The following is a 57,671-nucleotide window of genomic DNA, read 5'->3' as shown; positions in this document are numbered from 1 at the left end:
CGCGAACCAATCTGAGGGCACAGTGATACGAATCCCTTTGTCGAAGGATCCTTCACCGAAATCTTCGAAAGGAACATCCGTAAAAGTGGCATAAGCGCCAACACGCCATCCATTGTTGAATTCGCGATCCAGCGACAGAGTAGTTCCCCAGTCACCTGCAAGGTAGCGCCCAACATCCATTTGGCCGTGGTACCCCCCGTCAAAGGCGTAATAAGCAGACAAGTGGCCCGTCATGATATCGTAATCACCAAAGCCGAAAGTGTCTTCAAAGTCGCGTTGTACGGCATAGTTCACCTCTGCGCCAAGAGCGAAGGAACTGTTTGGTTTTTTCCACAACAGTTCGCCAGACACACCACCATACATAGATTCAAGGTAACCCACAGTCATACGGCCAAATAGGTTTTCAGCGGGGCGACTGTACCAATTTGCAGTCAGCTTTTCGACGCGCAAGCGGTTGTCATATTCACGCGAACTCGTGCGCACAGGTGGCAAAGTTGAATCATCAACATCGTCTTCTTCATCTGAGATATTTCCAGATATGCGTGCAAATGCAGCCGCATCAAGCGTCAAGCCTGGCGCCAATTCGTAATTGATTTGCCCTCGGATGCCATAGTCCAGACGAACAGGACTGTCGGGATCAAAAACCGAAACAGCAACATAGGGTGCAATCGACCAAAGTGTTTGCGGATAAGCCTCGCGTACAGAAACCAAATTATCGTGCTCAAAGCTAAGGGGATCTGCAAAGGTGACAGACTCTAACATGGAGCGGGCAGGTTCAAATTCATATGCTTCAAGTGCAGAACGCTGCACGACGGTTGAATGGACAGGCACCCCTTCCATCGTTTCTGTGAGAACAAAAGTTTCAACAGAGGGCGGGAAGGCACGTGTCATAATACGTGACAAACGCCCCAATGCCTGCGACCGAGCATTGTATCTATCATTGCGAAAGCGGACTTCGGCACGCGTGACCGATAATGACATCGCCTCAAGCGTAAGCCCCTCTTCAGTCATAGCTGCTGATAGGGCTTTGCGAATACCGCTGGCATCACCAACCTCTTCGACCCAACCGTCAGACCACCCTTCGGGGTCTGCTGCGCGGCTCGGTCGCGGACGAACGGGTAAAGGTGCTTTTTCCAATCCCCCTGATACGCGCGGGTTTTTGGGATTCAAGCTGGCTGAAAATTGCAACCCAACTTCATCTCCATGCAAATAAAACGCCGTAACAGAGGTGGTCTTTCCAAGCTTATAATCCACAGCGACATTCACGGGAGACTTATGATCGAACACGCCGCGCTCGGTCTCGGCGGAATATGCATCTGATGAATATTCAGCCATCAATGTCAGCTTGTCGTTCAACTGATAAGACAAGCCGCCAAAGGCAGCGATGTCACCGCGAAACCATTGATCAAAATTAGGAGTTCCACCTGTCGCAACATCGATCTCGCTACGCTCGCCAAATGACAGCCCCAAGGGACTGTGGCTGGCCAAACGACCCCATCCCAGTCCGCCAGTGACACGCAGTTTTTGGCCCACAGACTTTGTGGCAACGATATATTCACCGCTTAACAAGCCTGTGCCAAGGAAATCCTGTAGGCCGATGGCGATTGCAGGTCTGTAAGTGCCTTCCTTTGCAATCAGGTAACTGATGTCAAAAGAACGATCCCAATATGTGTCAAAATCGTCATTAAAATCTTTGATGCCCGAATACCGAAAACTGCCTGACAAGCGTGGCGTAATCTGAAACGACAGTGTTGTGCGGTTGAAATTGCCGAAACGCCCGTAACTCAAAGACAGCTGACCATCAGGTGCCATTTCCGCAGAAGGCATTTCAACGATGCCAGGCCGGCCCAATGTATTCACACGCGTCGATGTAAGATCCTGCGCGAAGCTGCTTGCCGCGCTGAGTACCGTTGTGATGCTAAGGCATGCAGCCATTGTTTGACGTTTAAAAGACACTTTTTCACCCGCATTTTCGTATTTAGGTCAGCATAGCAAATAAACTGGCTCGGCCCACGTGAAATTGCATCAATGACTGTTGGCGGGCGTTTTCGCGCCCAATGAATTTTCTGGCGTGTCTTTTAAGCAGCAAAGGCAGCAGAACTCCAGTTCACCGCCCTGTAAATAAGCCATCCTATTCTATGAAGGGTTGGGCATCTTTGTTCCATGCGCCAAGGAATGTTCGGCGTAGCCATCGACCCTCTCACGCACAATTTTACGCATGTGAGACGCATTTGCGGTTTTTATTGCAACATTTAATTCAAGCAACATCGCTGCGACGTCTGATTGAGACAATTTCGTTTCCTCAGCTCGCAAAATCTTAGGGTGCGGCGTCGCGCATAGATTGTCGTGATCCAGCAGCAATTCTTCGTAAAGTTTTTCGCCGGGCCTTAACCCTGTTACTTTGATTTCAATATCACCAACATCGGAATCCGATTCCTTGACTGTTCGCCCTGACAGCTTGATCAACCTTCGCGCGATTTCCATGATTTTCTGAGGCTTTCCCATATCCAGAACAAAGACATCTCCGCCCTGCGCATAGGCGCCTGCCAAAAGGACCAGCCGTGCGGCTTCTGATATTGTCATGAAAAAACGGGTAACTTCCGCATGGGTCACAGTGACAGGTCCACCTGCTTCAATTTGTGTTTGAAACAAGGGCAAAACAGACCCTGACGACCCGAGTACATTTCCGAAGCGCACCATGGAAAACAAAGTATCGGGCGAGCGGGTTTGAATATCTTGAATCACCAGCTCAGCCATGCGCTTGGTCGCGCCCATAATATTTGTCGGGCGCACAGCCTTATCGGTCGACACCAAAATGAACCGTTCAACATTATTTTGAGCAGCGGCATCGGCAACGACTTTGGTACCGATGACGTTGTTCGACGCGCCTTCTAGTTCATTTTCCTCAATCATTGGTACGTGTTTATAGGCGGCCGCATGAAAGACAATTTCGACCTTCTCTGTCGTCATCACATCACGAACCCGTACAGGATCGGTCACCGACCCCAAACATGTGACAACTTCAATGCCCCCCGCCCGACCTAACTCTTTTAGCTCAAAATCAACTTGATAGAGATTGAATTCACTTTGATCGAATAGAACAATTTTAGCGGGTCTACAGTTGAAAATTTGTCGTGACAGTTCTGACCCAATGGATCCACCTGCCCCAGTCACCATCACCACACGACCCGCAAAACTTTTCGCAATGTCTGGAACCTCAAGATCCACAGCATCACGGCCAAGTATCTCATCGGGGCTTACCGTGCGAAACAGCGCTTCGTTCCCACGCCCTACCAATAAATCGACAACAGAGGGAAGAACACGCACATTCATACCAAGGGCTTCCAACTGTTCGATAACTGCCGCACGACGTTCTTTCGCCTCTTCGGGCAGCGCGACCAGAACGGTATCAATTTTGTAATCGGTCAAGTCTTTCTTCATTTGCTTAATCCCCAAAACGGGAATTCCGCCAATTGCCATCCCTTGCAGGTTTGGATTGTCATCAAAAAAGAAAACCGGCCGCATTTCACTCGATTGGCGTAAGGCAGATGCCAATTGGATACCCACACCGCCTGCACCAAAAATGGCAACTGCACGACGGTCACTGATTTGAGCCCGCAAAAATGACAAAGTCGCAATAGCCAGCACGCGCACACCGATGCTTAAACAAAAAAATGCTCCGCCGAAAATGATCGTTTTAGACGGAACGCCCGAAAGCTTTGTAGCCAGCAACAGCGCTGCGTAAAGAAAACTTAGAGCAAGCGCGGCCAAAGATATTTTAAACACATCACGCGCACCAAACATGACAAGTTTGATGCGGTGCAGTCCAAAACCGATGATCCCTGCAAAACCAATCATTGCCATCGCAGGAATGAGCACATTAATTGAAACGGGCTGCAACAATAGCGAAAATTCACCTAACAAAGTGAAGGATAAGCCTAGGGCACAGATGACCAAGGTCATGTCAGTACACACCAAAATGATCCGTACGAATCGCGCTGGTAAGTTCGTAAGGCCCTGAACTAACATAATTTAACTCGTTTTTTACAACAGACAGATTGACTTAGGCCACCGTGGGCATGCATTTCTTATCCCGCGTAAGTTGTAGCAAATGCAAGTTTTCACTTGCGGCAATTCGTTTTAGGCGAGGTAATGCTTCAGAATTTTTGAATGCGAGGAAGAATGGTTTCGATCATGAGTCTAATATCGAAGCACAGCGACCGATGCTTTTGATAAATGATGTCTAATTTCGCCTTACGCGGAATACAGTCACGAACATAAACCCGATCCGTTTCTTGTGCAGTGTGGCACCGTGACAGCAGCAGCTCTTCATGCGCATAAAACCTTACTGATGCCAGCCCCGTGATACCAGGTCGCGACTTCAAAACTTGGCCGTAAAGTTCAGGAAATTGCTCAACATAAATACGCAAGGGCGGGCGCGGACCGACAAATGAAATATCGCCGCGCAAGACATTCCAAAGTTGAGGCAATTCATCCAAGCGAGTTTTGCGCATGATGCGGCCCAATGGCGTGATACGATCCAGTTTATCACCACCCGAAACACCGCGGTCATCCGAGACCATGCGCATGGTCCGAAACTTGATCAACAAGAACCCTTTGTCTACCGTCTTCATCCGCTCAGACAGATAGAAGACAGGGCCACCTTCTTTGACAAGCAAGACAACCGCCAAGATTAAAACAACTGGCGCAAGGATGATCGACAACACAAGCGCCAACCCGATATCAAAAAAGCGTTTTCCTAGTGTCATGTTGCGCTCAAGGCCTTGTGCCATTGTGATATAATTTCATCTGCTGCGCTATCAGAGGGCGCGCCACCTGACAACTGCGCTAATGCCTCGCAATTCAAAACGATGTCCTGTTTTGGCGATGCAGGAACATGACGCGCGACCCACGGAATCTGCGCAGCATCCAAAAGCGCATTCATCGAAACAGGTCGTTGCGCCGCAATGTTCAGAACGGTCGGCAACATCGCGCGGTGCATTGCCAAGTCACATAGAGCCTCAAGCAGCCGCTCTGGCCCGATGTAGGACCGTCGAGGCCCAGCACCATCAGGGTAGATATCCAAAGAGACAGGCTCATCATCTGCAGTGCGTTGGCCTGCCGCACCTAACAAAGCATCAGCGCCTGCAACATTGCCGATGCGAAGCAAGCACAGCTCGATACCGAGCTTTTGAGCCAGTTCCCTTGCACGCAACTCCATATCCCGCTTCGCCTGACCATATGGGTTTACAGGCTCGAGAGGGTCACTTTCCATAAAAGGCACCCCACACCCCGCACCATAGACAGCGGAGGAAGACGCAACCACAACACGCGGGATCCTCGCTGATTTCGCTGCAATTATAGCTTGTTCGACCAATGACACAGTAAGGGATAGGGTGTGTGAAGGCGCCCTACTTATGTCTGCTGCAGGGCTAGAGAACACAAACAGTCCATCAATTCCGCCGACGGATTTGGCGCAATCAATCAACGGGGCAGCCTCTTTGAAATCAGACCATAGAAATTGATTTTTCAGATCGCTCTTGCGTCGACGAACTTGCCAGAACAATTCCACAGGCGGCGCCGCTGCCTCCGCGTACAAGGCTGTCAAAAGCCTGCCAATGCGTCCCGAAGCCCCCAAGAAAATATACTTTGGTGGTGTGTCTATATTCGTGTTGAGCGCGCTCATTCCCATTCGGTTATGTCTACTTTTGTTAAGCCTCTGACTGACTTTGATCACCGCAGGACCAAGGTCAGCCTTACCATCAGCACCAATATATCAACTGTACTCTTAAGCTGATACGCTGCCGCATTTTGGCCCGTCATCCGTCTATTTTAGTTTGGTACGCCGTAAGAACGGAGAAACACGAAATGATGTCGCTGACGAGGCACGAGAGCGCGTGCGCAATACAGGCGTATTCTCTGACGTGCCGCTCTTTGATTCCCGAAAGACGATGTATAAGCCAGACGCGATAATAATGCTTGCCCCCAAAATCGTTGGTAGGTCGATACTCTCACCAAAGAATAGAGCGCCGAAAAAAGTGGCCCAAATGATTTGTGAATATTGCATTGGCGCGACAATGGCAGCCTCGGATGCTTTATAAGCAATAATCAAGAATACGCCGCCAGTGAACCCCAACATGGCCAAAGCACCGATGCCACCAAGGTCACCTAAAGGCATAGGTTTGTAATCAATTGCCATCAAAGCTCCCATGATCACAAAATTTGCAACCATTGGGTAAAGCATCAGCACGACGGTGCGTTCTTCGCTACCCACTTTGCGCACAATGATGGACGCCATGCCACCGACGAATGCGCACGTAAGCGCCGCCAAATGACCTAAAGACAATTCCGTAGCACCAGGGCGCAAGACGACAAAGACACCAACCAAACCAACAAAAACTGCAGCCCAGCGATGCGGCCCAACACGTTCGCCCAATACGGGGATGGACATAATAGTAATCAACAAGGGAGTGGCGAAAAGAATCGCGTATACCTGCGCCAATGGCAAAACGGTAAAGGCGTAGAAAGCACACATCGCATTGGCACTCGCACAAACCGTACGCAGAAGTGTCCACCATGGATGTACAGGGCGCAAGTTCCCCTCATTTTTGTCACGCATCAACATGAACGTCACAAGAGGAAACGAAAACAACGTGGAGAAAAAGATCATCTGGAACGGAGAATAGGACACGCCCAAATATTTGATCAACGCGTCATGGGTCGCGAAAACAGCAAATGCAAAAAGGGCGTAGAATGCTCCTGTGATATTCATTGTCTGTCTTCCCTTTTCATTCGTTTGTACCAACGCGTTTGAAGTATTTTGGTACAAGTTGTTTTAGTACCTGTCGAGGTCGCAGTTTAGTGCGGATTAGATTGGCGATCCGCGACAAACAGACGCCATTTGGCGATGCTGCGCGACACACGCCCCACAGTGCAAGCAAATAAAAACCGAGGCAGAACAAATCCGCCTCGGTTTAATCAATGTAACGACAGGCCTTATAGGCTTGCAGTCAACGCTTCGATGATCTTGTCACCCATTTCAGATGTAGAAACCGGCGTTGCGCCATCTTCGCCCAACAAATCCGCCGTGCGAACACCATCAGCGAGAACTTTTTCAACAGCCTTTTCAAGACGCGTTGCATCATCACCGAGATCGAATGAATACCGTAGCGCCATCGCAAATGAGAGGATGCACGCAATTGGGTTGGCCTTGCCTTGACCTGCGATATCAGGCGCAGAACCGTGTACTGGTTCGTACAGTGCTTTCGGGCGACCGTTATCCATAGGCGCACCCAATGAAGCTGATGGCAACATGCCAAGTGAGCCGGTCAACATAGCAGCCGCATCGGAGAGCAAATCACCAAACAGGTTGTCTGTAACAATCACGTCAAACTGTTTGGGCCAGCGGCAGAGCTGCATCGCACCGGCATCTGCATACATGTGAGACAACTCAACATCTGCATATTCTGCTTGGTGAATTTCTGTCACGACATCGCGCCACAAAATGCCGCTTTCCATAACATTTGCTTTTTCCATGGAACAGACTTTGTTTCCACGCTTACGCGCCAATTCAAAAGCAGAGCGCGCAACGCGTGCGATTTCGCTTTCAGTGTAGCGCTGCGTATTGATGCCAACGCGCTCGTTGCCTTCTTTTATGATTCCACGTGGTTCACCAAAGTAGATACCAGAGGTCAGTTCGCGAACGATCATGATATCAAGGCCAGCAACCACATCTTTTTTCAAAGACGAAAAGTCGGCCAAAGCATCGAAACACTGTGCTGGGCGCAGGTTCGAAAACAAATCCATTTCTTTACGCAAACGCAAAAGGCCGCGCTCAGGCTTTACAGAAAAATCCAAAACATCGTATTTTGGCCCCCCAACGGCGCCAAGCAATACTGCGTCAGCTTTCTGAGCTTTTTCCATGGTTTCATCGGCCAAAGGCGTGCCGTGTTTGTCATAGGCTGCACCGCCAACAAGATCATGCGACACATCAAATTTTAGGTCACGCTTTTCACCAAACCAGTCGATTACTTTGACGACTTCCGCCATCACTTCAGGGCCAATACCGTCACCAGGTAGAATAAGAATAGATGGCGTGCTCATGTCGCAATTTCCTTGTTTCAAAGTCAGTTTCGCCTACCGCACAACGACACTAACGTCAAGGAATGGCGCCACCGGATACCACTAAGGATGGCGCAAATCGACCCAAACCAACCCGTGCCGAAACATCGGCCCATCGGCCTTTGTAGCCTCGACCCAAGCAACCCCAGACCCAACTATGTTCAGGTCACGTGAGGGCAAAACATAGTCGACCCGTAGATTGCCAGGATCAGGGTCATCCCAGTCAGCAGTATCTAAACTCGCATCCCCCTGATGGGTCCTGTTTGCCACTTTTGCACCATAGCTTGAGCGCGGCATCGGATCTTGCAAACGCGGATCGGATAACAACTTAGCCATTTCATCATGCAAGCCCCCCCCATCAACAGGATCAAGGTTCGCATCCCCAAGCAATATAAACGGCGCATCTGGAGGCTGTGAGCCCAGTGCGCTGTCCAGATACAGCCGCCAAAAGGCTATTTCATCCGCGTTGCGCAATCCGTTGCGATCCTCATCCCCGTCAAAAACGGGTGTAGTTGCGTAGAAGGCAAACAGATGCAAAGGCGTGCCGTTCCAGATCAGCGGAACATCCCAATGACTTGCCGAAGAAAGGCGCAAGACCTCTAAGTCGCCCTGATCATAAAAATTCACGGGAAAGCGCGCATGCGGTAGGTCTTTCCAAAGCAAACTTGAAAAATCGCGAATTTCTGCCTTGTCGATTGCTAAGCGCGATAAAACCACAAGCCCGCCTTGGCCGTGAAAATCACCAAATGACTGCGCATCCTGCCGCTGCCCTGTTCGTCCGTCTTTGTCCAGATCTCGCTGGGTTTCCGCCCCCGCGTTACTTAGCTTGGAAAACACATGCGGCATTTCATGGCCAAACGCCCCCAAAGCACCCGACAAAGCTTTGGCGGACCACCCGTCAAAATCTGTATCCACTCCTGTGAGCAACAATACATCTGGTTTGATCTTCGCAATATGCCCCAAGGCTTCACGAACTTGCGGATCTTTTCCTGCTTTGATGTCGCGCAATAAAATTCCAGGCCCTTTGCGCGAAAGCTCTGCATTCCACGTTGCAACCCGAAGCACATCTTGAGCAAATAAAGGCGCAGTCATCGAACACAGGCCGACGAGGAAGCCGCGCCAAATTACGCCACCCCAGCTCACGCCAACAATGGCTCTAGGTCCGCAGCCGCATAGGTTTGGCGGCGCTGGTCATCGATCATGATCGCCACCCTATGCATCGCTACTCCACGCATGAAGAGTGAAGATGGCAAAAATGCCCATGCCGCAACCGTCCAAATCATGGACTGATAGTTGCCGACGGAAATTGCACCAAAAAGACTGGATGCTGATTGCAGCACGGCAGGAATAATAAAAGGCAGAGCAAAGCCCAAAATAATGTTCACCCGCGCGTCACGCTTTAACCGTGACACCACATCACCACCTACGGTCGGATCAAAGGTGGGCAAGTTGATCCAAACGTTGAACGAACCTGATTTGGAGGGCCAACTGCGACGATGAAGCATACCCAAAAAGACGGCAAATGAAATCAAAGACGACAGATATGAAAGACCAGCAAGAACACGCATCAAGTTAACTTGCTGCATCGCAGATTCGTCTGGCAACGCCTGTACCATCAAGCGCACTGGCGAATACGGGAGGTCCAACACATAACCGATCAATGCGCCAACAGCGGTCACAAAATCACTTAGAACGGAGGGGTCGGAGATACCTCGGCAAATCAGCGTCAGTAGAAAAATAGTAACGAAGAGCGACAAGAAGCGCACACGGTTAAACGGCGGCGCATCGCGAAACTCGATCAGGCCTGGAAAAGCGGACATATATTCGAAAAACGTCAGCGCGGCGCCAAACATTGCCACCAACGCGACAACCTGTGCTGCATCCGCAGAAACATTTGGCAGCAAAAGTGATGGCATGACGATCAACGCCACAACAAGTATAGAGCGCACAAATGCACCAACCAAGCGGTTAAACACTACCCATTTCCCTTCAAACTGGCCGTGCGTGATACGATGCCACACACTTTTTTCCATTTTGATGCCCACCAAAAATGGCGGACTGCCTCATTATTGCCCAATTTTTGCCTTCTTTCACCATATTCATCAAGTGATCGTTAAGGTTAACGGCGCAAATGCGGCAGTTTCATGGAAAAAGCGGTGCGATTTTGCATCATTGCCAATAGCAATTAGGGCCCCAAGTCCCCTCAACCACAATATATGGACATAAGTGTTTTGTGCTTCGTCTTCGCCTAGCATTCGAAAAGATGAGCAGAATCTCTATAACCATAAATTTAGAGCGGCGGGTTTGCGCCCAAACTCGCCGAATTCTGTTCGCGCAATTTGCACGGGCAGAAATATGCCACTTCACTGCGCATAAGCCCGCCACAACGATCAGTTCAAGTGAAGCCCAAGCAATATTTAGCCTCAATCATTCGCGACAACTTGCCGACAATAAGCGAAAATACGCAGCGGCAAAATTCGGCTTTTATTAAGCGCTGTCAGATAGTTGATAAACAATTTTCCATAGTCCACCTCTATCAGCGACGGCGCGATGTCGTCGTAAATTCACCTGAACTGCACCTGATCGGTGTAAATCTGATAAAGGAAAAACGACATGAAAAAGATCGCATTGACCCTTGGTATGGCTTCTCTCATGGCAGCCCCAACTTTTGCACAAGCTGTGATTGAAGACACTGATGGAAGCGGCGGCTATTCTTTCGCAGAGGTTGCAACGGCCTACCCGAACATCACCGACGCAATGTTCGTAACAATGGACTTAGACGCGAGCGGTGAAATTTCTGCTGAAGAGCTTGAGATCGCGATGGCAGCGACTGAGGCACCAACTGAACAATCCGATATGTAAAACGCGAAACGGCGGCCCTAGGGCCGCCGCTATCGAACTCCAAGAACTTCTGGATCTTAAACCCAGGGTCGATCTTGCTGCATAGACGCCTCGAACGTGTCGATAGACGCCTTCTTGGCCATGGTCAGTCCGATATCATCAAGTCCTTCAAGCAAGCAGTGCTTTTTGTGAGCATCGACATCAAAGGGGAACTCTTGACCATCAGATGTGGTAACAACCTGCGCTTCAAGGTCGATTGTCATACGCGCATTTGACCCTTTTTCAGCGTCTGCCATCAAGATATCCATAACCTCTTGCGGCATCACGATCGGCAAGATGCCGTTTTTGAAGCTGTTGTTGTAAAAGATGTCAGCGAACGATGTGGAGATGATGCATTTGATGCCAAAATCAGCAATCGCCCAAGGCGCATGCTCGCGCGAAGAGCCACAGCCGAAGTTGTCGCCAGCGATCAAGATCTCGGCGTTGCGGTACTGAGGCTTGTTGAGAACGAAGTCTTCGATCTCAGTGCCATCACGGTTGAACCGCATCTCATCAAAAAGGTTTTTGCCAAAGCCCGTGCGGGCGATGGATTTCAAGAACACCTTTGGGATGATCATGTCAGTGTCGATGTTGACGAGTGGCATCGGCGCCGCAACGCCAGTGATTTTTTGAAACTTTTCCATACTGCCTCTCCTTACATCAAATCGCGCACATCGGTCAGACGACCGGTAAGTGCGGCTGCGGCTGCCATTGCTGGGCTAACCAAGTGGGTACGACCTTTGTAGCCTTGGCGGCCCTCAAAGTTGCGGTTGGATGTAGATGCACAACGCTCGTTTTCAGCCAGTTGGTCTGGGTTCATCGCAAGACACATAGAACAGCCCGCCATGCGCCATTCGAAACCAGCGTCTTTGAAAATCTGCGCTAGACCTTCTTTTTCAGCCTGTGCACGCACAAGACCAGAACCCGGCACGATCATAGCGCGCATGCCGTCTTTGATCTTTTTGCCTTTGAGGATTTCAGCCGCGGCACGCAAATCTTCGATACGACCATTGGTGCAAGAGCCGATAAAGACAGTGTCGATTTCGATGTCTGTCAATTTCTGACCAGGCTTCAAGCCCATGTATTCCATCGAACGACGTGCAGCCTCGACTTTACCACCCTCAAAGCTTTCGGGCGCAGGAACAACACCGGTGATCGGCAGAACGTCTTCTGGGGATGTGCCCCAAGTCACAACAGGCTGAATATCTTCGCCCTTGAGTGTCACGACTTTGTCGAAGTGTGCGCCATCGTCAGAGTAGAGCGTTTTCCACCATGCCAAAGCTGCTTCCCACTGTTCGCCCGTTGGCGCATGTGGGCGACCTTTGACATACTCGTAGGTGGTCTCATCAGGTGCGATAAGACCAGCGCGTGCGCCGCCTTCAATCGCCATGTTACAGACCGTCATGCGGCCTTCCATGGACAGATCGCGGATGGCTTCACCACAGTATTCGATCACATAACCTGTACCACCACCGGTACCTGTTTCGCCGATCACAGCCAATGTGATGTCTTTCGCGGTCACACCGGGTTTCAACTTGCCAGTGATTTCCACTTTCATGTTCTTGCCCTTCCGCTGGATCAGCGTTTGGGTTGCCAGAACGTGCTCAACTTCGGATGTACCGATGCCGTGCGCAAGTGCGCCGAAAGCGCCGTGTGTCGCAGTGTGGCTGTCACCACAAACAACAGTCATGCCCGGCAAAGTCCAACCCTGCTCAGGTCCAACGATGTGCACAATACCTTGGCGGACGTCAGACACTGGGTAGTAGTGAATACCGAATTCTTTTGCATTCGTATCAAGCGCATTCACTTGGATACGGCTTTCTTCGGTCATTGTGGCGGGATCAGCGCGGTCCAAAGTTGTAGGAACGTTGTGATCGGGCACCGCAATGGTTTTTTCTGGTGCGTGAACTTTGCGACCTGCGATACGCAAACCTTCAAAGGCTTGCGCTGATGTCACTTCGTGTACGAGGTGACGGTCGATGTACAAAAGCGTTGTGCCATCTTCGGCTTCATGGGCTACGTGCGCATCCCAGATTTTATCATAAAGTGTCTTCGGGGCGGTCATGGCGCTCTCCGTTCAGTTGTCATTTGGAAAAATTTACGAGTTTAATGCATGCTATGCGAACACGCGAAAAGGACCTCAGCCCCGAAGTCGGGCGAGGACAGAACAGGTCGCACCAAAGAACCGCCAAGGCAGCCGCGCACGATCATCCATATCAAAAACACGTTTCATGTGCGTTGACATAGAGGCAATCAATGAGTCTCGCAAGGGTTTGCACAGCTTGACCACAACAATATGCCACGCTGGCTTGCTTGAACGGGGTGCGCCATGCAATGCTTGCCCAAAAGGATTCCCAATTGGAGCCCATTCAGTTTAGCGATATTATTGCAGCGGCCAGTGCTGAAGCTATCACCTTTTTCAAAGGACTCAGTCGCCAATCGCAGCTCAATCAATTAGCCGTGATGGGTTTTTTGATACTCATCACTTGGGGCATCTCTAAATTGGCGCGTGCGAAAATGCGCGACTGGTTACGCAGCCTGACAGGGCGCCCCAAATGGCAACTGCGCTGGCTGTTACAAATCGAAAAGCGCCTTTGGCTGCTGCTATGGGTGGCATGTTTGTGGGGGCTTTACCTTGTATTGCAGCAAATCACTTGGCCGTCTCGATCTTATTTGATCGGCATAATTGCCCGCCTTGGAACAGCATGGCTGGCGGTCGGCTTCGCCGCACGTATTGTCCACAACCGTTTTGTACGACGGATCGTGACGTGGGGTTTGTGGGTCTATATCACGTTATATTACCTGAACCTGCACATACGCGCAGCACTATTTTTAGATTCGCTATCGATCACGTTCGGCGACTTTAGCCTTTCATTGCTTGATATCACCAAGGCCTTGATCGTGACTGGATTGCTGTTTGCGATGGCGCGTACGACTTCAGTTCAAGCCACCAATAGCATTCGTCGAAACGAAGATATTTCGCCATCTATGCGCGTGTTGATGGTCAAATTGTTGCAAATGACACTCTACACAGGTGCGATATTCATTGGCCTGAAAGCCGTTGGATTTGACCTATCTGGCTTGGCCGTTTTGTCAGGGGCCATCGGGGTTGGGCTTGGCTTTGGTTTGCAAAAAGTCGTGTCAAACTTAGTGTCAGGCATAATCATTTTGCTCGATAAATCCATCAAGCCTGGAGATGTCATTTCCCTCGGGGACACCTTTGGCTGGATTAATACTTTGGGGGCCCGCTACGCATCTGTGGTGACACGCGATGGCAAAGAATACCTGATCCCCAATGAAGACTTGATCACCAATCAGGTGGTGAATTGGTCTCATACCAATTCCTTCGTGCGCTTGGATATCCACTTTGGCACCGCTTACAGCGACGACCCGCATCAAGTCCGTCAAATCGCTATCGAGGCGGCTGATTCCGTGGATCGCATACATAAAGGCAAGCCAACCGTTTGTCATATCGTCGGCTTCGGCGATAACTCAGTCGACTACGTTCTAAGGTTTTGGATTATTGATCCAACAGATGGCCTAACCAATGTCAGAGGCGCCGTCTATTTGGCCCTTTGGGATGCTTTTAAAGCCCATGACATTTCGATTCCCTTCCCGCAACGCGAAGTCAGAATGCTGGCGGAAAGTGAAATGCCCTAAGAAACCTTGAATATATGGCAAAACTCACGTCAGCTTGCCCTTTCCAAACCCGCTCAGACTATATAGATACGCGCGCTATACCCCCAAACGGGCGGACTTACCTGTCTGGCTTTAAGAGCGTTGAGATAAAGCGCTTTGACTGCTAACCTAAATATACGCCAGCGTCGGGCATTCATCGACGACTTATAAAGGCTGATCCATGACTGACGCGACGAACACATCTGATCCTAAATTTGGCGGCAAAGCCATGCTGGATTTCATCACCGGGCACCTCGAAGCTGAGAAAGCCGAAGACATCGTTACCATCGAATTGCAGGGCAAGTCTGCCATGGCCGATTACATGGTTGTTTGCTCGGGTCGGTCTTCGCGCCAAGTGAGCGCCGTAGCTGAAAAACTATCCGCAAGCCTAAAAATTGAACACTCAATATTTTCACGTATCGAAGGTAAATCAGCTGGTGACTGGGTTTTGCTGGATGCGGGTGATGTCATTGTTCATATCTTCCGCCCAGAAGTGCGCGAATTCTATCAACTTGAAAAAATGTGGCTGACCTCAGATGAAGCGATCGCATTGATGTCCGCACGCCCCGAATCTTAAAAGCGGGGACTGCACGATGAGAGTACATATCTGTGCCATGGGGCGATTGCGTTCTGGCCCCGAAGCAACTCTCATCGATGACTACACCACACGCTTTGATAGAACTGGCCGCGCCCTCGGGCTGGGCCCCCTGACCATCCATCAACTCGAAGATAAAAAAGGCGGCGGCATGAAGTCCGAAGCCGATATTTTGCGGCGTGCCATCCCCAACGGCGCGCTAATATGCACGATGGACGAACGCGGAAAGGTTCTATCCTCGCCAAGTTTCGCGCAAAAACTTGGCGACTGGCGCGATGACGGCCGACAAGATGTGGCCTTTGTGATTGGCGGTGCGGATGGAATCGACCCAACCCTGCGCGCCAAAGCCGATTTTTCGATTTCCTTTGGCAAAATGGTCTGGCCACACATGCTTGCACGCACAATGTTAACCGAACAGCTTTATCGTGCGGCCTCAATTTTGGCAGGCTCACCTTATCACCGCGTTTAATCAGCGGTTTTTCGTCACCTAGATGATGGTTCTGGTTCACCTAAAGCGTATCACAGGTTAGAAGGTGCTAAGTTAAATCTTAGGAGCCCAACATGTCAGCACCCAAACCCGTCGTTCTTTGCATTCTTGATGGCTGGGGCCAACGTGATGAAATCGAAGGCAACGCCCCCTTAAAAGCCAATACACCCGCCTATGACAGCTTGATGGCCACTAGCCCAAAGGCGTCTTTGATCACTTTTGGCCCCGATGTTGGTTTGCCATCAGGTCAAATGGGCAATTCAGAAGTTGGGCATACCAACATCGGCGCAGGTCGTGTCGTTGCCATGGACCTTGGCCAGATTGACCTTGCGATCGAAGATGGATCGTTTTTCGCAAACAAAGAAGTTGTCGCCTTTGCGCAGACCCTAAAAAAGTCTGGCGGCACCGCGCACTTGATGGGGGTTATTTCTGACGGAGGCGTGCATGGACATATCGTTCACACATTAGCGGCAGCCAAGGCGATCACCGACCACGGTGTGCCCGTTATCATCCACGCCATTACAGATGGGCGCGATGTTGCGCCCAAATCCGCCGATAGCTTCATGCCCACGCTGATCGAAAACCTGCCCAAGGGGGCCAAGGTTGGCACCGTGATCGGACGATACTTTGCGTTGGATCGTGACAACCGCTGGGAACGCGTATCTCAGGCCTATGAGGCAATCGTCAATGCAACTGGAATCGAAGCTGCCGACACCGCTGTTGATGCAGTTACTGCTGCTTATACGCGTGATGAGAATGACGAATTCATCAAGGCAACTGTGATAGGCGACTACGCTGGCGTTGAAGATGGCGATGGCTTTTTCTGCCTGAACTTCCGCGCGGATCGTGCTCGTGAAATCCTAGCATCCCTCGCGCAACCCGATTTTGATGGCTTTGACACAGATGATCGACCTGAGTTTGCTGCGCTTTTGGGCATGGTTGAATATTCCAAAGCGCATAATGCCTATATGAAAACCGCTTATCCAAAGAAGGCGATCGTCAACACGCTTGGCGAATGGGTCGCGAAACAAGGTAAAACGCAATTCCGCTTGGCTGAAACGGAAAAATACCCACATGTTACGTTCTTTTTGAACGGCGGCAAAGAAACACCTGAAAAGGGTGAAGATCGCTTTATGCCGCAATCGCCCAAAGTGGCGACTTATGATCTTCAACCAGAAATGTCTGCGCCCGAGGTTACCGAAAAGTTTCTTGAAGTGATCGATGCTGGATATGATCTGATTGTCACCAATTACGCCAACCCAGATATGGTTGGTCATACAGGCGATCTCAATGCTGCAATGAAAGCCTGTGAAGCTGTAGACGCGGGATTAGGCCGCGTTATGGATGCGCTAAAACGTGTGGGTGGTACGATGATTGTCACCGCGGATCACGGCAATTGCGAGACTATGATCGACCCTGAGACAGGCGGTGCTCATACAGCACATACCACCAACTTGGTTCCCGTCGCCTTATTCAATGGCCCTGATGGCGTATCTCTACGCCAAGGTGGGCGGTTGGCCGATTTGGCGCCTACACTTTTGGACCTTATGCAGCTTGAGCAACCCGACGAAATGACAGGCAAAAGTCTGATCCAAAAATGAAAATAATGTGTGTTGCAGGACTTATACTTGGCATCTGTGTCGCAGGAGCGGCACAGGCGCAAGATGCCAGCCCTGCCGCCCTCGCAGAAAATGCACTTGCGCAATTTAAGACCGCTCACGAAAAACTAGAAAAAGCAGAGATCGCCACCGACCGAGTCAAAGCATTGACTGGCGTCATCCAAGCCTATGAAGATGGCCTTGAAGCCATGCGATCTGGTTTGCGCGAAGCTGCCTTGCGCGAAGCAGAAATCAATCGCAAATTTCAAGATGAAAGCGGACAAGTCGCAACGCTTTTGGCCGTTTTGATCAATCTAAAACCAGACGCTTCACCCGCAGCCTTGGTGCACCCTACAGGCCCTCTCGGCCATGCGCGCGCAGGCATGTTGGTGTCATCGATTACGCCCGCAATGCAAGAACAGGCCGAGATCTTGCGCGCACAATTACAAGAAGTTTCGATCCTGCGTGAGTTGCAAAATGAAGCTTTGGATGTTTTGGAAGCGGGCCTCAAAGATGTGCAATCCGCTCGCACAGACCTCAGTCAAGCCATGTCAAACCGAACAGATCTTCCGCGTAGATTTGTGGCCGATGCAGAGCGTGTGCAAGAGCTGATCAATGGATCAGATACCTTAGAAGCCTTTGCGTCAAGCCTTGCGGTTATGGACGTTGTTGATGGAACGTCAACGCTGCCAGACTTGGACACCGCCAAAGGCAGATGGCCCCTGCCCTCACGCGGTCGTATTTTGCGTCGCTTCGATGAAACCGACGCAGCAGGCGTTCAACGCCCTGGGTGGCTTTTGGCCACGCGGCCGTTGTCATTGGTTACATCCCCTTGGCCAGCCACGATCCGATATCAAGGCGCGTTTTTAGACTACGGAAACGTGATCATACTTGAGCCTGGAAATGATGTATTGATCGTTCTAGCTGGTTTGGATGAAGTGTATGGTGATGTTGGGTCGGTCATCCCAGCGGGCTCTGCTGTGGGGTTGATGTCGGGCACCTCTCCCGATCTTGATGCATTTGTAACCAATGCGACACAAGGCACTGGTGCAGGACTGTCAGAGACGCTTTATATAGAGGTAAGAGAAGGCGGTAAGCCTGTAGACCCTGCGCAATGGTTTGCAAATGAACAATAAGTCGTATCATCTGGTGCGCAGTATATTACGTGCAATTTGACGCACTGGAAAAGGAAAGACGCATGAAGAAGTATTTGATGGCAGGCGTGGTTGGTGTTTTGACAGGTACACTAGTGTCAACGCAAATCGCAGGTCCGTTGATTGCGCAAGAGACCGAAAAATCAGTGAATGTCTACGAACAATTGGATTTGTTTGGCGACGTGTTCGAACGCATCCGTGCGCAATATGTTGAAGAAGTCGATTCCGAGAAACTGATCGAATCTGCGATTGACGGCATGCTGTCATCGCTTGATCCTCACTCGTCCTACCTGTCTCCTGATGATGCTGCCGATATGCGTGTGCAAACCTCTGGCTCTTTTGGCGGACTTGGCATCGAGGTCACGCAAGAAGAAGGCTTTGTAAAAGTTGTCGCGCCTATCGATGGCACCCCTGCTGATATTGCTGGTGTGCAAGCGGGAGATTTCATTACGCAAGTTGATGGTGAAAGTGTTTTGGGCATGACACTGGATGATACCGTCGCCTTGATGCGCGGGCCTGTAGGTGCTGAAATCATCATCACTGTTGTTCGCGAAGGCGTTGATGAACCCTTTGATATTTCCATTATTCGTGACGTAATCAAATTGACCGCAGTCAGGTCACGCGTCGAAGGTGACACCGTTGTCTTGCGCGTCACGACATTTAATGACCAGACCTATCCCAACCTAAAAGACGGCTTGGCCAAGAGCGTTGAAGAACTTGGCGGCATGGATAAAGTCAACGGGATCGTCGTGGACCTGCGCAACAATCCAGGTGGTTTGTTGGACCAAGCCATTATGGTCTCGGACGCCTTCTTGGAGACGGGCGAAATTGTTTCGACCCGTGGCCGCGAGCTGGAACAAAGTGAACGCGTAAACGCGAAAGCTGGCGATTTGGCAGAGGGAAAACCTATTGTTGTCTTGATCAACGGCGGCTCTGCCTCTGCATCTGAAATCGTCGCGGGCGCTTTGCAAGATCACCGCCGCGCAATCGTTGTTGGCACGAAATCATTCGGCAAAGGGTCAGTGCAAACTGTGATGCCGCTGCGTTCAGATGGCGCGATGCGTCTGACAACCGCGCGTTACTACACACCCTCAGGCAGATCCATTCAAGCGCTCGGCGTCTCCCCTGATATCATTGTCGAACAACCGCCACGTCAACCAGAAACCGACGAGGCAACCGATGACGCACGCCAACAGCGCACTGAGGCTGACCTTCGTGGATCGCTGAACAATGACAGCCTTACAGAAGATGAAATCCTGCAAATCGAAGCGGACCGAGAAAAGGCTGAACAGGCAGCGAAATTGCGTGACGAAGATTATCAGCTTGCCTATGCGATCGACCTTTTGCGCGGCCTGTCAGCTATTGATTCAAAATAAAGTCACGACTTGAGGGGAAAATTGCCCCTCATTCCATATGGAAATGCACATGACACTTGATCCAAACACTTTGCCATACCGACCCTGTGTCGGGGTTATGCTTGTGAACGCCAGTGGACACATCTTTGTTGGCGAACGCATTGATACACCAAACGCTTGGCAGATGCCTCAGGGCGGGATCGACGAAGGCGAAGATCCGCAAAAAGCTGCTTTGCGTGAACTTTGGGAAGAAACTGGAGTAGATCCAAAAATCGTTACGATTGTCGCAAAGACTTCTGAATGGCTAACCTATGACTTGCCAGACCACCTGTTGGGTAAAGTTTGGAAAGGCAAATACCGCGGGCAAAAGCAACTTTGGTTCCTTATGCGTTTCAACGGCGTCGACAACGATATTGCGATAGATACTGAGCATCCCGAATTTTCGAAATGGAAATGGTCGCCTGCCACGGATGTCGTGCGCGAAATTGTTCCGTTTAAACAAGAAATCTATGATGCCGTCATCGCCGAGTTCGAAGCGCATTTATAACCATCTGCGCCTAACGCAGATGGGCCAATAAGGTTTTCGACGGATACCCATCAGCCGTCACGCCAATCGATTTCTGGAAACCACGGATCGCATTGATGGTGTTTGGACCGATCAAGCCATCGACTTTATCGTCTAGAAAGCCCCTTTGCTTCAAACTGCGCTGCATCATTTTCTTTTCTTCAAAAGAGAGCGGTTGGTAGTCTCTTGGCCAAGATGCTTGAATCGGGCCTTTACCACGCAATCGATCAGACAGGTGACCAACACCGATCACATATGCATCGGCTTTGTTGTACCGTTCGATCACAGCAAAATTTTCGAATATCATAAAGGCCGCACCACTGGCGCCAGCGGGCAACAAGATTGCGCCTTGACCGTAATTTGGAACCGCCTTCCCATCCACACCCCGCACACCCTTTTGCGCCCAAACAGCTGGGGAAAGTGTCATATCACGACGTGCTAATTCATAGTCAAACCCAGAGGGCAACTGGACTTCCACCCCCCAAGGTTGACCCTTTCGCCAGCCGTGGCGTGCTAAATATGCAGCGGTTGACGCCAAAGCATCAGTTGGATCATCAGACCAAATATCACGTTTACCATCGCCAGTACCATCAACAGCAAAAGCCAAGAACGATGTGGGGATAAACTGAGTGTGGCCCATGGCCCCCGCCCAACTGCCCTTCATGTTACTTGGTGATGTATCGCCCGACTGCAGAATTTTTAATGCAGCTATAAGTTGTTCTTCAAAGAAACTGCCGCGACGTCCATCATAGGCCAATGTCGCCAGCGCTTGGATCACAGGCACATCTCCACGGGTCGCACCATAGGCACTCTCCAGACCCCAGATCGCTGCTACAATGTGTTTATCCACGCCGTATGCAGTTTCAACATTATCCAAAGCGCGACTATGCCGAAGCATTGCTGCAGCGCCATTTTTGACGCGCAAGGGCGATGCTGCGCTATCCAGATAATCCCAAATTTGTTTTGTAAACTCGGACTGGTTGCGGTCATTTGCAATGACGCTGGAATCATAACGAACATGACGAAATGCCCTTGTTAGGGTCGTTTCTGAAATTCCTGATCGACGTGCGCGCTGTTTGAAACCCTCTATCCAGCCAGCCAGGGCTTGATCTTGCTTGGTTGCGATCTCAGTCACATTTTGACCTTCCGTCTTTGATTGCAAAAGCATGTTTTGATTCACCTGCGACTGCGCAAAACTTGAAGGACTGCCCATCACAAGGGCGCAAAAGCCTGATATAATTAAACGACGTTTCATGCACACAACTCCACACATTTCTCTAAATCGTAGAGCAAGGTGTGGAGCTTGGAAAACACTGTCACACTTAAGTGGCGATTTACCGCTAACTGCGCTTGCGCGACACCTTTTTCTTAATCTTATCCCGTTTTGCTTTTGATCGTGCATGCTTTCGCGACGCTGGTTTGCCACGTGCACGTCGACTGCTTCGCGGCATTTTCATTCCGTTGACTTCAAGCACTTCCAGCTCAAGCCCGCCCGTCACAGGCGTGGCCTCTGCAACCCGCACCACAACCCGCTGACCGATAGACAAAGTAATGCCAGTACTCGACCCCATCAACGTTTGTGCATCAGGGTCAAAATGGAAAAACTCCGACCCCATCGAACGCACAGGAGCCAAGCCGTCAGCGCCCGTTTCGTCCAGCTTGATAAAAGCGCCAAACTTTTGAATCCCAGAAATATGCCCAGTCATCTCAGTGCCGAGCCGCTCACTCAAATAAGCCGCTAGATACCGATCATTGGTATCGCGCTCTGCAACCATTGAGCGACGCTCGGTGTCGGATATCTGTTTTGCAGTGTCTTCAAGCGTTTCAATATCGTGAGCGGATAGGCCGTCATCCCCCCAGCCATGCGCAGAAATCAAAGCACGGTGCACAATCAAATCAGCGTAGCGCCGAATTGGTGACGTGAAATGCGCATAGGACCGCAAAGCCAAGCCAAAGTGACCGTAGTTTTGAGGGTGATAATAGGCCTGTGTCATAGAGCGAAGCGTTGAAATATTAATCAACTCACTATGATCGGTACCCGCCGCTTGCTTCAATAGGCGATTTAGATGTGAGGTATGGAGAACCTGACCTTTGGCCAAATTTAGACCCGAACCTAGCGCAACTTCGCGCAAAGACTCCATTTTCTCGTCCGAAGGTTCTTCGTGGACCCGATACAAAAGAGGACGGTTTTTCTGAAACAGCTCCTCAGCTGCTGCAACATTAGCCAGAACCATAAACTCTTCAATCATACGGTGCGCATCAAGGCGTTCAGCAATCGCCACCGACGACACTTTACCGTCCTCGCCCAGCACGATTTTGCGTTCAGGCAAATCTAATTCCAACGGTTGGCGATTTTCCCGTGCGACTTTCAAAGCCTTATATGCTTGGTACAAAGGTGTGATGACCGTGTCCATCAATGGTGCACAGGTATCATTTGGCGCGCCGTCTTGAGCGGCTTGCACTTCTTGATAATTCAACGACGCTGCAGACCGCATCAATCCACGTGTGAACTCATGCGAAATCTTTTCGCCACGCGCATCTATTTTCATGCGTACAGCCAAACAGGGGCGCGGGACACCTTCGTGAAGAGAACACAAATCACCTGACAAACGATCAGGCAGCATCGGCACAACACGATCCGGAAAATATGTAGAATTACCCCTTGTTCGAGCCTCTTTATCAAGTGCCGATCCTGAGGTCACGTAATGGGCAACATCGGCAATCGCGACCCAAAGAATAAAGCCGCCTAGATTATTTGAATCAGTATCTAATTCAGCCCAAATCGCATCATCATGGTCTCGTGCGTCTTCTGGATCGATCGTCACCAAAGGAACATCGCGCATATCTTCACGACTAGCTAGTCCTGCAGGCTTCGCCGCATCAGCCATAGAGATCACATTGTCTGGAAAAGCGTCTGGGATATTGTGCTGATGTATCGCAATCAACGAAACGGCACGCGGGGCTGTTGGGTCTCCGAGGCGTGCGATGATTTTGGCACGCGGCAGGCCCATCCTATCTTTAGGGCCTGTTTGCTCAGCTTCGACCAGCTCACCATCTTCTGCGCCATAGTCCTGCCCATTGCGCACGAGCCATTCTTTGCCTGCACCTTTATCAATCGGAACGACACGCCCACCTTCGGCGTTCGCACGATAGATACCCAGTATTTTCTCTGGATTAGAGCCTATTTTACGGATCAAACGCGCTTGATAAGCGTGATCTTCAGCCTTTACGGCTTGAAGCTTTGCAAGGATGCGCTCGCCTGCACCCAAGGCTGGATCGCTTTCTTTTAGCACCATCAAAATGCGTGGTTCTGACCCAGTGCCAGTCCATTCAAGCGGTAGCGCAAAAATATCACCATCGGTGTCTGGCGCAAGAATTTCCAAAACCGAGACAGGCGGTAACTTGTCGGGATCGCGATAAGTTTTAACCCGCTTGGTGAGGTGCCCCTCTGCCTCGAGCTCTTTCAGCATTCGCTTTAGGTCGATTCTAGCCGCGCCCTTGATTCCAAAGGCTTTGGCTATGTCTCGCTTGGCAGCTTTGGTCGGGTGCTCAGAAATCCAATCTAGGATCGCCTGCTTTGTGGGGATTTTGCTCATAATCTAAACTACCATGCTCTGTAGCGCTTCACCACACTCAAACCGTCGCTCAACGACTGGCCCGCCACCGCGCAAGATCATTCAATGTGTCTATGTCATCCAATGTGGCGACCTCAGTCCATTTTAGAGATTCAGCACTTTTAATAGTATCTGATTTTGCATGCGGTGAAGACCAGCGTACATTGTCAAAAAGGGTATATGGCAGATGCTGACCATGACGCAATCCGATCAACCAATACCCGCCATCCGTCGAGGGTCCAATCACGGCAGAATTCGAGCCCAATGCAGCGAAAGACTCTGCTATATGATGGGGCTTGATATCAGGAATGTCGGCACCGATTATGCAGGTCTTTACCCTATTTGATGTCTTGAAAACATGCTTCATACGATGACCAAGGTTGCCAGACCCTTGCGGGACGCGAACAAATTTTTGCGGCCAAAAGCGACTTTTCAAACCTGAGACATCAGGAGAAACAGCCAAAGCGATATCCCATCGAGGGTCATCCAACCGACGCAAAGTTGATAACGCCTGTGCCCGAAACCACTGCGCAGCTTGCACCATGCCCATTTCAGCACCCAATCGTGTTTTCACACGCCCAGGAATCGGTTCTTTGAGCATGATCACCAGCAATGGCTTCATAAAGATAAAACCATGTCGTGATGTGGGATTCCACCATCCATGTATTCACCACCTTTTACGGTAAATCCAAGCCGTTCGTAGAATGGGATCGCATGGTTTTGCGCACCCAGCTTTGCAGTTTTAATACCGTCTTTTTCCCGCAAGGCAGCAATACAGGTTTTAACAAGCTGCGCTCCTAGGCCCGTCCCGCGATGTGAACTCAACACACATACGCGCCCAATTTTTCCGACATCCCCGATCTGATATATCCGCGCGGTTCCTACAGGCACTCCATCTTGAGTCGTTGCAATGAAATGCGTACTCACGTCATCCAAGTCATCAAGTTCTTCGTCTTGTGGCACTTTTTGTTCTTCAACAAACACGGTCATGCGCAAGGCGAGACAATCACGAATGTTATCCGTCTCTTGAATATGAATAATCATGCAAAATAGTCTCTAATCATGCGTGAATAGACATTTTTGAGTGTGGTAATCTGATCAATGGATACATGTTCATCCACCTGATGCATCGATGTACCAACCAACCCAAACTCAACAACAGGGCAATGATTTTTGACAAAACGCGCATCCGATGTCCCTCCTGATGTGGACAACACCGGCGTAACGCCAGTTTCTTCCGCGACAGCTTTGGCCACCAGCGCTACGAAATCACCTGGCGGTGTCAAAAAGCTATCACCTGATGTTTTCGTTTCAATGGTAATATCAACACCTGTCGCTTCGCTCGTCTTGGCCACTTTTGCCTGCAACCAAGCTGCGAGACTTTGTGCTGTATGTGCATCATTGAAACGTATGTTGATTGTTGCGCGGCATTCGGCAGGAATCACATTCGTCGCAGGATTCCCTGTGTCGAATGTCGTAACAGCTAAGGTGGATGCATCGAAATGTTCAGTGCCTTCATCTAAACGATGAGACGCCAATTCATCGATCAAGCGCGCAAGCGCTGGAACGGGGTTGTTTGCACGATGTGGGTAGGCTGCATGCCCCTGAATACCACGCGCAGTTATGAAACCAGTTATCGATCCTCGGCGACCGATTTTTATCATTTCGCCCATTGTACTTGGACAAGTCGGTTCCCCAACAAGGCAGTCTGTCATGTGCTCGCCGTGTTGATCCATCCAATCAAGTAAAGCGATTGTGCCATCGTGGGCATCGCCTTCTTCATCACCTGTGATGGCAATGACGAGTGCGCCATCCGGCGGGGTTTGGGTCACAAAATCAACGGCAGCGGCGACATAAGCCGCAACGCCAGATTTCATGTCGGTTGCCCCGCGCCCCCAAAGAATACCATCCTCGATCACAGCACCAAAGGGATCTTTGGTCCACGCTTTTGCGTCCCCAATGGGAACAACATCAGTATGCCCATTAAACCCCAATGATTTCTGCGCTGCCTTTTCACCCCAGCGGGCAAAAAGATTGGGCGTGCCATTGCGATCAATCCGCGTACATTCAAACCCAGCATTAGAGAGCACGCTTTCTAAAAGAGAGAGAGCACCTGCTTCATCGGGGGTGACAGATGGGCAGCGAACAAGCTGTGCGGTAAGGTCTACGGGGTCTATGGTCATATTAAGCTCCTATTGAGATAGGACTACCCCGTGAAAGGCACCTGAGCAATCACAAGCCTGTGGCCCAAGGGTAACAATAGTTAACTTACCCTCAAGGAAAGCGCGAAAAGGTTAACAAAAATAGCGAAACGTGTTTTTGTTTGCAAAAGAGGTAGGCAGGTTAAGTCGGAACTGAGAAAACTCAGAACGATTGTAGCATTTTAATTAGTATAAAATTCATAAAACGGATTGACGTTTTTGAGTAAAAGATCTGCCAACAGTGTGGGGCTGTTGAGAAGATGTGGAATACACAAAAAACGCGCATCAACATGATGCGCATGACAGGCGTAGTAACTTTAACTGAGACTTCACTGTGACTTGGGTTGCTGCGCGTTCGAAAACGCAATCAACCGTGTTTGACCCAAATGGTCTAAAGGACGCACCGTTCAGCGGTGTCATTCCGCGCAATAATATGCCGCGGGGCACGATTGTGATTGAGACCACTTTCCCTGATCAATTTAGCCAACCCTTGGATCTTATCGATTACGAACATTGGCAAGGATTTCGGCGCTCTCTTCACATGGTTTTGGGCCCGAACGGTCGCCTGTGGGTCGCCTGTGAACAGGGCGTTAATTTGATGATGTCATCGCTCGATCTTTCAGATTGCGTCAAAGACTCGCCAATCCGCATCAGTTTTTCTTGGGATATTGCCCAACAGAAAAGCTGGCTGTCTGCCGAAGATTTAAAGTCAGGCCAACTGTATTCTAAAACCCTAGATTGCGCCGTCCCGTCTGCAATAGATGACTTTGCACGCATTTTATTCTCTACGGACGACACCGTCGTCACCCCTGCGGTCAGCGCTATCTTCGTATCAACCAAAGTCGAAAACATCGGATATCGATCTGGATTGGGCGCAGGTGCGTTGGTGGAAACAGAATGGGGACCGACCCCTATCGAGCAAGTAAAAGCAGGGGATCTCGTCGTCACCCATGCGGGTGATTTAGTCCCCGTTGTGGCCTTAATAAAAACCGAAGTTCCAAACTTTGGCCGATTTCAAGGGGTCGATCTACGCAGACCATTCCAAAACCTGTCGCAAACTTTATCTGTATCGCAAGATACATATATCATGACCGATGGCGTGGATGTTGAATACGAATTCGGTCATGAATTTGTAAGCTTGCGCGCAAATCATATTGCCCCGTTTTTACCGCGTGCGTCGTCAAAAGGCGCCCCTGTCGCCTTGCGATACCAATTGCTTTTTAGCTCCGATCTCGCCTATCGAGTTGCAGGAATTTCAGTGCATGCTTTGTCTGTCGTGCATGACTTACGCGATAAACCTCTACATCGCCGCACGCAGCTTTCTCATGTATCGCCTGTAGCGATTGATCAAATAGACACCAAGCCGACGCGAAAACTGCTTAGTCATGAGGCAACGGCGCTGCTTTCGGGCAGGTATATTAATGCGTGATTGCCTATGGCGCTCTGTGTGTGGCATACGCCAAGCGTTGGGGGATACTATGAAACTAAAACTGGCCATCTATTTTGGGCTCATGTTGTGGGCTTTAATAACAAGTCGCGCCTATGCTCAGGATTTGACAATTACAACCGTGACTCGCCCGCCATTTTCGATGGTGGAGAATGGGCTAGACACTGGGTTTTCCATAGAGCTTTTCGGCGAGGTCGCGAAAAATCTAGACTTATCTTATACGATCAATCGCATGGACAGCTTTTCTGGAATGCTTGATGCTGTCGTCGAAGGCGAAGCGGACGCAGCGATTGCAAATATTTCGATCACGGCCAATCGCGAAGCGATTTTAGATTTCTCACAACCTATCTTCGAAGCAGGCCTGCAAATCTTAGCACCCACTGAAGCCAGCAACATATCGATCTGGAAAATCCTATTTGCCAAGGATTTCATGCTGGCCATTCTCGGTGCCTTCGCGTTACTTTTGGGGGGCGGCATGTTGATGTGGCGTTTGGAACGCAAGCATCAAGAGTATTTTGACCTGAATGCCAAAGAGGCCTTGTTTCCTGCGTTTTGGTGGGCACTCAATTTAATCGTGAATGGCGGCTTTGAAGAACGTCAACCGCGCAGCCCGCTTGGCCGCGTGTTCGGCGTGTTTCTCGTGATCTCATCCTTGTTCTTCGTCTCGATTTTTGTTGCCCGCATTACAGCCGCTATGACGGTCGGTGCGATTCAGGCGAATGTAGCCGATATCAATGACCTCTATGATAAAAGTGTTGGCACAATCGAAGGGTCCACAGCAGCGGCATTTTTGTCAAAGCGCGACCTTGCATTTATCGGGTTTGATGATGATGAACAGCTTTTAACCGCGCTTGAAAACAGCGAAATCGACGCCGTTGTCTTTGATGCACCCATTCTCGCATACTATGTCAAGACACACCCGAAATCAGACCTTAAACTTGTGGGTCCAGTTTTCTTGGCAGAAAACTATGGGATTGCGTTGCCATCCAATTCACCGCTGTCAGAGGATATCAATCAAAGCCTGCTAGAGCTGCGTGAAAACGGCACCTATGATCGCCTCTACAAAAAGTGGTTCGGAAACCGTTAGGTTAGCTTTCGTTTTTTTCATCACCGAAAAAAGGGGTCATCTGCGCGACGACCACAGAATTCTCGTCAAGGGCACGTTGCATCAACGCGATTTCATCGTCTGAAATATCGTGACCTTCGGCAAGGCGCTCTTCCAGCGTGCCGTAGCCCGTCACATCCAAAGGCGCTAAATCGGCTTGCTTGAGCAAAGCGACAGTTTCACGTACAGCTTCGGCTTCATCCACGCCTGACGCATAAATCATCAAAGCGGCGCCTGTCGCCCCTTTGGGTAAACCATCATCTTCTTTTCTGCCCACTTCCACAAGCAACGTGTAGGCCTTTTGGCGGGACGGTTTTTTCACTTTATCGGTCATGATCGGCCTCTCGCCAAAAAAGAAAACGCCCGCACAAGTGGCGGACGTTTTAAAAGGTATGCGATATTAGTCGCGCAACAAATCGTTGATACCCGTTTTAGAACGTGTTTTCGCATCAACGCGCTTCACGATCACAGCACAGTACAAGTTCACACCATTTTTCGACGGCATAGAACCTGCGACAACAACAGAATATGGAGGAACTTCGCCGTAGGTTACTTCACCTGTTTCGCGATCAACGATCTTGGTGGACTGACCAATGAAAACGCCCATTCCCAAAACAGATCCTTCACGGACGATACAGCCTTCGACAACTTCGGAGCGCGCCCCGATAAAGCAATTGTCTTCGATGATGGTCGGACCAGCTTGCATCGGCTCAAGAACACCGCCGATACCCACGCCACCAGAGAGGTGTACGTTCTTACCGATTTGCGCACATGAACCTACAGTGGCCCAAGCATCAACCATCGTGCCCTCATCCACGTAAGCACCCAAGTTCACGAAAGATGGCATCAAAACTGCGCCTGGCGCGATGTAAGCTGATTTGCGAACGACACAGTTTGGAACAGCGCGAAACCCTGCTTCTTTCCACTCTGCAGCACCCCAGCCTTTAAATTTGCTGTCAACTTTATCCCACCAACCGGACCCTTGCGGGCCGCCTGTGTGCTCTTCCATGTCCTTAATACGGAACCCCAAAAGGACCGCTTTTTTGGCCCACTGGTTGACATGCCAATCACCATTTTCCAATTTTTCAGCCACGCGCAATGAACCGCTATCGAGCGCGTTCAATGTGGCTTCAATGGCATCACGCGTTTCACCTGTGGTCGCGGACGTGATCGTGTCACGGGCGTCCCATGCGGCTTCAATGGCGGTTTCGAGCTGTGCGTTGGACATAATCTGTCTCCCAAGGGTCATGGAATATTCGTTGCAGAAGGCTATAGTCTGTTGCGAGCGCTCGTGCAACGCGTGCGCATGGCAAACCTGCCAGAATAACAAACGAACCGATTGAGGATTGCGCATGACCGACCAAGTTGAAACCAAAAGCCACCGCCGTCACCCTTTGCGAGGCAGTCATGAAGATATCGCATCAGCACGCGAAATTCCCGACACAGCGCAAACCCGATCCCCTGCATATGCGTTGGCGTTTTCAGACCAAGATTTCATGTGCCGTGATGAATTGCGGCCTGTCAGATTGCAGCTGGAGTTGCTGAAACCAGAAATGATGATGGCGGAATACGGCGTAGAAAGCACGATCGTGCTTTTTGGGGGAGCACGGATTCCCGAGCCTGCAAAGAAAGATACAGCCCGCACAAAAACCTTGGCAGACCTGTCGAAATACTACGATGAAGCGCGAAACTTTGCACGGATCATGACGGAACGCGCAAAGGAGAATGGGCACCGCGAAAATGTAATCGTGACGGGCGGTGGGCCCGGCGTCATGGAAGCGGGTAACCGCGGCGCAAAAGATGCAGGTGGCGCTTCAATAGGTTTGAATATTGTCCTACCCCACGAACAGGCCCCGAATGAATATGTCACGCCCGATTTATGTTTCAACTTTCACTATTTTGCGATTCGAAAGATGCATTTCTTGATGCGCGCCAAGGCCATCACGGTGTTTCCAGGCGGATTCGGAACATTGGATGAGATGTTTGAAGCCCTAACGCTTATTCAGACAGGCCGAATGGAACGCGTGCCGTTCTTGTTGTTCGGGCGCGCTTTCTGGGAAAAGATTATCAATTGGGATGCGCTATCTGAAGCTGGCACGATTTCTGCTGACGACCTAGACCTGTTCCGTTTCGTTGAAACGGCTGAAGAAGCGGTAGACGTGATCGATAACTGGCAAGGCCAGACACAAAAGCGGGATCATTTACCAGGTCGTGAATAGAGCTATCCCGACACTTTAGAGAGGTCCGACTGAGAAACAAAGGCGCGTTCGGCATCGTTCGTTTCGGACGCGTCCAAGGCATGACGCATATACCGATCAAGCGCCATTTCATGGACAAGGTCGCCAATTCTTTGCCCCGTTTCACGAGACAAAAGATGTAACATTTCAGCGGTATTGGCGGGGAGCAAAAGGGTCATTTTTTCCATACAGTTACCCTAGGTCAACAAAATTGAAATATGGTTAAAGACTAAAAGTCATTTGGCCGAGATGTTTATGTTCCAAGTGCTTGTGGGCATGTTTTGGGAAAGGCGCACCAAATCGTTTCATCAATTGTGAGTAGGGCTGACCGATGTCAGAAGCCCTACACAAACGTTCGCCTTCCAGAGTGCGCAAAACCAGCCCATCCCCTCGTTCGGCCAACTCATAGCCCTTTGCACGCAAGCCCTCTTGCAGGTCATCCCAATCTTGGGCATAGGCAAAATCACATGACAAGTAAGCCTTTAGGCCCAAAGGTTTGCGGGGACCTGCATAGGCCAATACAGGGTGACAGGGCTGGCTAGCTTTTGCCAAGATATCACGAATGTAACTGCCTACAGGCATGTTTGCGCGTGATGCTGCGCGCTCAATAGAACGCGCTAGGTCATCATCGAATCTGATCTGTATCCAATCCATGCCTGAATATTGGCCACAGCATGGTTAAATTTTCGTTAGCAGCCTAAAGGCCCGCGTCTGCCTCAATCTGCTTACGTGATTTGCGCGCACGCTCTGTTTCAGATTTCAACTGGCCACAGGCTGCCATGATGTCTTCTCCGCGCGGTTTACGCACAGGCGAGGCATAGCCTGCGTTGTAAATGATGTCAGCAAAAGCACGGATGCGATTATTTGACGACCGTTTATAAGGAGCGCCAGGCCATTCATTGAACGGAATAAGGTTAATCTTTGCTGGAATACCTTTGATCAACTCGATCAAACGATGCGCATCTTCATCACTGTCATTCACGCCCTGCAGCATCACGTATTCAAATGTAATCCGCTCGGAGTTTGAAACACGCGGATAGGCTTTAAGCGCCTCAAGCAGAGCTTCGATATTCCAGCGCTTGTTGATTGGAACCAACTGATTGCGGACCTCGTCTGTTGTGGCGTGAAATGAGACGGCTAACTGACAGCCGATCTCATCAGCCGTGCGTGCAATTTCAGGCACAACGCCAGATGTGGACAGAGTAATCCGCCGACGTGACAGTTGGATGCCTTCAGGGTCCATCGCGATGTTCATCGCATCGCGCACATTTTCAAAATTGTATAAAGGTTCGCCCATGCCCATCAACACTATGTTGGACAACAAACGGGACTCGGTGTTTTTCGCACCTTGCTCAGGCCATTCGTTTAGGTCGTCGCGCGCCATCATTACTTGACCAATGATTTCGCCAGCCGTCAGGTTGCGGACCAGTTTCTGAGTACCTGTATGACAAAATGAGCAAGTCAAAGTACAGCCAACTTGAGAAGACACACAGAGTGTTCCACGCCCCTCTTCCGGAATGTAGACGACTTCCACCTCATGCCCGCCCGCGATGCGCACTAGATATTTACGTGTGCCATCTTCTGACACTTGCTTGGACACCACTTCGGGAACCGAAACTTCGAACGAAGCCTTCAGGTCTTCGCGCAAGGACTTTGATAGATTTGTCATCGCATCGAAATCGCGCACACCCCAGCCGTAGATCCACTGCCAAAGCTGACCCACACGCATTTTGGCCTGTTTTTCAGGCGTGCCATGGGCGATCAAAACCTCACGCATCGCAGGGCGTGTGAGGCCAACAAGATTGATCTTATCGCCTGCTGCGTCTTTGCGCGGGATAGTCATGACGTCTTGGGTGATAGGGGCAATAGGCTGCATGATGAGTCGCTTTCAACTTATGAAGCTGTTGTCGTACAAGATTCTTACCAATCTTGAAAGACCAATGAAAAAAGGCTCCCAATAGGGAGCCCCTTTTGTCATTTATTCAGATTTTTTATGCGCTACAACGTTTGCCAGCTTCATCAACAGAGGCCGTAAACCCAAGCAATGAGAACGTATCTTTGGTGATGGTGCCGCGCGCTGATCGGCCAGTCAAAACCGCCGTCGCGCCGCGTTTCATCGCAGCCACGATACGTGCGTCATCTTCTGGCGTCAAAGCCCATGCTGTTTCATTGTCAACGAACAACGCAAATTCTGAACTGCCGATTTCAAGTTTAACTTCAGAGCCAGACGCAAATGGGTAGCCGCCCAAGAAAGAGACCTGACCTTTGACTCCATTGGACAAAGCGTAGGACACAAACAACAATATTTCTGAACGGGTTACAGATTTGATCCGCCCAGCGCTGTCTGTGTTTACAGTTTCTTTCGGCTTTGAAACTGCCCAACATTGCTTCGTGGGCGAGGTTTCCTCAAACACGTACCAATCTGTATTGTTTGCAACTTTATTGGTGCTTTCTTGTGCTTGAGCGCCAAGTGCTGCTACGGCAAAAACTGTGCCGACCAACAGGCGATGGATAGAAAATTTCATGGGTACTCGGTGCCTCTGCCTCTGGTGGCCATAAATATGCGCTGCAACTATCTTATCATGCAGTTTTGATGCGCGCAGGCCAGTTTTCAATTTCTAACAGCACAGTAACGTATTACCGCCTATTTGTGAAAGGCCCTTGGCAGAAATTCGCTGAAATGTGATTGAACAACGCAGTTTAGCGTCAGGTCCAATCCCATAACAGGCGCAATGCCAAGGCCGTTGCTGCAAAAACCAAAACAGGTTTAATCAATCGCGCCCCAACCCGCGTGGCAAGGTGAGAGCCTAAATAGGCGCCTGCCATTTGCGCGATGCCCATAGACAGCCCCAAAGCCCACAATGGTTTCGCAGCAAAGACAAACCCCAAAAGACCACCGACATTGGACGCAAAATTCAACAATTTGGTATGGGCCGTGGCCTTTAGAATCCCATAGCCCGCGAGCGTTACAAAGCCGAGCATGAAAAATGCGCCCGTGCCTGGCCCTAAAAGACCATCATAAAACCCAACAATAGGAACCAATGTTGCCATAAACAAAAACGGAGTGATCCGCTGCGCTTTATCGGTGTCATTCAAGCCTGGTTTAAAGGCAAAAAATAATGCGATTCCGATCAGCAGAAAAGGCAGCCCCACCTTAATTACATCAGTCGGAAGGCGCGACGCCAGAGCAGCACCAAAGAACGCTGCGACAAACGACAACAGTGCAGGCATAATTTGATTTCGCAGGTCCACATGCCCTGCACGCGCATAGGTGATCGCAGCCATACCTGCGCCGAAGAGCCCTTGGACTTTGTTCGTGGCTAATGCGATGATCGGCGGAACGCCAGCCAGCATCAAAGCCGGCACAGTGATCAGCCCGCCGCCTCCTGCGATCGAATCAACAAAGCCCGCTATGAAAGCAGCCCCCATCAATATGACAACAAGATCGGCGGAAAGTTCGAACACTTAGGCGAACTCAGACTTGGAATAGCCTTGAATGTAAAGCAAAGCCGTCAAGTCGCCGTGATTCACGCGCACATCGCATTCAGCCTGAAGCGCGGGTTTGCCGTGCAATGCGACCCCTGTGCCCGCATTGGCCAGCATCAACAAATCATTCATGCCATCGCCCACAGCAAGAACGTCGTCGCGGCTGATTTTCAAGGTGGCCGTGATCTCGTCCAAGGCTTCAAGCTTTGCTTCGCGGCCCAGAATTGGCCGCACAACACGGCCAGTGAGTTTTCCGTCTGCGACGTCCAACGTGTTAGCGCGGTTCTCATCAAAGCCCAGCTCTGAGGCGACTTTCGCGGTAAACGCGGTGAACCCCCCAGAGACCAGCGCCGCATATCCTCCATTGGCTTTCATCGTTTGAACCAAAGTTTTACCGCCTGGCATGTAGTCAATGCGCGTTTTAAGAACATGGTCGATAATCTCTTCGGGTAAATCCTTCAATAGACCAACACGTTCATCAATTGCGCCTTCAAAATCCAATTCGCCATTCATGGCTTTCGCAGTGATCTCTGCCACACGTTCGCCAACGCCTGCCTCGGCTGCCAATTCATCAATGCATTCTTGTTGAATCATGGTGCTGTCCATATCCGCCAAAAGCATCTTTTTGCGGCGCCCTTTGGATGGCTGGATCACCATGTCGATGCCTTGGGTTTGCAAATCGTCCCAGACTTGCGGGGCGTTTTCGGGCGCTTTTTCAATCACAAACTCAGCCGCTTCACCAACCGCCAACCACTGCGCATCGCCGCCCCCCCATGCATTGCGTAAAGCTTCAACGACTTCGCGTGACAAAGAAGGGGCCGCAGGGGATGTGATCAACGTGACGATATACATAGGTCTAAATCCGAGTGTTTGTTGTTGCCAACCCTATCGCATGACAAACCCGCTGTGCCAAGTCTGCGATCTAGCGTCAGCGAAGTGGCCCGCGCCGCATTGCATCACAGATTTGCGAAAAAACGCCCCTCTAAAACATTTTCATTGCATGAATCGCAACCGAGGCTTAAACGCAGCGGCGGGACACCTCTCCCCAACGAGAGGCTTATATCTGGAAGGATACCAGCAATGGCTATTCAAGCTCCGGCCACGCGGCCGGCTAACCCGCGTTTTTCATCTGGCCCCTGTGCCAAAATCCCTACATTTTCGCTCGACCTGCTAAGCGATGCGCCTCTTGGCCGCTCGCACCGTGCAGCTGTTGGCAAAACCAAGCTCAAAGACGCGATTGAAAATACTCGCGACGTTTTGGGCATCCCAGCGGATTACAAAATTGGCATCGTTCCTGGTTCTGACACAGGCGCAGTTGAAATGGCGCTTTGGTCTTTGCTTGGCGAACGCAAAGCCACCATGGTTGCATGGGAAAGCTTTGGCGCGGGTTGGGTGTCTGATGTTGTCAAACAACTCAAAATCGACGCAGACGTGAAAACTGCCGACTACGGCGACATCGTTGATTTCGCTGAAATCGACTTTAACACTGACGTTGTCTTCACTTGGAACGGCACCACATCTGGCGTGCGCCTTCCGAATGCTGACGCGATCCCTGCGGACCGCGAAGGTCTGACCATCTGTGACGCGACATCCGCTGTCTTCGCGATGGATCTCGATTGGGACAAACTCGACGTCACCACATTCTCTTGGCAAAAAGCCTTGGGCGGCGAAGCGGCACACGGCGTGATCGTTTTGTCTCCACGTGCTGTTGCGCGTCTTGAATCCTACACACCAGCATGGCCATTGCCGAAAATTTTCCGCATGACCAAAGGCGGCAAGTTGATCGACGGTATCTTTACTGGTGCGACTATCAACACGCCATCTATGCTGGCTGTGGAAGACTACCTTGTGGCGCTTGACTGGGCGAAATCTGTTGGCGGCTTGCAGGGCATGATCGACCGCGCCACAGCCAACGCGACAGCGATTTGGAACTTCTGCGACGCCAAGCCTTGGATCGCAAACCTTGCGTCTGATCCAGCCATCGCATCCACAACATCTGTTTGCTTGAAGTTCACAGATGAGCGCATCCAAGACGGTGCAGCCTTTGCCAAAGCCGTTGCAAAACGTCTGGAAGCTGAAGGTGTTGCACTCGACATCGGCGCTTACCGTGACGCACCAGCAGGCTTGCGCATTTGGTGTGGCGGTACGGTTGAAACGTCTGACATTGAGGCGCTTTTGCCTTGGCTTGAATGGGCATTCGAAGCTGAGATCTCTGCACAGTAAGCACCCGCGCTTGACCGCGTAGCTTGCAGGACAATTCAAAGGCGGCCAATGGCCCTGGTCGCCTTTTACCCAAACAGAATTCATATAATGTAGGAGCCTTACACCATGGCACCCAAAGTACTCGTATCCGATAGCCTTTCTGAAACAGCTGTTCAGATTTTCCGTGACCGCGGCATCGAAGTAGATTTCGAACCAGCGCTCGGCAAAGACAAAGAAGCCCTTGCAGCCGTGATCGGCAAATACGACGGTCTTGCGATCCGCTCTGCCACCAAAGTGACACCAAGCCTTTTGGAGCACGCCACAAACCTGAAAGTAGTTGGTCGTGCAGGCATCGGCACAGATAACGTCGATAAAGAAGCCTCTTCTAAAAAAGGCGTGATCGTTATGAACACGCCATTCGGCAACATGATCACAACAGCTGAGCACGCCATCGCGATGATGTTCGCTGTTGCGCGTCAAATTCCGGAAGCCTCTGCCTCTACACACGAAGGCAAATGGGAAAAGTCCAAATTCATGGGCGTTGAGCTGACCAACAAAACGCTCGGCGTCATCGGCGCAGGCAACATCGGCGGCATCGTTTGCGACCGCGCACGTGGCCTGAAAATGAAAGTGATCGCATACGATCCCTTCTTGTCTGCTGAACGCGCTGTTGAAATGGGTGTTGAAAAAGTTGAGCTCGAAGACCTGCTGGCACGCGCTGACTTCATCACTTTGCACGTTCCGTTGACAGATGGCACACGCAACATCTTGTCTGCTGAAAACTTGGCGAAAACAAAGAAAGGCGTTCGCATCATCAACTGTGCGCGCGGCGGCCTGATCGACGAAGAAGCATTGGCTGAGTTGCTGAAATCCGGCCACGTTGCTGGTGCCGCTTTGGACGTGTTCGCCGTTGAGCCTGCCATCGACAACGTTTTGTTCGGCCTGCCAAATGTTGTCTGCACGCCGCACTTGGGTGCCTCTACATCTGAGGCGCAAGAAAACGTGGCCCTGCAAGTGGCTGAGCAAATGTCCAACTACTTGCTCGACGGCGCTGTTGAGAACGCGTTGAACATGCCCTCCATGTCTGCAGAAGAAGCCAAAATCATGGGCCCTTGGGTTACATTGGCTGAAAACCTTGGCGCGTTCATCGGTCAGGTCACTGACGAAGCCATCAAAGAAATCAACGTCACATTCGACGGCGTTGCCTCTGAAATGAACCTGAAAGCATTGGAAGCGGCCGTTGTGGCTGGTATCATGCAAGCGTCAAACCCTGACGTGAACATGGTTTCTGCGCCCGTGATCGCCAAAGAGCGCGGAATCCAGATTTCTAAAACAACACAAGACGCGACAGGCACATTTGACGGCTACATCAAGCTCGACATTCAAACTGTCGAAAAGCACCGCACCATTGCGGGCACTGTGTTCTCAGACGGCAAACCACGTTTCATCCAGATCAAGGGCATCACCATCGACGCTGAAGTTGGCGAGCACATGCTTTACACCACCAACCAAGACGTCCCTGGTATCCTTGGTAAACTTGGTACGCTTTTGGCTGAGCACGATGAAAACATCGCGAACTTCACATTGGGTCGTGCCAAAGCGGGTGGCGATGCGATTGCTGTGACCTTCCTTGATACGCCGATCAAACCCACAACGGTGGCAGCTTTGAAAGACAGCGGATTGTTCCAACACGTTCGCCCCCTACATTTCAAAGCCTAATCACCCGCGTTACAAAAAGATCATGACTTGATTGCATAGGGCCGCTGGACATTCCAGCGGCCCTTCGCTTTTGTAGGCCCAAAGAGGAGACAAACATGCGCATTTACGCCATCGGTGATATTCACGGCCACATTTTAGAACTCAAAGCCACACACGCTCGGATCAAAGCGGATATGGAACGCGTCGGTGACACATCCGCTAAAATCGTCCACGTGGGGGATTACACGGATCGCGGCCCTGCCAGCCGCGAAGTAATTGAATATTTGATGCACGGTATGGCGCATGGCGAACCTTGGATTTGCCTGCGTGGCAATCATGACCGCCTTTTCACGCGCTTTGTGCGTGATATGACGGCCTTTGACGATAATATGCCACCTGAACTGTCTTTCTTGAATCCACGGATCGGCGGCAATACCACTTTGGCCTCATATGGCGTCACGACTGTAGATTATGAATTTGAAGCAGCTTTTGAAGCGGCTCAAAAGGCTGTTCCCAAAGAACACCTAGAATTCATCGAAGGCCTGCCTTTGTATTATGAATGGGATAAATACTTGTTCGTTCATGCTGGTGTTAAACCCGGTGTTCCGCTGGAAGAGCAATCAGAGGAAGATCTCATTTGGATTCGCAAAGGCTGGTTAGATTACGAAGGTGACCTGCCTTGGATCGTTGTCCACGGGCATACAGCGGTGAACCTGCCCTCGCATTTTGGCAACCGCATCGATATCGACACGGGCGCGGGTTACGGCTGGCCGGTGACTGCAATCGTTATTGAGGGCGATACGCAAGAAGTTGTCACGGATACAGGGCGTGCCCCCTTGACCAAAGCCGACCCCAAGAACCCAGCGCCATTTGTTAAGCGTACCAAACCAACGCAGTAGGTTCATAAAACGCGAGCGGTTTTAAAATCGTTCGCGTTTTCCTTAATTCATTAAGACTCTTTTCACCCTGATCCGCCACTTTGAACAAAAGGCCACAGCGATACAGTGGCAGGGATCAAAAAGGGTTTCAAATGTCTGTCGATACCTTGGCGCAAGAACGCCGTGCACGCTTGGCGGCTGAACGCCTGCTTGAACTGAAGCAAGCAGAACTGTTCAAAGCCAATAAACAACTGTCACACCACGCCCTAACTCTTTCTGATCAAATCATCGTCAAACGCAAAGAAACTGATGTTTTGAAAGATGAAAAGGTTCAAGTTCTTGAGGATTTAGACAAGGCAAATACGGCGGTTAGTATTGCTGAACGAAGACTTTGGGATTCGATCGCAACCATTCAGGACGGGTTTGCTGTATTCGACCCGACAGATATTTTGATCGCGGCCAACCCAGCCTATCTCAGTATCTTCGACGGCCTAGAAGCTGTACGGCCCGGTATTTCATATACGGAAATTTTAGGCCTCGCGGTAGAAGAGGGCATAGTCGACATCGGCGATATGACCCGTGCGCAATTTGTAGATGCCGCTCTTGAACGCTGGCACGCGCCAGTGCGTGAACCCCATACAATTCGCCTTTGGAACAATCAGTTTGTAAAACTCGTAGATCGGCGCTCTGCTGATGGCGACATGGTGTCACTTGGCCTCAACATCACCGACTCTATTCGGACAGCCACGCGCCTGACCGAAGCTACCCAAAAAGCCGAAGCAGCGAATCGTGCAAAGTCTGCCTTTCTCGCCAACATGAGTCACGAAATACGCACCCCAATGAATGGCATGGTGGGGATGGCCGACCTCATGAGCGACACAGAGCTTACAGAGGAACAAAGGCTCTATGTCGACACCATCAGAAGTTCGGGTGAAGCTTTGTTGAATCTCATCAACGATGTTTTGGACTTCTCTAAGATCGAAGCGTCAAAGGTAACGCTATGCCCCGTACCATTTGATCTTGAGCGCTGCATCCAAGAAGTCGTGGTTCTATTGCAGCCTGTTGCGAAGCAAAAAAATATCGACCTGATCATCGACTACGATATGTTTATGCCAACCCGCTTTCTCGGGGACCAAGGGCGTATGCGCCAAATATTGACCAACCTTATTGGCAATGCGGTAAAATTTACATCCGAAGGGCATGTCATTGTTCGCATCGTTGGCTTGCCACAAGATGGCGGCACGGCTCAGCGGGTCCATATTTCGATTGAAGATACAGGGATTGGTATCCCTGATGAAATGCGCTCTCATATTTTTGGCGAATTCAATCAAGTTGAAGATGAAAGAAACAGAAAGTTTGAAGGGACAGGTCTTGGCCTTGCTATAACCAAACAACTGGTCGCCCTAATGGGTGGTGAAATCTGGGTCGATAGCGAAGAAGGCATTGGGTCATGTTTTGGTTTTTATTGCAATATGGAGGTCGTCGAAGCCTCCGAAGACATACCGCAAATTCCTACATGGCTGAACAAGGCAGTGCTTCTTGATCACATTTCTGCCAACAGCGCTATTTTAGAAAAACAGCTTACGGCGCTTGGTTTTGATGTGTTTCCTTTCGAAACTGCAGAAGACATGCTTGGATCAACCCTAGACGCCGACATATTCCTGATTGATAACCGTCTGCCGAACACGGATATCAACGATGTGATTCAACAACTGCGCCAGCAGGACGTTGTGGCGCCAATATTGCTAATGACATCTGGCCCGGTATCTGCTGTGACTTTGGAAATTGATGGTACGACTTCTTTGCAAAAGCCGCTTTTGCGCGCCGATCTTTGCCATGCTTTGTCGTCGCTTGAACCGCTCAAGTCGCAATCGGAAAATCCGAACAACAGACAGATGCGTATTCTTGCAGCCGAAGACAACAAGACCAATCAGCTTGTATTCAGTAAAATGCTCAAAGCACTCGATATCGACCTCAAATTCGCCAACAATGGACGCGAGGCGATCGAATATTTTCAATCTTTTAAACCGGACATGATTTTCATGGATATTTCTATGCCTGAAGTGGACGGCAAAGAAGCAACACGCGCCATTCGTGCATTGGAAATCGATCTCAACCTAAAAACGCCCATCGTCGCGCTGACCGCGCATGCAATGGCAGGGGATGATCGCGAAATTTTAGCGGCCGGTTTAGATCACTATATGACAAAACCGCTCAGAAAAGCCGCAATCATCGACCGTATTCAGGCAGAACACCCTGCTCAATGCCGACCCATTCTACCAGAAGAAATCGAATTAAACTCAACGGTACAGGTTGAGGCCGTCGCCTCTCAGTAGGCTATGTCTCATGGATTACGCGCAGCATGATTTCTCCAAATCGTTCCGCATGCCGCGGCCCGACCAACCCTGTAAAGGTTTTGAGGTCTCGGGGGCGTGTTGCAGCGATGCGCGACAATTGCGCTGAGGTCAAAGTCATAGGTTTCAATGTGCCACATGCTCCCCGAACCTGGTTCGCTTGAGCTTCCAACAACCGCTCGAACACATCTCCTGACCCACGGGTTGCTAATTTGCGCCGCGACGGGTGCATTTTTTCCGGTGCCGAGCCAAGAATCACAGACAAAAAAGCGTCACCGTATTTCTCAAGCTTTTTCGCCCCAACGCCACCGATGCGCGCCATGTCATCAAGAGTTTGTGGGCGCGTTTCGGCCATTTCGATCAGTGTGCGATCAGCAAAGACCACATATGCGGGCACACGGGCTTCTTCCGACAGACTGCGTCGCTTGGCTTTAAGCGCTGAAAGAAGTGGTGCATCTTCGTCTGAAACCAAGGCCTTAGCAACAGGACCACCGCGATTTGCCTTTGCCAATGTATCGCGCCTCAGAGTGACATTAGCCTGACCTTTTAGAATTGGAACCGCAGGTTCAGTCATGAACAACGCGCCAAAACGATCTGGATTGGGGCGCACCAAATCCATACCCATCATTTGCCTAAAAATCGCGTTCCAATGCCGCTTGTCGTATTCTTTTCCGATACCGAAAACTGAGAGCGTGTCGTGGCTCCATTGCTTCACTTTGTCAGTCTGCTTGCCCATCAACACGTCGATAAGATGACCAGCGCCAAAACCTTCGTCGCATCGCAAGATGGCAGACAAGGCTTTGCGCACAGCCTCTGTCCCATCGAACAATTCTGGCGGCGTGTCGCACAGATCGCAGGTGCCACATTTTTCAGACGCCTCGCCAAAATATGATAGCAAGTTTTGACGACGACAGACCTGCGCCTCTGCAATCCCAAGGAGTGCATTCAAACGCGCATGATCTGCTGCGCGGCGCTCGACTGGTGATGGGCTTTCATCAATTTGCGTGCGGCGGAAGCGCATGTCATCGGGGCCAAATAGCGTCAGCGTCTCGGCAGGTGCGCCATCGCGCCCTGCCCGCCCAATTTCTTGGTAGTAAGATTCAACAGATTTAGGCAAATCCGCATGGGCAACCCAGCGTATATCGGGCTTGTCGATCCCCATGCCAAAGGCGACAGTCGCCACCACGATCAATTCATCTTCTTGTTGGAACCTACGTTCCGCATCTCGACGCTGATCTCGCTCCATACCGCCGTGATAAGCAAGCGCGGTCTGGCCGCTATCATTCAGTGCCTTGGCAAGGCTTTCGGTTTTCGCGCGCGTACCGCAATACACGATGCCGGACTGCCCTTTGCGCGCTTTGGCAAAACTCAAAATCTGGGCGCGCGGGCTATCTTTGACCGCGAAGGCTAGATGGATATTGGGGCGATCAAACCCACGTAAAAAGGTCTGAGGCGCCTCACCGTCAAACAAACGTGCAACGATTTCGTCCCGTGTTTCTTCATCCGCCGTAGCTGTAAAAGCACAAAGCGGTACATCTAGCGCCCTTCGCAACTCCCCTATACGCAGATAATCTGGGCGGAAGTCGTGTCCCCATTGGCTGACACAATGCGCTTCATCCACTGCGATCATTGTGACATTGGACCGGCGTAAAAGCGTAAGAGTACCCCCAGATGAAAGGCGCTCAGGTGCCATATACAAAAGCTTGAGACGCCCAGACGACAAGGCCTCAAATACCGCATCAGTTTCTTCGTCCGTGTTGCCCGAGGTCAATGCGCCCGCTTCAACACCAACAGCTTTCAATGCTTCAACCTGATCCCGCATCAGCGCGATCAAGGGCGATATCACAACGGTTAATCCGTCGCGGACCAAAGCTGGCAATTGAAAACACAGGGACTTACCGCCCCCCGTTGGCATAATAGCCAACACATTTTCACCTTTTGAAACCGAATTCACGATCTCTTCTTGGCCAGGCCGAAACCCGCTAAAGCCAAAGACTGAAGATAAAAGAGCCTGTGTGTGTGACATGTTTTTTGCTGCCTTATAAGTGACAGCAGAATCGCACGTCAGCAGCATGGCCTCAAGAGCAGATCGCGTTACAGCAGCAAATGACCATTATTGCGGATGATGATTTCAAGCGCATAAATACCAAGAAAAGCCACCAATGGAGCAAGATCAAGGCCATTCATATCAGGCAAGAGGCGACGAATGCGCGAATATAATGGCTCAAGCAGGCGATTCAGGCCTTCCCAGATTTGATATACTAGGGGTTGGCGTAGATTGAGCACCTGAAAGTTAATCAACCAGCTCATGGCGATATGTACGATCATGATAAACTTTACGACGCCGAGGATCATGAGCAGAATTTGCAGTATGGAAAGCATGTTTTCAGGTCCTATTTTCTTGCTCTCTAACACCTAAGGTCTTGGTTTGCCCTACGCAAGACGCAAGGTTACATATGATTGAGCAAGGTTCATATTGACCTTTGGTTTCAGCTTGGTCATGAGTTTGCACATGTACCCGATTTTTCGCATTGCCTTTGCCAATTTCCGTTTCCGCGACGCTCCCAAGCTGGGGCTTTGGGACACGCATATCGATCACCACTACTGCATGCCTTGGGACATCGATTTGTGGTGGGAACTCAACAATGGCCGCACTTTAACTCTGTATGATTTTGGTCGGATCACAATGGCCATGCGCAATGGCACAGCAAAGTTGCGCAAGGATGCAGGCCTTGGCATTGTGGTTGCGGGCGCATCCGTACGCTACCGCAAGCGGATCACCATGTTTCAAAAGTTGGAAATGCAGACGCGCACTGTCGGGTTTGACGACAAGTTTGTCTACATCGAACAATCAATGTGGCACGCCAATGGCGATTGCGCCAATCACATTTTGGTCCGCGGAGCTGTTGTTAAAAACGGAAAAATGGTGCCGCCCATCGACTTGATGCGCGCTATCGATCCAACAGCAGAGCCCGCGCAATTACCTGACTGGGTTCAAGCTTGGGCGGATGCGGACAAAACACGTCCTTGGCCACCAGAACGCCAATAACCTTTAAACATTGCGCCCAAGATCGTTTGGTTGTTCTATCGCCATAACTTTGAGCGAGGATCATTCATGACACAAGTCAGCGCGAAAAAACGCATCACAGGCTGGATGATGTACGACTGGGCAACACAGCCTTTTCACACATTGGTCATTACATTTGTCTTTGCCCCATTCTTTGCAGAACAAGTCATCGCGCAACTCTTGTTGTCAGGCATGGAAGAAGTTTCTGCCAAAGCCCAAGCGCAATCTATCTGGGGGTCAGCACTCACTGTTTCTGGGGTTTCTATCGCAATTTTTGCGCCCATCTTAGGGGCTATCGCCGATCGATCGGGGCGCAAAATGCCATGGATTTGGGCCTTTAGCGCGCTTTATGTCATCGGATCTGCTGGGCTTTGGCTTGCCATGCCCAATGCCTTGCCCACCTACACAGTCTTGGGCTTTTTTATCTTAGGCATCATAGGATTGGAATGCACCACAATCTTTACCAATGCGATTTTACCGAGCCTCGGCACAAAAGAAGAGATTGGCAAGATATCGGGAACTGGCTGGGCGTGGGGTTATGTCGGCGGGTTTGTAGCGCTGGTGATCATGCTATTGTGCTTTGCCGAAAATTCAAGCGGCGTAACTTTGGCCAACACACCGCCTCTCTTTGGCCTAGATCCAGAAACGCGCCAAGGCAGCCGTTTCGTTGGCCCGTTTACGGCCCTTTGGTTTGTGCTGTCCATGATCCCATTTTTCCTATGGGTGCGCGACGCGCATGCGCCCAGCATTAGACTGTCATTCGCAGTCCGTGAAGGGCTGACAAGTTTGACCACCACACTCAAAACCCTTCCCGCACGTAAATCCATGTTCGCATATCTCGCGTCATCAATGTTTTACCGAGACGCGCTGAATGGCGTTTTCGCTTTCGGGGGAATTTACGCGCTAGGCGTCTTGAACTGGAGCACAACGGACATTGGTATCTTTGGTATCCTGACAATTATATCAGGCGCTATTTTTACGTTTATGGGCGGACGCATGGATGCCAAGTTTGGACCCAAACCTGTGATCATGTTCTGCATTCTCGTTTTGATTGCCCTATGCATCGTGATCATGACAATTACCCCCACAAGCGTGCTCTTGATGTCGGTCGATGCCAACAGCCCCCTTCCTGATGTAGCATTCTATATTTGCGGTATAGCACTGGGCGCAGTGGGCGGCATTATCCAATCCGCCAGCCGCACCATGATGGTCCGTCAATCACATCCAGATCGCATGACCGAAGCCTTTGGCTTATTTGCTCTATCAGGCAAGGCAACATCTTTTTTAGCGCCCGCCTTGATCGGCGTAACGACAGCGCTGACCAATTCACAAAGATTAGGCATTACCCCGCTGATCGGACTTTTCCTTATTGGCTTATTGCTGTTAGTCTGGGTTAAACCCGACGGCGAAGAGGTAGTGTAATGCAGTTCAAAGTATTCGGTTTTATTGTTCTTGCCGCCCTAGCTGGCTGCGGGGATGACGACAAACCCGCAAAAAACCAAGCTCAAGCCACCGCGGTGTCATCCAATGATTACCGCCCTGCGAAAACTTTATTTGGCGCTATGAAAAGCGGCTCTAAGCAGGCGGATGAATCATTTGGAAGCTATGCGAAAGGGTGCCTTGCGGGTGCGAAACAATTGCCCGAAACAGGCCCCACATGGCAAGCTATGCGATTGTCACGCAATCGGAATTGGGGACAGCCCATTTTGATCGACTACCTGCAAGATTTATCGCGCAAAGCAGCACAGCAACCTGGTTGGAACGGGCTGTATATTGGCGACATGAGCCAGCCGCGTGGCGGCCCCATGCTGTCTGGCCACGCCAGCCATCAGATCGGGCTTGATGCAGACATTTGGATGCTACCACCAGATCGCCTAGATCTTACTGCATCTGAGCGTGAAAACCTGTCATCGATTTCCATGCGAAAATCTGCAGGCGCGTTTGTGAATGATCGCTGGACGAAACAGCATCACAACATCCTAAAAGCCGCGGCCAGTGACCCACGCGTCGCACGCATTTTCGTGTTTCCTGGCGCAAAGGTTCAGATGTGCAATGACGAAACAGGTGACCGTGCTTGGTTGAATAAAATTCGCCCTTGGTATGGCCATCACTACCATTTTCATGTGCGCTTAAAATGTCCCACTGGCGACAAGTCCTGTGTTGACCAAGTGCCACCGCCAAGCGGGGATGGCTGTGCAGATGCGCAATCTTGGGTGAACAATATTTTGAATCCACCGCCCCCCAAACCACGTGATCCGAACGCGCCCAAGCCTAAGCCTAGTGCGCCCATTTCACTTGCGACCTTACCAGCACAATGCACATCCGTCTTGTCCTCGCGCTAGGGTTCATTGCGCTTTTCACACAAATTGTAGCGGCTGACACCAAATATGTTGGCTCTACCCTGTGGACATCTGATGACCCCCTGCACGGAGGGTATTCAGGACTTGAAGTCACCGCCGATGGTCGTGGGTTTGTCGCAATTTCAGATCATGGGAGCATCGCAAAAGGGCGCTTCGAGCGCGCCGAAACGGGTGTGATCAAATCCGTCACCAGTGTGCAACGCCATGCGTTAAAAGGGGCAGATTCAGACACGATTAAAAAATATGAACGCGATGCTGAAGGGCTTGCCATTGCGCCCAACGGGCAGCTTTTTATCAGCTTCGAGGGTATACACAAAATCTATCGTTATCCGTCTGACACAAGTCGCGCCATGAAGATGGATCAACACCCAGCCTTCGAAGCGTTGCAAAGCAATTCATCGCTTGAAGCTTTGGCCATCACTGACACTGGGCATATTTTGACAGTGCCCGAACGTTCTGGCGGCGAAACAAGGCCCTTTCCCGTTTATCGCTTTGATGGCACGCATTGGGACCAACCTTATAGCATTCCGCGCTCCGCCAACTATCTTCCCGTTGGGATGGATATTGGCCCCGATGGCAAGCTTTATCTACTCGAACGATGGTTTCGTGGAATTGGCTTTTCATCGCGGGTGCGTCGCTTTGATTTTGGCACCTCTCGCCTTACCAATGAAACCACTTTGCTAGAGTCTTCACTGGGCGCTCATGACAATCTGGAAGGCCTCGCCGTTTGGCATGACGGCAAAGACATTCGGCTAACGATGATATCTGATGACAACTTCAAGGCTTTTCAGGTCACCGAATTTGTCGAATACCGCGTGACTGAATAAGCTTGATTTCCCTTTGTTTATTGGCTAAACGCGCGCATCGCCTCGCTTGAGGCCGAGTTGCCGTCACCTTCGATAAAAAACGGATTTTATCATGAAACACATCATACCTGGCATTTTTGCCATGGCCGCTATCGTTGTCGCGTCCAACATCCTTGTGCAGTTTCTTATCCTCGATGGGCTGTTGACATGGGGCGCCTTTGCTTACCCATTCGCTTTTCTTGTTACAGATCTTATGAACCGCCTCTATGGCCCCAAAGACGCGCGCAAGGTGATCTATGCGGGCTTCGTCGCGGGCATCATCTGTTCACTCATCGGCACGCAAATTATGCTGCAAGGTGAAGGGTTTACCTACCCTGCCGTGGCTTTACGTGTTGCTGTTGGATCTGCCACTGCTTTCTTGATCGCGCAGCTTGTTGACGTGTTTGTCTTTGACAAATTGCGGTCTGGCACATGGTGGAAAGCGCCCCTCGTGTCGTCCATCATCGGGTCTGCTTTGGACACTGCGATCTTTTTCTCCATCTCTTTTTCCCAGTCAATTCAGGTATTTGGCGAAAATGCGGATATGGAAATCAACTGGGCGTGGGAAGCAACTCCCCTGCTTTTGACAGGACCAGACGCCCCGCTTTGGGTCACTTTGGCTTTGACTGACTGGTGCGTAAAACTTGCGCTTGTTCTGATCGCTCTTGTGCCATTTCGCATCATTTTACGCCGTCTTCACACAGATGTCGTATAATTTTACTTGCTATATACCAAATCTATGGCACCATCACCTTATCGGCAAACAATCGAAAGGAGGTGGACCAGTGTCTAGAGTTATTATGGTGAATGAGGTCAAGACAGTCGGGAGGGCCGCCGCTTAGAGGCAACCCTGTAAGCGAAACACTCTCGATTGGGCAACCTAACTGGCCCATTTCCTTAAATTCTCGAAGGGTTGTCTTATCTAGGCAGCCCTTTTAGATTTTCAGCCTCTTTCAAAATCTTGCACGACTTTGTGGCGCGTCTTTGCAACTTTTGCACGCTTGACGCCCCCCTCACTTTACATGTTTTAAAGGTGCCACGCACGCAGCCGCTGCCAAATCACCACAAAACCACGGAAACCACCATGTCCCTGCGCATCAATGAGACCATCGAACTGGCCGATTGGGAGCTGTCTGAAAGCTTCATGCGCGCCTCTGGTCCGGGGGGGCAGAACGTCAACAAAGTGTCGTCAGCGGTGGAACTGCGGTTTGAGGCAGACCGCTCCCCCAACCTGCCGCCCGCCGTGAAAATCCGCCTGCGCAAATTGGCAGGCCGCCGCTGGACCAAAGACGGCGCGATCATCCTGCAATGCGATGAAACGCGGTCCCAAGTCCGAAACCGAGAACTCATCCGCGAGCGTCTGGTGGCGCTGATAAAACAAGCGACCGAGCGGCCCAAGTTTCGGGTCAAGACGAAGCCGACCAAAGGATCGGTGCGCAGACGTTTGGACGGGAAAAAGAAACGCGGAGAGATTAAGGCGTTGCGTGGGCGGGTTGAGTGAAATAGCTTTTTTGAGAAAACTAATTGTGGAATAGATATTGAAACATATTGATAGAACAAGTTGTTTGAGAAGAGATTTCTATAGAAGAAAGCGCTTACAAAAAAGCTTACGCCGAGACCCAAAATCAAAAAAATACTCGGGATACATACGAGTCATCGCGCCTTCAATATTTAGTTTCTCACAAAACTATGACGCTACCGTCACCTTTTTGCAGTCAATCAAGCAGGCAGCGTTTAAGCGCCCAAAAACTGGACATCGAAAGGTCTTTTTGGATTTCGAAACTATAGAAGCGATATCTGTCGGCGCGGCTCTCGTTTTAGCTGCTGAAATCGACCGCTGGCAAAAAATTAAAAATGTTAAACTTGTTCTCAAGAATTACTCAAGCTGGAGCGATGATGTAAAAAGCCTACTTCATGACATCGGTTTCTTTGCGTTGCTTGGAACGCCAAATAGTCACAGTTTGTGCCATGGCTTTAGCGGGGAAGCCATTTCCGTGCTGGAGTTAATTAGTTGTGACTCCGCTAACGGCGAGCGAATCGCAGAAATTTCAAGCCGCTTAAGTGGAATTGCAAGCGCCTTTGAGCAAGATCCCGTGATGTATTGTGCCGTTTTGGAAGCCGCATATAATGGCGTTTTGCACGGCTATCCAGAAAAATTCTCATTCCAATACCCTCCTTTGCACAAGACTTGGTGGGCAACAGCAAGTTGGTCGCCAAAAGAACAAACAGTTAAGTTTATTGTTTATGATCAGGGTGTTGGCATTTCAGAAACTCTACCGCGTTCGAAATTGTACGAGAAGGTCGTTGCGTCTTTAAGTTCTGTCACGCCCGTCGGCTCAACACTTTTTAAATCAGATTCAACCATGATCGAAGCTGCGCTTAAAGTATCAAGAACTTCGCGCTCGGATGGTCACGGACAAGGATTACGTGATATAGTTGCTCCAGTAGAGTCCATGGCCGGTGCTAAACTACGAATCTTGAGTGGTTGCGGAGAAGTACTATATAGGCAAGGAGAACAAATATCTAAGCGTGATCGGTCCAACCATATTGGGGGCACGCTCGTTGAATGGACCATACCAGTTGGAGCCACGTGATGAACACTATAGAAATCGCAAAAGAGTTTTCACCCTACCCAGGCGGAAGGTATCCCGAAGACGGCCCAGCTAACGGTACAGACTTTAGAAATAGGCACTTGGTGCCCGTGCTAAAAGCACATCAAAAAGCCCAAGTTTTGTTGGATGGCGCCCTTGGCTACCCATCTTCATTTCTTGAAGAAGCCTTTGGTGGCCTTGTTAGAGCTGGCTATACAGCAAAGCAAATAAAAGAAACCTTCGATATCAAAACGAATGACCCGACACTGGAAAGGTTTTTGGTACTAATCCAACAGTACATAGATGGCGCAAAAGCAAAACAATGAGCTTTTTTGAGACGGTAATCGCGGCAGCTATAGGGTTTCTAATTGCTCGAATTCTTGACGCTTTCGCTTTCCGTGGGCGCTCTAGCGTCTCGCAAGTTGACTACGACATCAAAGAAATTCGCGAAAGCATCTTTGAAATAAGAACTTTGGCCAACACATACTGGGCAATTGATGGCAGCGATGAAAGCGCCAAAAAATTGGAGGCTTCTATCAATGGTAGGCTTTCATATGTTGGTACAATTATTCGACATCTTTTTGACTCACAGTCCGCTTCTTTGAAAGCCGTAGAGACTGACTTGAATAGATTCCATGAAGCCGTGACTGGCGGTAAATATGGACAACTCAATCGCACTCCCGATTTAAATCGGATCGCATCTATCGAAATGACATGCTTTTCTTTTCTGCATAAAGTAGAAAAATGTAAACGCAAGCTTCCAAAGCCCTTGTTCGTTTAAACCACCACATCCATCGCGACCTGCTCACCAACCCCAAACACCCGTTTGTACCGAGCGACTTCATCGGCGGGGCCCATGGCTTTGTTCGGGTTGTCGGAGAGTTTCACGGTGGGGCGGCCGTTGGCTTCAACGGCTTTACAGACAATAGAAAACGGCGCGAGGGCGTTGTTTTCGGTTAACCCTCGGAAATCATTCGTCAGCAATGTGCCCCAGCCGAAAGACGTGCGGACGCGGCCCGCAAACTGGCTGTGCAACTCGATGATTTTATCGGTGTCCAAGCCATCTGAGAAAATCACCAGCTTTTGGGTCGGGTCTTCACCCCGTTCGGTCCACCATTTGATCGCGGTTTCAGCGCCTGTGGCGGGGTCACCGGAATCGATGCGGATGCCTGTCCAGCCCGCGAGCCAATCGGGGGCACCGGACAGAAAGCCTTTGGTACCGTAGGTGTCGGGCAAGATGATGCGCAGGTTGCCTTCGTGTTCTTCGTGCCAATCGGCCAGCACGTCATAGGGGGATTGGCGCAGGGCGGTGTCATTTTCGGCCAAGGCCGCATAGACCATGGGCAATTCATGGGCGTTGGTGCCCACGGCTTCCATATCGCGCTTCATCGCAATCAGGCAGTTGGAGGTGCCAGCAAAGCTGTCACCCAGCCCTTCGGTCATGGCTTGGACGCACCAGTCTTGCCACAGGTAGGAATGGCGACGACGCGTGCCGAAGTCGGCGATTTTGACGCCTTGCAGAGGTTGCAGTTTTTCGACTTTTTCCCAGACGCGGGTCATGGCGCGGGCGTAGAGCACTTGCAATTCAAAGCGCCCCATATCGCCCGTCACAGCGCGGGATCGCAACTCCATCAGAATGGACAAAGCGGGGATTTCCCAGAGCATAACCTCGGGCCAAGTGCCCTCGAATGTCAGTTCATATTGGCCGTCGATTTTCTCGAGGTGATAGGGCGGAAGGCGCAGGTTTTCGAACCATTCCATAAAGTCAGGGCGAAACATCTGGCGTTTGCCGTAGAATGTATTGCCGCGCAACCATGTGCTTTCGCCGCGCGTCAGGGACAAAGAGCGCACATGATCAAGCTGTTCGCGCAGCTCGCCTTCGTCGATGAGATCAGCCAATCGGATGGATTTGGAACGGTTGATCAAGGAAAAGGTGACTTGCGTGTCACGCTTGTTGCGAAACACGGATTGGCACATCAGAAGTTTGTAAAAATCGGTATCAATCAACGACCGGACGATAGGGTCGATTTTCCATTTGTGATTGTAAACACGCGTCGCAATATCAACCATTCGGCCGCTCCCTTAAACATGGTTTGTTTAAAGCAGGTGGGCACAGGGGTTGGCAAGGTGAGATCCTGCTAGGAAGCTGCCAAGTTTTTGCGGTTGTGATAGAGTTTCTGAAGCAATTCGTCTTCGCTGCGTTTCAATGCTTCCATGCGGTCAAAGGCACTCATCTCGGCGGCAGCGAATTGACCAATCATGTTGAGCACCACGATATCTGTATCGCTCCACGGGGTGGCGCGCGGCGCTTTGCGATGGAATTCAAGCACACCGAAAAACGTACCGTTTATAAACATCGGACAGCCCAAATAGCACCCAATGCCATCTTCGGATGCACCCCTATAGAAAGTCGCATCATGTATACTGATGCTTTCTTGTTGCGCAGCAACCTGCCTGCCAACTCGGCTTAATGTGACGCCGCTCTGCTCAAGGGTACACACATCACCTTGATTCATATCACCTTTTTGATAGGCGAAGACCGTCTGAAATTCATCATAGTTGGCACGCGCTAAGATAGCCGAGGATGTCTCAAACAGTTCGCAACTGGCTTTCAACATTGCGTCGAATCGTTGCTCCATCGACAGGTTGGGCGCGGAAAAAGCAGTGGTAATAGCGACTGTCAAATTTTGACGCTGACGTACGGCCGCAAGCAAATCCGAATATTCCAGCATTTGATGACGGAGACGAATTTCGTCGCAAACGCAGATTGCCAAATCCTGTAGGATCGAAACGTCATCGTCTGTCCAAACGCGCGGTTCATTTTCGATCACGCAAAGCGCACCGAGAGGCGCATCACCAGGTCCAAGAATCGGCACGCCGAGGTAGGCGATCACTTCCATATCATGGACAGCGAGATTGTTTTTTACCAAAGGGTGCTTGCGCGCGTCATTCACCACCAAGGGTTGCCCTGCGCGTTTTACATGCTGGCAAAACGAATGTGACAAAGGGGTTTGGCGCCGTGCTGCCACATCATCTGGCAAGCCAATTTGACTGGTAAAAAATTGGCGATCTTGTTCTTCTTGCACAACAGATATGAGCGATACAGGTGTTTTAAATATCTGCAAAGCAAGGCGTGTTATAGCGTTAAAGGCCTCTGGTGCTTTCGCATCCACCAACCCCATCCGCTGGAATAACATCTGATCACTGGCGGCTTTGTCATGAAGCACTTGACCTGACATGCAACAATATCTCCAATTTTAAACGAGATTTTATCACCGCGCAGGTTAACGAAACCTTAACACCCCCCAAACAGCCGCACAGTCAGACGTTATCACGCAAGAATTGGCCGTTATGGCTGTAAATTCACTCCAAGGGCGGCCATTTCAGCGCGCGCGGTCTCTTCTGTTTCGGGCGCAATCGCACGACAAAGCCCCGTACGCACATGTGTTACAAAGCCCAACTTGGCTGCATCTTGCGCGGAGTAATTCACACAGTAATCCAAAGCCAAACCAACACAGGTCACATCCGTGACGCCCCGCGACCGAAGGTAACCTTCAAGCCCTGTGGGCGTGGTTTTGTCATTCTCGAAAAAGGCAGAATAGCTATCGATATCAGAGTTGAACCCTTTGCGGATGATCAAATCGCCTTCGGTGCGAAGCGCAGGATGAAAATCCGCCCCATCGGTGCCCTGAATACAATGATCAGGCCAAAGCACTTGGGGTCCGTAGGGCATATCAATAACGCTAAACGGATCGGCCTGATGACTACTGGCGAAAGAACTGTGCCCCGATGGGTGCCAATCTTGGGTTAAGATCACTGTGCTGAACTCAGCCATGGCAGCATTGATACCCTCGACGATGTCATCGCCCTGCGGCACCGCTAGGGCGCCACCTACACAAAAATCGCGCTGAACATCGATTACAATCAAAGCATGTGATTTGGGCTGCATATCAAAGACCTTTCTAAGTTGGCTTATTTGGAATCGGTCCGCAGCCAAACGTCAAGCGGTTGGGGTGCATTTTGCCGCATATTACGACCCTGACGCACTTGATTTGACCATTCTTGAGGAGTAATGGAAACACATGTTTACAGTATGCGCGCTTTATCACTTCACCCGTTTTGAAACCCCTGCAGATATTCAGGGGCCCCTTTTGGAGCTATGTCAGGCCGAAGGGATCACTGGGTCTTTGTTGCTTGCCAACGAAGGTATCAACGGCACTGTTGCAGGGCCGACGGCTGAAGCGATTGAAAAAGTGATCGCGCATATTCGCGCCCTGCCCGGCTGTGCGGATTTCGAATACAAGTTATCGACGGCGCAAGACCAGCCCTTTGGCAAAATCAAAGTGCGGCTGAAAAAAGAGATCGTCACAATGGGCCAGCCCAACGTGGATCCGCGCAGTGCGGTTGGCAATTACTGCACGCCTGAGGAATGGAACGAATTGATTTCGGCCCCTGATGTGGCTGTGATTGATACGCGCAACGATTACGAGGTGGGCATCGGCACGTTCAAAGGCGCGATTGATCCGAAAACGCCGACCTTTCGCGATTTCCCGAAATGGTGGGAAGAGAACAAAGACCGCTTTCACAACAAACGCATCGCGATGTTTTGCACAGGCGGTATTCGTTGCGAGAAATCGACCAACTATTTGATGCAGCAAGGCGTCGAGGATGTGTTTCACCTCAAGGGCGGCATTTTAAAATATCTGGAAGAAATGCCCGAAGAGAAAAGCATGTGGGAAGGCGAATGTTTCGTCTTTGACCAACGCGTTTCAATCGGCCACGGATTAACAGAAGGCCCGCATGAATTGTGCCACGCCTGCCGTCGTCCGATTTTGCCCGCAGACAAAGAGCGCCCCGAATTTGAACTGGGTGTGTCCTGTCATCAATGCGTTGACGAATTTGACGCGGATCGCAAAGAACGGTTTCGCGAACGGCAAAAGCAGATGGCCTTATCGCGCGCGCGCGGCGAACGCCATTTGGGGCGCACGCGGTTATCGTGACTGGGCACAGTCGCATAAATGCCAAGCCTGCCGTGGCGTTGGGGGGCATTTTAACAGCGCTGCTAATTGCAATATTTGGTACGAATTTGCACGCGAAATCCAATCCGCCTATGTCGAATATTTACATCCAATGCGCCTCAACAGGCGATAGTATGGCTGATGTCTGTGACTATGTTTCACAGCAGATGTATCGCCAACTCACGACCTCAGGGCGGTTGCGCGCTGGTTTGCAACAGATTGCCCCTGATGCGCGCCTTGTCGATGCACCCGCGCCGAAAACTTTGCGCGATACAGATGTGGCGGTTGCGGTCTTTGTAACAAAGAAACCCCTTGGCATGGCCCTGTCTGTTTTTGTGACAACTGCGAATGGTGGGACCATTGAGACTAAGCGTAACTTGACGGTAATGGATGCCCGACGCGCCCACGGTTTGGCGCATTACAAACGATTTTTGGATCGTACAATCGCTGCGGCCACCGAAGAATAAGCTGTTTGGCTTATTCAAAGCTATTAATATTTTTCTATAAAAAATGCCTCATCTGGGCTAATGTCTTTTGAAGTTAAGATTTATTATCCCTACGCAGATGTGAGTATCATGAGCACAGTACCCAAAAGCCTATTCTTTTCTGACTCAGATTCCTTCCAAATTCGCCATACCCACACGCAAGCGAATGTTTACGAAACAGGTGATGCCGCAGGAAACACAGGCACGTCTGCTTCGATCAACGAAGGCGATACCTTTTATGGATTCCTTAGCAGTCAAACAGATTCTGATTGGATCGAGATCACGTTAACTGCTGGTGAGACCTACACATTTGACTTAGATGGCAGTGCGGGCCTTTTTGACACAACCCTGACCCTTCGCGATAGGTTCGGGAATGAGCTTGCCTATAATGACGACACAGGTCGTGAATTGTTTTCTTCTCTGACTTACACAGCCGGATCAACCGGCACGTTTTATTTGGACGTTGGAGCATACCAATACAGCAGCACTTCGGACAACTTTGGTGGCTACACCCTCCATGCAGGTGACACCGGCCCCCTCGAAGAGGGCACAATTGAAGAGTTAGCGCATTTTCTCACAGACGGGTTTTGGGAAGCCAACGGGGATCAAAGAAGCGCCTTTGACACCTCAAGCTCAAATATCATTACCGTCAACATAACAGATCTAAACAGTACCGAACAAACCCTAGCACTTGATGCGATGAGCGCTTGGGAAATGGTTGCCGATATCGAATTCACGCTGGTCCAGACCAGCAACAGCGACATCACATTTTTGAATGACGCGCCATTCGCATTTGACGTCGATGCCTATTCAACCTCTGAAACATCGGGGGGTACGATTATATCCTCTGATGTTGTTATCACGACCGGATGGATCGAAGCCTATGGCGATAGCATTGGCACCTATGGGTTTCAAACCTACATACACGAATTAGGTCATGCTTTGGGGCTTGGCCATCAATCGAACTATAACGGCTCCGCCAACTTCCCAAGCGATGCAGATTTTGCCAATGACAGCTGGCAAGTCTCCGTCATGTCCTATTTTGACCAAGAAACTAATACTCTTGTCGACGCCTCTCTGGCCAGTGTCGTTTCGACCATGATGTCGGATATTTATGCCATACATGACCTTTATGGCGCAGCTGGTGCCGGGTCAGTAACTGCTGGCGATACCATCTGGGGATCAGGCACCAATATCGCAAATTACCTCGGCGATTTGATGGATGACGTCGATAACGGATACGCTTCGTCATATTCTGGCGATCCGATTGCTCTCACCATCTACGATGCCAGCGGCACCGATTTGATTGATCTCGACTTTTCAACCACCGATGACAATCTGGATATGCGCGCTGGTGAGTTTTCAGACGTCATGGGTCTAATCGGCAATATAGGCATTGCTGTGGGCACCGAAATCGAAAACGCCTCCATGGGTCAGGGCAACGACACAGTTACAGGCAATTCGCTGGCCAATATCATCAGGGGACGCGGCGGTGACGACACACTCAACGGCGCCGGCGGCGATGACACGCTTATTGGCGGCGCAGGGTTGGACACCCTCAATGGCGGGAATGGCAACGACACGCTGATCGGCGGCGCGGGTGCGGATGCTTTGGTCGGTGGCGCAGGCACAGATCGCGCGCAATATACA

General features: G+C 50.6%; 55 protein-coding genes (1 of these 55 running past the window's edge). 27 read left to right on the top strand and 28 right to left on the bottom strand.

Annotation, left to right across the window (positions count from 1 at the left end):
- From EDD53_RS13245 to EDD53_RS13210, 8 genes are all read right to left on the bottom strand, one after another.
- Nucleotides 1–1,935, bottom strand: partial view of a YjbH domain-containing protein gene (locus EDD53_RS13245; protein ID WP_246002404.1) — the 5' portion only. Its footprint begins 153 nt before the window's first position; 1,935 of the gene's 2,088 nt are visible here — the first part of the coding sequence; the start codon lies at nucleotides 1,933–1,935; the stop codon falls past the left edge of the window.
- A gap of 201 nt (nucleotides 1,936–2,136) precedes the next feature.
- Entirely contained in the window at nucleotides 2,137–4,029 is a 1,893-nt protein-coding gene (locus EDD53_RS13240) for a polysaccharide biosynthesis protein (protein WP_123794039.1), read from the bottom strand.
- Between the two features lie 128 nt (nucleotides 4,030–4,157).
- Nucleotides 4,158–4,769 carry a sugar transferase gene (locus EDD53_RS13235; protein ID WP_123794038.1) on the bottom strand — a complete coding sequence of 204 codons (612 nt, stop codon included), beginning with the start codon at nucleotides 4,767–4,769 and terminating at the stop codon, nucleotides 4,158–4,160.
- Nucleotides 4,766–5,686 (bottom strand): NAD-dependent epimerase/dehydratase family protein, encoded by a 921-nt coding sequence (locus EDD53_RS13230; RefSeq protein WP_170162768.1) that lies wholly within the window; start codon nucleotides 5,684–5,686, stop codon nucleotides 4,766–4,768. Before EDD53_RS13230 ends, EDD53_RS13235 begins: the two co-directional genes overlap by 4 nt.
- 141 nt (nucleotides 5,687–5,827) lie before the next feature.
- Nucleotides 5,828–6,772 (bottom strand): DMT family transporter, encoded by a 945-nt coding sequence (locus EDD53_RS13225; RefSeq protein WP_123794036.1) that lies wholly within the window; start codon nucleotides 6,770–6,772, stop codon nucleotides 5,828–5,830.
- A gap of 224 nt (nucleotides 6,773–6,996) precedes the next feature.
- Nucleotides 6,997–8,103, bottom strand: coding sequence for a 3-isopropylmalate dehydrogenase (gene leuB, locus EDD53_RS13220; protein WP_123794035.1), 1,107 nt, complete (start codon nucleotides 8,101–8,103; stop codon nucleotides 6,997–6,999).
- 81 nt (nucleotides 8,104–8,184) lie between these two features.
- The gene (locus EDD53_RS13215; protein ID WP_123794034.1) at nucleotides 8,185–9,213 is read right to left on the bottom strand and encodes an endonuclease/exonuclease/phosphatase family protein; all 1,029 of its coding nucleotides are present in this window, start codon (nucleotides 9,211–9,213) and stop codon (nucleotides 8,185–8,187) included.
- A 47-nt stretch (nucleotides 9,214–9,260) separates the two neighbouring features.
- On the bottom strand, nucleotides 9,261–10,097 hold the full coding sequence (locus EDD53_RS13210) for a hypothetical protein (protein WP_170162767.1): 837 nt from the start codon (nucleotides 10,095–10,097) through the stop codon (nucleotides 9,261–9,263).
- Between the two features lie 637 nt (nucleotides 10,098–10,734).
- On the opposite strand from EDD53_RS13210, the gene EDD53_RS13205 reads away from it, so the two are divergent.
- On the top strand, nucleotides 10,735–10,983 hold the full coding sequence (locus EDD53_RS13205; protein ID WP_123794032.1) for an EF-hand domain-containing protein: 249 nt from the start codon (nucleotides 10,735–10,737) through the stop codon (nucleotides 10,981–10,983).
- A gap of 56 nt (nucleotides 10,984–11,039) precedes the next feature.
- Here EDD53_RS13205 and leuD read toward each other — a convergent pair whose 3' ends face one another.
- Together leuD and leuC are read right to left on the bottom strand one after the other, a co-directional pair.
- Nucleotides 11,040–11,645: a 3-isopropylmalate dehydratase small subunit gene (gene leuD, locus EDD53_RS13200; protein ID WP_123794031.1), complete on the bottom strand. Its 606-nt coding sequence runs from the start codon at nucleotides 11,643–11,645 to the stop codon at nucleotides 11,040–11,042.
- A gap of 11 nt (nucleotides 11,646–11,656) precedes the next feature.
- Entirely contained in the window at nucleotides 11,657–13,066 is a 1,410-nt protein-coding gene (leuC, locus tag EDD53_RS13195; RefSeq protein WP_123794030.1) for a 3-isopropylmalate dehydratase large subunit, read from the bottom strand.
- A 269-nt stretch (nucleotides 13,067–13,335) separates the two neighbouring features.
- Between leuC and EDD53_RS13185 the strand changes: the two genes are divergently transcribed.
- The 7 genes from EDD53_RS13185 (at nucleotide 13,336) to EDD53_RS13155 (ending at nucleotide 20,415) form a co-directional block, all read left to right on the top strand.
- Nucleotides 13,336–14,661 carry a mechanosensitive ion channel family protein gene (locus tag EDD53_RS13185; RefSeq protein WP_123794028.1) on the top strand — a complete coding sequence of 442 codons (1,326 nt, stop codon included), beginning with the start codon at nucleotides 13,336–13,338 and terminating at the stop codon, nucleotides 14,659–14,661.
- Nucleotides 14,662–14,860: 199 nt separating this feature from the next.
- Nucleotides 14,861–15,256: a ribosome silencing factor gene (gene rsfS, locus EDD53_RS13180; protein WP_211331626.1), complete on the top strand. Its 396-nt coding sequence runs from the start codon at nucleotides 14,861–14,863 to the stop codon at nucleotides 15,254–15,256.
- Between the two features lie 16 nt (nucleotides 15,257–15,272).
- Nucleotides 15,273–15,743: a 23S rRNA (pseudouridine(1915)-N(3))-methyltransferase RlmH gene (gene rlmH, locus EDD53_RS13175; RefSeq protein ID WP_123794026.1), complete on the top strand. Its 471-nt coding sequence runs from the start codon at nucleotides 15,273–15,275 to the stop codon at nucleotides 15,741–15,743.
- A gap of 92 nt (nucleotides 15,744–15,835) precedes the next feature.
- Nucleotides 15,836–17,362, top strand: a complete 1,527-nt coding sequence (gpmI, locus tag EDD53_RS13170) for a 2,3-bisphosphoglycerate-independent phosphoglycerate mutase (RefSeq protein ID WP_123794024.1) — start codon at nucleotides 15,836–15,838, stop codon at nucleotides 17,360–17,362.
- Nucleotides 17,359–18,495: a murein hydrolase activator EnvC family protein gene (locus EDD53_RS13165; RefSeq protein ID WP_123794022.1), complete on the top strand. Its 1,137-nt coding sequence runs from the start codon at nucleotides 17,359–17,361 to the stop codon at nucleotides 18,493–18,495. Before gpmI ends, EDD53_RS13165 begins: the two co-directional genes overlap by 4 nt.
- Before the next feature lie 62 nt (nucleotides 18,496–18,557).
- Entirely contained in the window at nucleotides 18,558–19,889 is a 1,332-nt protein-coding gene (locus EDD53_RS13160) for a S41 family peptidase (protein WP_123794020.1), read from the top strand.
- A 43-nt stretch (nucleotides 19,890–19,932) separates the two neighbouring features.
- Nucleotides 19,933–20,415: an RNA pyrophosphohydrolase gene (locus EDD53_RS13155; RefSeq protein WP_123794018.1), complete on the top strand. Its 483-nt coding sequence runs from the start codon at nucleotides 19,933–19,935 to the stop codon at nucleotides 20,413–20,415.
- A gap of 10 nt (nucleotides 20,416–20,425) precedes the next feature.
- Here the strand turns inward: EDD53_RS13155 and EDD53_RS13150 are convergent, their stop codons facing one another.
- The 5 genes from EDD53_RS13150 to dapE form a co-directional block, all read right to left on the bottom strand.
- The gene (locus tag EDD53_RS13150; RefSeq protein WP_123794016.1) at nucleotides 20,426–21,688 is read right to left on the bottom strand and encodes a lytic murein transglycosylase; all 1,263 of its coding nucleotides are present in this window, start codon (nucleotides 21,686–21,688) and stop codon (nucleotides 20,426–20,428) included.
- Nucleotides 21,689–21,773: 85 nt separating this feature from the next.
- Nucleotides 21,774–24,029, bottom strand: coding sequence for a ribonuclease R (gene rnr, locus EDD53_RS13145; protein WP_123794015.1), 2,256 nt, complete (start codon nucleotides 24,027–24,029; stop codon nucleotides 21,774–21,776).
- 49 nt (nucleotides 24,030–24,078) lie between these two features.
- Complete coding sequence (locus tag EDD53_RS13140) at nucleotides 24,079–24,669, bottom strand: TIGR04282 family arsenosugar biosynthesis glycosyltransferase (protein WP_123794014.1); 591 nt, start codon at nucleotides 24,667–24,669, stop codon at nucleotides 24,079–24,081.
- Complete coding sequence (locus EDD53_RS13135) at nucleotides 24,666–25,091, bottom strand: GNAT family N-acetyltransferase (RefSeq protein WP_123794013.1); 426 nt, start codon at nucleotides 25,089–25,091, stop codon at nucleotides 24,666–24,668. The genes EDD53_RS13140 and EDD53_RS13135 overlap by 4 nt, the downstream gene beginning before the upstream one ends.
- Nucleotides 25,088–26,230 (bottom strand): succinyl-diaminopimelate desuccinylase, encoded by a 1,143-nt coding sequence (dapE, locus tag EDD53_RS13130; protein WP_123794012.1) that lies wholly within the window; start codon nucleotides 26,228–26,230, stop codon nucleotides 25,088–25,090. Before dapE ends, EDD53_RS13135 begins: the two co-directional genes overlap by 4 nt.
- Nucleotides 26,231–26,621: 391 nt before the next feature.
- Here dapE and EDD53_RS13125 point away from each other — a divergent pair, with 391 nt between their 5' ends.
- Both EDD53_RS13125 and EDD53_RS13120 read left to right on the top strand, forming a co-directional pair.
- A complete protein-coding gene (locus EDD53_RS13125; RefSeq protein WP_170162766.1) occupies nucleotides 26,622–27,677 on the top strand; it encodes a Hint domain-containing protein in 1,056 nt (351 codons plus the stop codon).
- Nucleotides 27,678–27,726: 49 nt separating this feature from the next.
- Nucleotides 27,727–28,782 carry a transporter substrate-binding domain-containing protein gene (locus EDD53_RS13120; RefSeq protein ID WP_123794010.1) on the top strand — a complete coding sequence of 352 codons (1,056 nt, stop codon included), beginning with the start codon at nucleotides 27,727–27,729 and terminating at the stop codon, nucleotides 28,780–28,782.
- A gap of 1 nt (nucleotide 28,783) precedes the next feature.
- Here EDD53_RS13120 and EDD53_RS13115 read toward each other — a convergent pair whose 3' ends face one another.
- Both EDD53_RS13115 and dapD read right to left on the bottom strand, forming a co-directional pair.
- Nucleotides 28,784–29,134, bottom strand: coding sequence for a hypothetical protein (locus EDD53_RS13115; protein ID WP_123794009.1), 351 nt, complete (start codon nucleotides 29,132–29,134; stop codon nucleotides 28,784–28,786).
- A gap of 66 nt (nucleotides 29,135–29,200) precedes the next feature.
- Nucleotides 29,201–30,028: a 2,3,4,5-tetrahydropyridine-2,6-dicarboxylate N-succinyltransferase gene (dapD, locus tag EDD53_RS13110; protein ID WP_123794007.1), complete on the bottom strand. Its 828-nt coding sequence runs from the start codon at nucleotides 30,026–30,028 to the stop codon at nucleotides 29,201–29,203.
- Nucleotides 30,029–30,152: 124 nt separating this feature from the next.
- Here dapD and EDD53_RS13105 point away from each other — a divergent pair, with 124 nt between their 5' ends.
- A complete protein-coding gene (locus EDD53_RS13105) occupies nucleotides 30,153–31,019 on the top strand; it encodes an LOG family protein (RefSeq protein WP_123794005.1) in 867 nt (288 codons plus the stop codon).
- A gap of 2 nt (nucleotides 31,020–31,021) precedes the next feature.
- Here the strand turns inward: EDD53_RS13105 and EDD53_RS13100 are convergent, their stop codons facing one another.
- The 6 genes from EDD53_RS13100 to serB form a co-directional block, all read right to left on the bottom strand.
- A complete protein-coding gene (locus tag EDD53_RS13100; protein WP_123794003.1) occupies nucleotides 31,022–31,225 on the bottom strand; it encodes a hypothetical protein in 204 nt (67 codons plus the stop codon).
- Between the two features lie 34 nt (nucleotides 31,226–31,259).
- The gene (locus EDD53_RS13095) at nucleotides 31,260–31,691 is read right to left on the bottom strand and encodes a hypothetical protein (RefSeq protein WP_123794001.1); all 432 of its coding nucleotides are present in this window, start codon (nucleotides 31,689–31,691) and stop codon (nucleotides 31,260–31,262) included.
- Between the two features lie 43 nt (nucleotides 31,692–31,734).
- Nucleotides 31,735–32,913 (bottom strand): dual-specificity RNA methyltransferase RlmN, encoded by a 1,179-nt coding sequence (rlmN, locus tag EDD53_RS13090; protein WP_123793999.1) that lies wholly within the window; start codon nucleotides 32,911–32,913, stop codon nucleotides 31,735–31,737.
- Nucleotides 32,914–33,028: 115 nt separating this feature from the next.
- On the bottom strand, nucleotides 33,029–33,562 hold the full coding sequence (locus EDD53_RS13085; RefSeq protein WP_123793997.1) for an invasion associated locus B family protein: 534 nt from the start codon (nucleotides 33,560–33,562) through the stop codon (nucleotides 33,029–33,031).
- Between the two features lie 181 nt (nucleotides 33,563–33,743).
- A complete protein-coding gene (locus EDD53_RS13080) occupies nucleotides 33,744–34,502 on the bottom strand; it encodes a TSUP family transporter (RefSeq protein ID WP_123793995.1) in 759 nt (252 codons plus the stop codon).
- The gene (gene serB, locus EDD53_RS13075) at nucleotides 34,503–35,375 is read right to left on the bottom strand and encodes a phosphoserine phosphatase SerB (protein ID WP_123793993.1); all 873 of its coding nucleotides are present in this window, start codon (nucleotides 35,373–35,375) and stop codon (nucleotides 34,503–34,505) included. It abuts the gene before it with no gap.
- A gap of 228 nt (nucleotides 35,376–35,603) precedes the next feature.
- Here serB and EDD53_RS13070 point away from each other — a divergent pair, with 228 nt between their 5' ends.
- The 4 genes from EDD53_RS13070 (at nucleotide 35,604) to EDD53_RS13055 (ending at nucleotide 41,637) form a co-directional block, all read left to right on the top strand.
- Nucleotides 35,604–36,746 (top strand): phosphoserine transaminase, encoded by a 1,143-nt coding sequence (locus EDD53_RS13070; protein WP_123793991.1) that lies wholly within the window; start codon nucleotides 35,604–35,606, stop codon nucleotides 36,744–36,746.
- Nucleotides 36,747–36,851: 105 nt separating this feature from the next.
- Nucleotides 36,852–38,444: a phosphoglycerate dehydrogenase gene (serA, locus tag EDD53_RS13065; RefSeq protein WP_123793989.1), complete on the top strand. Its 1,593-nt coding sequence runs from the start codon at nucleotides 36,852–36,854 to the stop codon at nucleotides 38,442–38,444.
- Nucleotides 38,445–38,539: 95 nt separating this feature from the next.
- Nucleotides 38,540–39,322 (top strand): metallophosphoesterase, encoded by a 783-nt coding sequence (locus EDD53_RS13060; protein WP_123793987.1) that lies wholly within the window; start codon nucleotides 38,540–38,542, stop codon nucleotides 39,320–39,322.
- 131 nt (nucleotides 39,323–39,453) lie between these two features.
- Nucleotides 39,454–41,637, top strand: a complete 2,184-nt coding sequence (locus EDD53_RS13055) for an ATP-binding protein (protein WP_123793985.1) — start codon at nucleotides 39,454–39,456, stop codon at nucleotides 41,635–41,637.
- A gap of 1 nt (nucleotide 41,638) precedes the next feature.
- Here the strand turns inward: EDD53_RS13055 and recQ are convergent, their stop codons facing one another.
- Together recQ and EDD53_RS13045 are read right to left on the bottom strand one after the other, a co-directional pair.
- Complete coding sequence (recQ, locus tag EDD53_RS13050) at nucleotides 41,639–43,681, bottom strand: DNA helicase RecQ (protein WP_211331625.1); 2,043 nt, start codon at nucleotides 43,679–43,681, stop codon at nucleotides 41,639–41,641.
- Nucleotides 43,682–43,749: 68 nt separating this feature from the next.
- A complete protein-coding gene (locus tag EDD53_RS13045) occupies nucleotides 43,750–44,037 on the bottom strand; it encodes a YggT family protein (protein ID WP_123793981.1) in 288 nt (95 codons plus the stop codon).
- A gap of 130 nt (nucleotides 44,038–44,167) precedes the next feature.
- Between EDD53_RS13045 and EDD53_RS13040 the strand changes: the two genes are divergently transcribed.
- The 9 genes from EDD53_RS13040 (at nucleotide 44,168) to EDD53_RS13000 (ending at nucleotide 51,299) form a co-directional block, all read left to right on the top strand.
- Nucleotides 44,168–44,704: an acyl-CoA thioesterase gene (locus tag EDD53_RS13040; protein ID WP_123793979.1), complete on the top strand. Its 537-nt coding sequence runs from the start codon at nucleotides 44,168–44,170 to the stop codon at nucleotides 44,702–44,704.
- Nucleotides 44,705–44,770: 66 nt separating this feature from the next.
- Nucleotides 44,771–46,144 carry an MFS transporter gene (locus EDD53_RS13035; protein ID WP_123793977.1) on the top strand — a complete coding sequence of 458 codons (1,374 nt, stop codon included), beginning with the start codon at nucleotides 44,771–44,773 and terminating at the stop codon, nucleotides 46,142–46,144.
- Nucleotides 46,144–47,064: a penicillin-insensitive murein endopeptidase gene (gene mepA, locus EDD53_RS13030; protein ID WP_123793975.1), complete on the top strand. Its 921-nt coding sequence runs from the start codon at nucleotides 46,144–46,146 to the stop codon at nucleotides 47,062–47,064. The genes EDD53_RS13035 and mepA overlap by 1 nt, the downstream gene beginning before the upstream one ends.
- A complete protein-coding gene (locus EDD53_RS13025) occupies nucleotides 47,037–47,909 on the top strand; it encodes an esterase-like activity of phytase family protein (RefSeq protein WP_123793974.1) in 873 nt (290 codons plus the stop codon). The genes mepA and EDD53_RS13025 overlap by 28 nt, the downstream gene beginning before the upstream one ends.
- A gap of 91 nt (nucleotides 47,910–48,000) precedes the next feature.
- A complete protein-coding gene (locus EDD53_RS13020) occupies nucleotides 48,001–48,642 on the top strand; it encodes a queuosine precursor transporter (protein ID WP_123793972.1) in 642 nt (213 codons plus the stop codon).
- A gap of 369 nt (nucleotides 48,643–49,011) precedes the next feature.
- On the top strand, nucleotides 49,012–49,428 hold the full coding sequence (arfB, locus tag EDD53_RS13015; protein ID WP_123793970.1) for an alternative ribosome rescue aminoacyl-tRNA hydrolase ArfB: 417 nt from the start codon (nucleotides 49,012–49,014) through the stop codon (nucleotides 49,426–49,428).
- A 37-nt stretch (nucleotides 49,429–49,465) separates the two neighbouring features.
- Nucleotides 49,466–50,521, top strand: coding sequence for a hypothetical protein (locus EDD53_RS13010; protein WP_123793968.1), 1,056 nt, complete (start codon nucleotides 49,466–49,468; stop codon nucleotides 50,519–50,521).
- Nucleotides 50,521–50,844 carry an STAS-like domain-containing protein gene (locus EDD53_RS13005; protein ID WP_170162765.1) on the top strand — a complete coding sequence of 108 codons (324 nt, stop codon included), beginning with the start codon at nucleotides 50,521–50,523 and terminating at the stop codon, nucleotides 50,842–50,844. Before EDD53_RS13010 ends, EDD53_RS13005 begins: the two co-directional genes overlap by 1 nt.
- Nucleotides 50,841–51,299 carry a hypothetical protein gene (locus EDD53_RS13000; RefSeq protein WP_123793964.1) on the top strand — a complete coding sequence of 153 codons (459 nt, stop codon included), beginning with the start codon at nucleotides 50,841–50,843 and terminating at the stop codon, nucleotides 51,297–51,299. Before EDD53_RS13005 ends, EDD53_RS13000 begins: the two co-directional genes overlap by 4 nt.
- Here EDD53_RS13000 and pncB read toward each other — a convergent pair.
- From pncB to pncA, 3 genes are all read right to left on the bottom strand, one after another.
- Nucleotides 51,296–52,588 carry a nicotinate phosphoribosyltransferase gene (pncB, locus tag EDD53_RS12995; protein ID WP_123793962.1) on the bottom strand — a complete coding sequence of 431 codons (1,293 nt, stop codon included), beginning with the start codon at nucleotides 52,586–52,588 and terminating at the stop codon, nucleotides 51,296–51,298. The genes EDD53_RS13000 and pncB overlap by 4 nt on opposite strands.
- Before the next feature lie 68 nt (nucleotides 52,589–52,656).
- Nucleotides 52,657–53,757 (bottom strand): GAF domain-containing protein, encoded by a 1,101-nt coding sequence (locus EDD53_RS12990; protein WP_123793960.1) that lies wholly within the window; start codon nucleotides 53,755–53,757, stop codon nucleotides 52,657–52,659.
- Nucleotides 53,758–53,867: 110 nt separating this feature from the next.
- Nucleotides 53,868–54,467, bottom strand: a complete 600-nt coding sequence (gene pncA, locus EDD53_RS12985) for a bifunctional nicotinamidase/pyrazinamidase (protein WP_123793958.1) — start codon at nucleotides 54,465–54,467, stop codon at nucleotides 53,868–53,870.
- A 133-nt stretch (nucleotides 54,468–54,600) separates the two neighbouring features.
- Between pncA and trhO the strand changes: the two genes are divergently transcribed.
- The 3 genes from trhO to EDD53_RS12970 all read left to right on the top strand — a co-directional run.
- Nucleotides 54,601–55,518 carry an oxygen-dependent tRNA uridine(34) hydroxylase TrhO gene (trhO, locus tag EDD53_RS12980; RefSeq protein ID WP_123793956.1) on the top strand — a complete coding sequence of 306 codons (918 nt, stop codon included), beginning with the start codon at nucleotides 54,601–54,603 and terminating at the stop codon, nucleotides 55,516–55,518.
- A gap of 110 nt (nucleotides 55,519–55,628) precedes the next feature.
- A complete protein-coding gene (locus EDD53_RS12975; protein WP_148087113.1) occupies nucleotides 55,629–56,003 on the top strand; it encodes a hypothetical protein in 375 nt (124 codons plus the stop codon).
- A gap of 108 nt (nucleotides 56,004–56,111) precedes the next feature.
- Nucleotides 56,112–57,671 (top strand): M10 family metallopeptidase (locus EDD53_RS12970; protein WP_170162764.1); only part of this gene is annotated, 1,560 nt, incomplete at its 3' end.

Source organism: Pacificibacter maritimus (assembly GCF_003814915.1).
GTDB lineage: Bacteria > Pseudomonadota > Alphaproteobacteria > Rhodobacterales > Rhodobacteraceae > Celeribacter > Celeribacter maritimus.
Note: the sequence above shows the minus strand (reverse complement) of the source record. Positions and strands in the feature narration are given on the sequence as shown.

Excerpts from the sequence above, each read along its gene's own strand:
- recQ (WP_211331625.1), bottom strand. The coding sequence starts at position 43,681 with ATGTCACACACACAGGCTCTTTTATCTTCAGTCTTTGGCTTTAGCGGG.
- EDD53_RS13135 (WP_123794013.1), bottom strand. The coding sequence starts at position 25,091 with ATGATTATTCATATTCAAGAGACGGATAACATTCGTGATTGTCTCGCC.
- trhO (WP_123793956.1), top strand. The coding sequence starts at position 54,601 with ATGTTTACAGTATGCGCGCTTTATCACTTCACCCGTTTTGAAACCCCT.
- EDD53_RS13215 (WP_123794034.1), bottom strand. The coding sequence starts at position 9,213 with ATGACTGCGCCTTTATTTGCTCAAGATGTGCTTCGGGTTGCAACGTGG.
- EDD53_RS13060 (WP_123793987.1), top strand. The coding sequence starts at position 38,540 with ATGCGCATTTACGCCATCGGTGATATTCACGGCCACATTTTAGAACTC.
- EDD53_RS13115 (WP_123794009.1), bottom strand. The coding sequence starts at position 29,134 with ATGACCGATAAAGTGAAAAAACCGTCCCGCCAAAAGGCCTACACGTTG.
- rnr (WP_123794015.1), bottom strand. The coding sequence starts at position 24,029 with ATGAGCAAAATCCCCACAAAGCAGGCGATCCTAGATTGGATTTCTGAG.
- EDD53_RS13240 (WP_123794039.1), bottom strand. The coding sequence starts at position 4,029 with ATGTTAGTTCAGGGCCTTACGAACTTACCAGCGCGATTCGTACGGATC.
- EDD53_RS13100 (WP_123794003.1), bottom strand. The coding sequence starts at position 31,225 with ATGGAAAAAATGACCCTTTTGCTCCCCGCCAATACCGCTGAAATGTTA.
- EDD53_RS13230 (WP_170162768.1), bottom strand. The coding sequence starts at position 5,686 with ATGAGCGCGCTCAACACGAATATAGACACACCACCAAAGTATATTTTC.
- rlmH (WP_123794026.1), top strand. The coding sequence starts at position 15,273 with ATGAGAGTACATATCTGTGCCATGGGGCGATTGCGTTCTGGCCCCGAA.
- serB (WP_123793993.1), bottom strand. The coding sequence starts at position 35,375 with ATGTATATCGTCACGTTGATCACATCCCCTGCGGCCCCTTCTTTGTCA.
- EDD53_RS13160 (WP_123794020.1), top strand. The coding sequence starts at position 18,558 with ATGAAGAAGTATTTGATGGCAGGCGTGGTTGGTGTTTTGACAGGTACA.
- EDD53_RS13120 (WP_123794010.1), top strand. The coding sequence starts at position 27,727 with ATGAAACTAAAACTGGCCATCTATTTTGGGCTCATGTTGTGGGCTTTA.
- mepA (WP_123793975.1), top strand. The coding sequence starts at position 46,144 with ATGCAGTTCAAAGTATTCGGTTTTATTGTTCTTGCCGCCCTAGCTGGC.
- EDD53_RS13045 (WP_123793981.1), bottom strand. The coding sequence starts at position 44,037 with ATGCTTTCCATACTGCAAATTCTGCTCATGATCCTCGGCGTCGTAAAG.
- leuB (WP_123794035.1), bottom strand. The coding sequence starts at position 8,103 with ATGAGCACGCCATCTATTCTTATTCTACCTGGTGACGGTATTGGCCCT.
- leuD (WP_123794031.1), bottom strand. The coding sequence starts at position 11,645 with ATGGAAAAGTTTCAAAAAATCACTGGCGTTGCGGCGCCGATGCCACTC.
- pncB (WP_123793962.1), bottom strand. The coding sequence starts at position 52,588 with ATGGTTGATATTGCGACGCGTGTTTACAATCACAAATGGAAAATCGAC.
- EDD53_RS13155 (WP_123794018.1), top strand. The coding sequence starts at position 19,933 with ATGCACATGACACTTGATCCAAACACTTTGCCATACCGACCCTGTGTC.
- dapE (WP_123794012.1), bottom strand. The coding sequence starts at position 26,230 with ATGACCATAGACCCCGTAGACCTTACCGCACAGCTTGTTCGCTGCCCA.
- EDD53_RS13205 (WP_123794032.1), top strand. The coding sequence starts at position 10,735 with ATGAAAAAGATCGCATTGACCCTTGGTATGGCTTCTCTCATGGCAGCC.
- gpmI (WP_123794024.1), top strand. The coding sequence starts at position 15,836 with ATGTCAGCACCCAAACCCGTCGTTCTTTGCATTCTTGATGGCTGGGGC.
- rlmN (WP_123793999.1), bottom strand. The coding sequence starts at position 32,913 with ATGCAGCCTATTGCCCCTATCACCCAAGACGTCATGACTATCCCGCGC.
- EDD53_RS13020 (WP_123793972.1), top strand. The coding sequence starts at position 48,001 with ATGAAACACATCATACCTGGCATTTTTGCCATGGCCGCTATCGTTGTC.
- EDD53_RS13000 (WP_123793964.1), top strand. The coding sequence starts at position 50,841 with ATGAGCTTTTTTGAGACGGTAATCGCGGCAGCTATAGGGTTTCTAATT.
- EDD53_RS13225 (WP_123794036.1), bottom strand. The coding sequence starts at position 6,772 with ATGAATATCACAGGAGCATTCTACGCCCTTTTTGCATTTGCTGTTTTC.
- rsfS (WP_211331626.1), top strand. The coding sequence starts at position 14,861 with ATGACTGACGCGACGAACACATCTGATCCTAAATTTGGCGGCAAAGCC.
- EDD53_RS12975 (WP_148087113.1), top strand. The coding sequence starts at position 55,629 with ATGTCGAATATTTACATCCAATGCGCCTCAACAGGCGATAGTATGGCT.
- EDD53_RS13070 (WP_123793991.1), top strand. The coding sequence starts at position 35,604 with ATGGCTATTCAAGCTCCGGCCACGCGGCCGGCTAACCCGCGTTTTTCA.
- EDD53_RS13025 (WP_123793974.1), top strand. The coding sequence starts at position 47,037 with ATGCACATCCGTCTTGTCCTCGCGCTAGGGTTCATTGCGCTTTTCACA.
- leuC (WP_123794030.1), bottom strand. The coding sequence starts at position 13,066 with ATGACCGCCCCGAAGACACTTTATGATAAAATCTGGGATGCGCACGTA.
- EDD53_RS13005 (WP_170162765.1), top strand. The coding sequence starts at position 50,521 with ATGAACACTATAGAAATCGCAAAAGAGTTTTCACCCTACCCAGGCGGA.
- arfB (WP_123793970.1), top strand. The coding sequence starts at position 49,012 with ATGTCCCTGCGCATCAATGAGACCATCGAACTGGCCGATTGGGAGCTG.
- EDD53_RS13140 (WP_123794014.1), bottom strand. The coding sequence starts at position 24,669 with ATGAAGCCATTGCTGGTGATCATGCTCAAAGAACCGATTCCTGGGCGT.
- serA (WP_123793989.1), top strand. The coding sequence starts at position 36,852 with ATGGCACCCAAAGTACTCGTATCCGATAGCCTTTCTGAAACAGCTGTT.
- pncA (WP_123793958.1), bottom strand. The coding sequence starts at position 54,467 with ATGCAGCCCAAATCACATGCTTTGATTGTAATCGATGTTCAGCGCGAT.
- dapD (WP_123794007.1), bottom strand. The coding sequence starts at position 30,028 with ATGTCCAACGCACAGCTCGAAACCGCCATTGAAGCCGCATGGGACGCC.
- EDD53_RS13235 (WP_123794038.1), bottom strand. The coding sequence starts at position 4,769 with ATGACACTAGGAAAACGCTTTTTTGATATCGGGTTGGCGCTTGTGTTG.
- EDD53_RS13105 (WP_123794005.1), top strand. The coding sequence starts at position 30,153 with ATGACCGACCAAGTTGAAACCAAAAGCCACCGCCGTCACCCTTTGCGA.
- EDD53_RS13085 (WP_123793997.1), bottom strand. The coding sequence starts at position 33,562 with ATGAAATTTTCTATCCATCGCCTGTTGGTCGGCACAGTTTTTGCCGTA.
- EDD53_RS13035 (WP_123793977.1), top strand. The coding sequence starts at position 44,771 with ATGACACAAGTCAGCGCGAAAAAACGCATCACAGGCTGGATGATGTAC.
- EDD53_RS13040 (WP_123793979.1), top strand. The coding sequence starts at position 44,168 with ATGTACCCGATTTTTCGCATTGCCTTTGCCAATTTCCGTTTCCGCGAC.
- EDD53_RS13185 (WP_123794028.1), top strand. The coding sequence starts at position 13,336 with ATGCTTGCCCAAAAGGATTCCCAATTGGAGCCCATTCAGTTTAGCGAT.
- EDD53_RS13165 (WP_123794022.1), top strand. The coding sequence starts at position 17,359 with ATGAAAATAATGTGTGTTGCAGGACTTATACTTGGCATCTGTGTCGCA.
- EDD53_RS13055 (WP_123793985.1), top strand. The coding sequence starts at position 39,454 with ATGTCTGTCGATACCTTGGCGCAAGAACGCCGTGCACGCTTGGCGGCT.
- EDD53_RS13095 (WP_123794001.1), bottom strand. The coding sequence starts at position 31,691 with ATGGATTGGATACAGATCAGATTCGATGATGACCTAGCGCGTTCTATT.
- EDD53_RS12990 (WP_123793960.1), bottom strand. The coding sequence starts at position 53,757 with ATGTCAGGTCAAGTGCTTCATGACAAAGCCGCCAGTGATCAGATGTTA.
- EDD53_RS13150 (WP_123794016.1), bottom strand. The coding sequence starts at position 21,688 with ATGAAACGTCGTTTAATTATATCAGGCTTTTGCGCCCTTGTGATGGGC.